The sequence below is a fragment of the Roseobacter sp. HKCCD7870 genome, assembly GCF_037830315.1.
GTDB lineage: Bacteria > Pseudomonadota > Alphaproteobacteria > Rhodobacterales > Rhodobacteraceae > M30B80.
The window spans coordinates 1,085,958-1,141,242 of sequence record NZ_JBBLYO010000001.1; the positions used below are offsets into that span (position 1 = coordinate 1,085,958).

Consider the following 55,285-nt stretch of genomic DNA (forward strand, 5'->3'; position numbering starts at 1 on the left):
TTCTGATGCAGAGTTACTGCGCATGGACAGCAAAACCTACGAGGTGGGGGGCAAGACCTTCCGTGTCTCCGTTCTGGAGACAACTGCGCCCGCAACAGTTTTGTCCCGCAAAGCAAGCCTGATGGACAGCATGATCACAGTCGCCAAAGAGGACGGCGCCGATCAGGTTTTGTTGTTTGTCATCGATATTCTGCGCGAAGAAGCCACGCTTTTGGTGCCAAACGATCTGGTGCGCCAAGTGGCTGAGAAAAGTTTTTCTACCGTTGTGGGCGATGCCGATCAGGTCGTGCTGCCAGGGATTGTGAGCCGCAAAAAGCAGATCATCCCGAACCTCGCGCTTTGATCAGATGAAAGTTTGATGAAAGGGCGGCCTGAGGGCCGCCCTTTTCCTTTCATCCCATCGCAGGGCGCGGTAAGAGAGGCGCGAAGAGCCTCAAAGAGAAAGCCCGCCCCATGAGCCATAGCGCAGACGCCCCCGCGATCATCTCTCACCTCTCCGAGATTTCCGACCGCTATGACGCGCTATTTTGCGACCTTTGGGGCTGCGTGCATAATGGCATCGCCCCTTTTCCTGACGCGATTGCGACGCTGCAGGCCTTTCGCACCAAAGGGGGTGTTGTAGTTTTGGTCACCAATGCCCCACGTGCCCATGTCGAGATTGCCAAGCAGTTGGATGCAATGGGGGTTCCCCGCGATGCGTGGGACATGATCGCAACCTCTGGCGACAGCGCACGGGCAGCGATGCTGACAGGGGCAGTTGGCGAGAAGGTCTATTTCATTGGCGAGCCGCGCGATGACACATTTTTCGCCCCGATGAAACTGATTGAAAACCCTGTAACCCTGACCAAGGTCGATGTGGCCGAGGCCGAAGGGATTGTTTGCACGGGCCCGTTTGATCCCCATGCCGAACCTGATGTGCTGCACCCGCAATTGCTTTTGGCGAAAACACGCGGGCTCAAGCTTCTCTGCGCAAACCCTGACATCGTGGTGGACCGTGGAGAAAGCCGCGAATATTGCGCTGGCGCGGTGGCGAAACTTTACACCGAGATAGGCGGCGAGAGCCTTTATTTCGGGAAGCCCCACCCCCCCATCTATGATCTGGCACGGCGGCGCTTGGTGCAAAATGGCCATGATATCAGTGACGAGCGAATCTTGGCCGTTGGAGATGGCATCTTTACCGATGTGCAGGGCGGGATTGGCGAAGGCATTGATACGCTGTTTATCACAGGCGGTTTGGCCCGCGAAGAAACAGCAACAACCGATCAGCCAAATCCAGAAAAACTTGCTCAATATCTGAAAGATAGCGGTCAAAACCCAACATTTAGCATTGGGTTCTTACGCTAATTAGGCAAATTATCACGCAACAAAATTACAACATTTGTGCGCCTGATTTAATTTAATTGTTGCTGCATTGCAGAAATTTGCTATGGTCAGTTCCAAGCGAAGGGAATTTCTCTTGGAGGCTGGAATGTTGGACACGAGTCATAACCTCCCCCGTGGGACGATCTGCATCGAAGATATCGAATTGGGGATGACGCGGCATTTGACCAAAACTGTCAGCGACCGCGATATTGAGCTTTTCGCCGAGGTCTCAACCGACAGAAACCCCGTTCATCTTGACGATGATTACGCCCGTGACACGATTTTTGAGGGGCGCATCGCCCATGGGATGCTAACCGCAGGGCTAATTTCAGCCGTTATCGGCGAACAACTGCCGGGGCATGGCACTGTTTACTTGGGTCAAACGCTGAAATTCATGGCACCCGTGCGCCCTGGTGATCAAGTGCGGGCCGAGGTGGAAGTGACGGCGATTGACCACGCGAAGCGCCGTGTGACCCTTGAGACGCGCTGCCTGATTGATGGAAAACCTGTCCTCAAAGGCGAAGCAGTCGTCCTCGCCCCGTCACGGAAATTCGATTAACCTCGCAGCGGCGCAGGATTTTTTCCGACCCGATGCTTGCCCTAGATCGCGGGCTTGGATATTCGGGCAGTATGCGTATCGTTCGTGACCATCAATTTGTCCGACCCGAAAACCGTGGCGCCTCTGTGGCCATTGGGAATTTCGATGGCGTGCATCTAGGTCACGCGCATTGCATCGACCTTGCCCGCGGTCATGAGGCCCCTTTAGGGGTTTTGACCTTCGAGCCGCATCCCCGCGAATTCTTTAACCCTGACGCCCCGCCATTTCGGCTGATGAATGCCGAAGCCCGCGCCAATCGCCTTGAGAAAATGGGGGTGGAGATCCTCTATGAGCTGCCTTTCAATCGCACCCTTTCCGCACTTGATGCAGAAGATTTCATCCGCGAAGTGGTGGTTGAGGGGCTGGGTCTGAAGCATCTGGTCGTGGGAGCGGATTTCTGTTTTGGCAAAGGTCGCAAAGGCACAACAGATATGCTGCGCGCCTTCGGGGCGCGTTATGGGTTTGATGTGACTGTGGTCGATCTGCTGAATTCGGCCGGTGTGGCCGTGTCATCCACCGCTATCCGAGACGCGCTCAGGTCGGGTGATCCGCGCCAAGCCCGCGACATGCTTGGCCACTGGCACCGCATCGAAGGCCCCGCGATCCATGGCGAGAAACGGGGGCGCACATTGGGCTACCCGACCGCCAATATGTCATTGGATGGCCTGCACGTTCCCAAACTTGGCGTTTACGCAGTTTTGGTTGAATTGCGCAGCGGGCCATATGCGGGCCAGTATCACGGCGTGGCCAGTCTTGGCGTGCGGCCCATGTTCAATGGGCAAGAGCCAAATCTCGAAACCTTCATCTTTGATTTTTCAGGCGATATTTACGGCATGGATATGTCTGTCGGTCTGATCGAGTTTCTGCGTGGTGAGGAGAAATTCGACAGCCTTGAGGCCTTGATCGCCCAAATGGATCGCGACAGCCAGATGGCACGCGAGATCCTTGCTGCGTTATGACCAAGAAAGCCCCCTTTTGGAAACGCAAACCCTTGGCCGATATGACGGCACAAGAATGGGAAAGCCTCTGTGATGGGTGCGGGAAATGTTGTCTCAACAAGCTAGAAGATGCCGATACGGGCGAGGTGGCCCTGACACGGGTTGCCTGCCGTCTGTTTGATGATGCAACCTGCCGATGCGGACAATATGAAATTAGAAGAACACTTGTGCCCGAGTGTATCCAATTGACCCCTGAGGGCATGAAGGATGTCGCCTATTTCATGCCTGAAACCTGCGCCTATAGATTGCTGAATGAAGGCAAGGACTTGTATTGGTGGCACCCTTTGGTGTCAGGGGATCCTGAAACTGTGCACCAAGCGGGGATTTCCGCGCGCGGGATCACGGTTGCCGAATTCGACATTCCAGAAGAAGACTGGGAAGATTACATTATCGAGGAGCCAGGATTATGAACTTTGCCTCCGACAATACAGGCCCCGCTCATCCAGATGTGATTGCGGCCGTTACAGCGGCCAATGAGGGCTATGCCATGCCCTATGGTGCAGATGACGCCATGGCACGCGTGCGCCAATCCATCCGCGACCTGTTCGAGGCCCCAGAGGCGGCGGTTTATCTCGTCAGCACGGGCACAGCCGCCAATGCCTTGGCCTTGTCGGTGATGGTGCAGCCGTGGCAGTCGATCTTCTGCCATCGCATCGCCCATATCGAAGAAGATGAATGCGGCGCACCTGAATTCTATGCCAATGGCGCGAAACTAGCCTTGGTCGAAGGCGAAGGGGGCAAGATGACCCCTGATGGCTTGGCGCAGACCATTGCACATACGGGCGACAAAGGTGTGCACGGCATGCAGCGCGGCCCTGTGAGCCTAACCAATATCACCGAAGTTGGCACCGCCTATAGCCTAAGCGAGATCAAGGCGCTCAGTGATGTTGCAAAATCCTATGACCTGCCCGTTCATCTTGATGGCGCGCGCTTTGCCAATGCCTGCGCGGCCCTTGGCTGCCGCCCTGCCGATATGACATGGAAGGCGGGTGTGGATGCAGTCAGTTTTGGCGGCACAAAGAACGGCTGCATGGGTGTTGAGGCCGTGATCCTGTTCGACCCGAAAAAGGCGTGGGAATTTGAATTGCGCCGCAAGCGTGGCGCACATCTATGGTCAAAGCACCGCTTTCTCTCTGCACAGATGGAGGCCTATACGCGCGATGATCTCTGGCTGCGATTGGCGCAATCCGCCAATGCGCGCATGGCAGAATTGCGCGCGGGTTTGGCGCAGATCGAGGGGGTGCATATCGCGCATGAGCCTGCGGGCAATATGCTGTTCGCGCATCTGCCCCGTGCAGCCCATAAACGCGCCTTTGCGGCGGGGGCGCAATATTACCTCTTTCCCTTCAACGCCACGCTTGAGGGGCCAGAGGATGAGTTGATCCTCTGCCGCCTCGTCACCGATTGGTCATGCTCACAGAGCAAGGTTCAGGCTCTATTGGACTGCTTTAAGGCGGGCTAGAGCTTGCCCTCTAAATGGAGCGCAAGATCGTCTAGGCGGTCTTGCCCCCAGAAATGCGTGGCCCCATCCACCACATAGAAGGGCGCGCCAAAAACACCTGCCTCAACCGCGGCTTCGAGATTGGCAGCATATTCTTCGGCCCCCAATAACAGCCCGCGATCTGCCAAGCTGGGGTCAAAGCCTGCAGCCGTCAGAGCAGCGCGGATCACATCATCCTCTGCAATGTTCTTTTCCTCGCGCCACACCGCGCGGGTGACCCCGTGAACCAGTTCGGCCAAATCCCCGCCACCTTCGTTTTGGGCCGCAATAATGGCATAAGATGATGGCGCAGAATTGGTTGGGAAAAATGCAGGCTTCAGCGTGAGGGCAAGCCCCGTCTTCTTAGACTGGCGCTGCAGCTCTTGCAGGCGATAGGCCTGCCGTGCGGGGTGGCGTTCGGCGGGTGGTGTGCCGCCCGTACGCGCAAAAAGGGCGATAATATCCAAAGGTCGATACCGAATGGTCGCCCCATGTGCGGCGGCAATCTCCTCAAGTCGCTTTCCCGCGAGATAGGTGTAGGGAGAGATGGTCGAGAAATAATAATCAATATGCGACATTTCGCGGATCCTTTTTGGCTTTGCGTCAAGTTGGCCTGAGTGCTAGGGGGTGTCAACGCGCCAAGTGGGGCGCGCCCTGCACAGATCAAGGACTTTGCGAAAAGATGAGCGCCTCAGACCCAAAACTGATTTCTGGTAACGCCAATCGCGAATTGGCCAAGACGATTGCAAAACGGATGTCGATGCATCGCGGCATGAAAGTGGGTCTTGTGGATGCCCGCGTGGAACGTTTCAACGACCAAGAAATTTTCGTGGAAGTTTACGAGAACGTGCGTGGCGAGGATATGTTCATCGTCCAGCCCACATCGAAGCCTGCTAATGACAACTTGATGGAGCTGTTGATTATCGCTGACGCGCTGCGCCGCTCATCTGCTGCACGTATCACGGCGGTGATCCCCTATTTTGGATATGCCCGCCAAGACCGCCGCACCAAGGCGCGCACGCCAATCTCTGCGAAACTTGTGGCGAACCTGATTGCCGAAGGCGGCGTTGAGCGCGTATTGACCATGGATTTACACGCCGCACAGATCCAAGGCTTTTTCGATATCCCCGTGGACAACCTCTATGCGAGCCCGATTTTCGCGCTGGATATCTTGCATCAATTTGAGGGCAAGGTGGATGATGTCATGGTGATCTCGCCTGATGTTGGTGGCGTGGCGCGTGCGCGCGAACTTGCCACGCGCATTGGCGCGCCTTTGGCAATCGTGGACAAGCGCCGCGAAAAGCCAGGTGAGGTTGCTGAAATGACCGTGATCGGGAATGTCGAAGGCAAGCGATGCTTGATCGTGGATGATATGTGCGACACCGCTGGCACATTGTGCAAAGCGGCCGAAGTGTTGCTTGAACATGGTGCGACCGAAGTGCATGCCTATATCACCCACGGCGTGATGTCTGGCCCTGCGGTAGAGCGCGTGAGCAAATCGGTCATGAAATCCCTAGTTTTGACCGACACCATAGAGCCAACCGAAGCCGTTAAAAACTGCCCCAATATTCGCATCGTTCCCACCGCGCCCATGTTTGCACAGGCAATTTTGAACATTTGGAATGGCACAAGCGTCTCATCCCTGTTTGAGACGGAAACCCTCGTGCCGATCTATGAAGGGCTGTATCCCAACGGAATGTGGGGCCGCTAGGCGGCCACTTTCTGGCACAACACACTCAACGGCGCGCCTATAAAAAAGGCGCGCCTTTTTATAGGCGCGCCTTTTCTAAATTGCGTCCTCAAGGGGACAGGGGATCACAGGTTGATGTGATCGCCCAATGCCACCATGTCAGACAGAAGCTTAGCCGCGTCATCCACGGGGCCAGGCTCGTTTTTGAATGTCTCTTTCGCAGTCTCATGTGCCTCGCGATACTCTTCCACCATTTCGGCATAGAGTTCTTTAGTCACTTCCGCGCGAGGCAATGCACGCTCTGCAAGAACAGTGACCTTATCGGCGCTGATCTCGGCAAAACCACCCAGAACGATGTAATCGTCCTGACCGCCCGCATGGATGACCTGCAGCAAACCCGGACGCAGCGTGGTGATCGTGGGCGCGTGGTTTGCCATCGCCGTCATATCACCCCCTGCACCAGGGATTTGCACCTCGGTCGCATCTAACGAGGCCAAGCGGCGCTCGGGAGAGACGAGGTCAAATTTGAACGCTTCGGCCATTCGGCCCTCCTATCAGGCTGCTTCTGCTGCCAGACGCTCGGCCTTGGCTTTCACGTCTTCAATACCGCCCACCATATAGAACGCGGCTTCTGGCAGGTGGTCATATTCGCCTGCAACAACCGCCTTAAAGGAGGCAATCGTGTCTTCCAATGGAACCTGAATACCATCAGAGCCAGTGAAGACCTTCGCCACGTCAAATGGCTGCGACAAGAAGCGCTGGATCTTACGTGCGCGAGATACTGCCAGCTTATCTTCTTCGCTCAATTCGTCCATGCCGAGGATGGCGATGATGTCCTGCAGCGATTTGTAACGCTGAAGGATACCCTGAACGTCACGAGCCACGTTGTAATGCTCCTCACCAATGACAGCAGGGTCAAGCAGACGCGAGGTCGAGTCGAGCGGGTCAACCGCAGGGTAGATGCCCAATTCCGAAATCGCACGGCTGAGAACCGTGGTTGCGTCAAGGTGCGCAAACGAAGTTGCAGGTGCAGGGTCGGTCAAGTCGTCCGCAGGAACGTAGATCGCCTGAACCGAAGTAATCGAACCAGCTTTGGTCGATGTAATCCGCTCCTGCAGCGCGCCCATGTCGGTCGCAAGTGTCGGCTGGTAGCCCACAGCAGAAGGAATACGGCCCAAAAGCGCCGACACCTCAGAACCCGCCTGCGTGAAGCGGAAGATGTTGTCCACGAAGAACAGAACGTCTGTGCCTGACTGGTCACGGAACTGTTCCGCCAAGGTCAGACCCGTCAAAGCCACACGCGCACGCGCCCCTGGAGGTTCGTTCATCTGGCCGTAGACCAAGGCCACTTGGCTTTCGCTCAACGCGTCTGGCTTAATAACGCCAGATTCGATCATCTCGTGGTAAAGGTCATTGCCTTCACGGGTGCGTTCACCCACGCCCGCAAACACCGAGAAGCCCGAGTGCACTTTGGCGATGTTGTTGATCAATTCCATGATGAGAACGGTTTTACCCACGCCCGCACCACCGAACAGACCAATTTTACCACCCTTCGCGTAAGGCGCGAGAAGGTCGATCACCTTGATACCTGTGACGAGGATTTCAGACTCGGTGGACTGTTCCGCGAATTCAGGCGCAGGCTGGTGGATGGCGCGGGTTTCATCCGCTTTCACGGGGCCTTTTTCGTCAATGGGATCGCCCACAACGTTCATGATGCGGCCCAATGTAGCGTTGCCCACTGGAATGGTGATTGGCGCGCCCATATCGGTCACTTTCGCGCCGCGCACCAAACCCTCGGTTGCGTCCATCGCGATGGTGCGCACGGTGTTTTCACCCAAGTGCTGCGCCACTTCGAGGATCAGTTTCTTGCCATTGTTCTCGGTCTCAAGCGCGTTCAGGATCTCCGGTAGGTGATCTTCGAACTGCACGTCAACGACAGCGCCGATGACCTGAGTAATTTTGCCGACTGCTTGTGCCATGTCGTGTCTCCGGTTTCCTTAGAGCGCTTCCGCGCCCGAGATAATTTCAATCAATTCATTGGTGATCACAGCCTGACGCGAGCGGTTAAACTCAATCGTCAGTTTGTCGATCATGTCGCCTGCGTTGCGGGTTGCGTTATCCATTGCGGACATACGCGCCCCTTGCTCCGAGGCCCCATTTTCGAGAAGCGCTGTAAAAATCTGCGTTGTCACGCCAATGGGCAGCAGATCAGACAGGATTGCCTCTTCGGAAGGTTCGTAGTCATAGGGCGTTTCTGCCCCAACATCTTCTGCAGCATCTTCAAAAACAGCAGGGATGATTTGCTGCGCAGTTGGGATCTGAGAAATCACCGACTGGAAGCGATTGTAGAAGATGGTGGCAACATCAAATTCGCCCGCATCAAAGCGTGCCATCACATCCTTTGCGATGGCTGCTGCGTTTTCGTAACCCACGCGCTTCACTTCCGAGAGGTCAACGTGACCAATCAAAAGGTTTGCATAATCGCGGCGCAGTTGTTCACGGCCTTTTTTGCCGACAGTCAAAACCTTCACAGTTTTGCCCTGTGCGGTCAGCTCAGCAATGTGCGCTTTTGCAAGACGCGCGATGGAGGAGTTAAAGCCCCCACACAAACCGCGCTCGGCTGTCATGACAACGAGCAGATGTGTCTGGTCTTGACCCGTCCCTGCCAAAAGGCGCGGGGCACTGTCCGACCCACCGACCGAAGCGGCCAGCCCGCCAATCACCGCTGCCATTTTCTCGGCATAAGGCCGCCCAGCTTCGGCTGCTTCCTGAGCACGGCGCAGTTTAGCAGCAGCCACCATCTGCATGGCCTTGGTGATCTTGCGGGTCGATTTGACCGACTCGATCCGTGTTTTCAGATCCTTGAGACTTGGCATAAACCCGTCCCCTTACGAGAAATCTGCGGCGAATTCTTCGATGACTGCCTTCAGTCGGTCGGCTACATCACCTTTGATCTTTGGATCTTCATTGGTGATCCAATCGAGAACATCCTTGTGCTTCCCACGCAGATGCTGAAGCAGACCCTGCTCAAAGCGGCCAACTTCGCGCACGGCGATCTTATCGAGGAAGCCAGAGATACCCGCGAAGATCACACAGACGATTTCTGCGTTGGTCAGCGGTGCATATTGTGCCTGCTTCATCAACTCGGTCAGACGCGCGCCGCGGTTCAGCAAACGCTGTGTCGCCGCATCAAGGTCAGACCCGAACTGCGCGAAGGCCGCCATTTCGCGATACTGCGCCAGTTCCAGTTTCACCGAACCTGCCACCGACTTCATCGCATTGGTTTGGGCCGAAGAGCCTACGCGAGACACGGATAGACCTGTATTCACAGCAGGGCGAATACCCTGATAGAACAAGTCGGTTTCAAGGAAGATCTGGCCGTCTGTGATCGAGATCACGTTGGTCGGAATAAACGCTGAAACGTCACCGCCTTGGGTTTCAATCACGGGCAGAGCGGTCAAAGACCCTGCACCAAGATCTTCGTTCAGCTTCGCCGAACGCTCCAACAAACGAGAGTGGAGGTAGAAAACGTCACCAGGATAGGCTTCACGCCCTGGGGGACGGCGAAGCAGCAAGGACATCTGGCGGTAAGCAACAGCTTGCTTGGACAGGTCATCATAGATGATCAGCGCATGCTTGCCGTTGTCACGGAAATACTCGGCCATCGCGGTCGCGGAATATGGCGCAAGGAACTGCATCGGGGCAGGGTCAGACGCGGTCGCAGCCACAACGATGGAATATTCAATCGCGCCTGTCTCTTCGAGCTTCTTCACCAACTGCGCCACAGTCGAACGCTTCTGGCCGACCGCAACATAGATGCAGTAAAGCTTCTTGCTTTCGTCTTTGCCAGCCGCTTCGTTATAGCTTTTCTGGTTCAGGATCGCGTCCAAAGCCACGGCAGTTTTGCCTGTCTGACGGTCGCCAATGATCAATTCGCGCTGACCACGGCCGATGGGGATCATCGCGTCAACAGCCTTGAGGCCTGTTGCCATAGGCTCATGAACAGATTTACGCGGGATAATGCCAGGCGCTTTGACGTCCGCAACGCGGCGCTCTTTCGACTTGATCGGGCCTTTGCCATCAAGTGGGTTGCCCAAGCCGTCTACAACGCGGCCAAGCAATTCTGGGCCAGCAGGAACGTCCACGATCGAATTCGTGCGCTTAACAGTGTCACCTTCTTTGATGTCACGGTCAGAGCCGAAGATCACGACACCTACGTTGTCGGATTCAAGGTTGAGGGCCATGCCCATAATTCCACCTGGGAATTCGACCATTTCACCCGCTTGAACATTATCAAGCCCGTGAACGCGGGCGATCCCATCGCCAACACTCAGCACGCGGCCAACTTCGGCCACTTCTGCATCCTGACCGAAACTCTTGATCTGTTCCTTCAGGATCGCGGAAATCTCTGCAGCTTGGATCGCCATTATCCGACCTCTTTCATGGTGTTCTGGAGGGAGTTGAGCTTGGAGCGGATCGAGCTATCGATCATCTTCGAGCCAACCTTTACGATAAGACCGCCAATGAGGCTTTCATCAACGGTCGCATTCAAATTAATTTTCTTGCCCACGGAGGCTGACAAGGCTTTTGCCAGTTTATCCGCTTGGGTTTTGGTCAGGGCCTTGGCAGATACGACCTCTGCGGTCATCTCGCCACGGCTTTCTGCGATTTGGGCGCGCACGGCGCGCAGCACCATCGGCAGAACGAAGAGACGGCGCTTTTGCGCCATGACTTGCAGGGTGTTAGTTGCGACCATACCCAATTTCATTGCCTTGGCGACAGCGCCAACGGCAGCCTGAGACTCGTCACGGCGGTAGATCGGGGAGGAGATCAAATCGCGCAGGTCTGCGCTTGCGGCCAATGCGGCTTCGAGCGCGTCAACATCTTTGGCCAGCGCATCAATCGCTGCCGCCTCGGTGGCTAGGTCGAACATCGCGGTCGCGTAGCGCGCGGCGATGCCAGTTGAGATCGAAACCGATTCGGACACGTCCACCCTTTCAACTATTTGGCTCGGGCAGCGTGAGGATCACGCCCGAGCAGTTCGTTCTTCGCGGCTTGAAGGTGCCGCCATTCCTCAGATTTGGCGGTCGTTTAGCAGAGGGTTTAATTTGCTGCAACCGCCGATGGCGCAAACATGATTTTGACAAAATCCTTGTTTTTCAGAGGTTAACCAAATCTTTCTGCAGATGCGACGCTTTGAAGCTAAAAAAAAACGCGCGCATGGAGACGATTTTGACCCTAATTTAGGCGCAAATGTCCAGAGTTGGCCTCTTTTGGCCAACCTTAGCGATTCTGCATCTGCGAAATAGAGGGGCCTTTTTGGCGGCGCACGCGGCCCGTTGCAGGGCTTGGAACACCATCAAGGATGCGCAAGGGATTGCGCATGCGTGTGGCGTGACCCCGTTTTGTAGGGGCAAAGACTTGCTTACTCGCTTCAACCATGATCACACCGCCTGCGTAGTGCGAACTCATCCAGCGCCCCGCGCGTTCCATCATATCGGCAGACCTGAGCCAGAACCGCGCATGGCTTGGCGGCGCAAAAAGTGCGGCACGGTGACGTTCTGGCACAAAGCCATGGTGGCGCAATTGTGCCTCAAGCTGGCTGAGGCTGTAGGGCCGCCCATAGCCGAAGGGCGTGGCATCGCTGCGCGCCCACAAGCCACCGCGATTTGGCACAATGAACAAGGCCCGCCCCCCTGCCCCAAGCGCGCGGGCGGCTTCATCCAAGAGCGCCGCAGGATCATCGCTTGTCTCAAGCCCATGCAGCATCACCAAGCGATCTGCCATCCCTTCAGACAAGGGCCACCGCGCATCTTCGCACAGGGCCGCAACATTCGACATCCCAGCAGGCCAAGGCATTACCCCCTGCCCTTGCGGCATCAAGCCAATCACGCGGCGCGATTGATCGAGATACGGGCGCAAAAGCGGAACGGCAAAGCCAAAGCCCACCACAGTCTGCCCACTTGCGTTAGGCCAAAGTGACAACATCGCATCACGCACAGCCTTTTGCGCAATTCGCCCCAATCGGGTGCGATAGTAAAATTGACGCAAATCAACGACATCAAGATGCATTGCAAAAGCCAGTCCGCTGCGATTGTCTTAGGCCATATGTGCCACGAAGCTGAGGAGATTGCCATGACCACCGCCGCGCCCGCCACTGAAATTGTGACAATCCCCTGCCTCAAGGACAATTACGCCTTTGCGTTGCATCTGCGCGAAACAGGTCAGACCTTGATCGTAGACGTGCCAGAAGCCGCGCCCATTGTTGCCGAATGTGCGCGGCGCGGATGGGTGATTACAGACGTTCTCTTAACCCACCACCATTGGGATCACGTGGACGGGTTGCCCGATCTGCATGCGGCGACCAACAGCCCAATTCGCGTTTGGGGGGCAGCCGCAGATGCCCATAGGCTGCCCGCGCTTGACCACGCGCTGCACGAAGGCGATTTCATGGAAATCGGGGCCTTGAGTGGCACGGTTTACGATGTGTCTGGCCATACTGTGGGGCACATCGCCGTTCATTTCCCACAGGCGGGCGTGATCTTTACCGCTGACAGCCTAATGGCGCTTGGCTGTGGTCGCCTGTTTGAGGGCACACCCGCGCAGATGTGGCAAAGCCTGTCAAAACTGACCACACTTCCGCGTGATACGCTTGTCTGTTCGGGTCACGAATACACGCAATCAAATGCGCGGTTTGCCTTGACCATCGATCCTGAAAACGAGGCGCTCCAAGCTCGCGCTTCCCGCATTGACGAGGCGCGCGCAAAAGGCTTGCCAACAGTGCCAAGCAGCCTTGGCATGGAATTGGACACAAACCCGTTCCTGCGCGCCAATGACCCCCAAATCAAAGCACATTTGGGGATGACAGATGCCAGTGACGCAGAATGCTTTGCCGAGATCAGGCAGCGCAAAGATCACTTCTGATGGATTTTCACGCAAATTTGCGCCGATCACAGGTTTTTTTTCAAGTTTAGCTTGAAACTGGCGAAATAAAACCGAAGCTTAATATCATGAGGCTATGGCTAGACTCAGTGGAGGCGGGCCGAACCCGCTTGCGCCTCTGGCCGCAACGAAAGGAGCACTTATCGTGCCGTCGTTTTCAAATACCCTAGAGCAGGCCATCCATGCGGCTTTGGCGCAGGCGAATGCGCGCAGGCATGAATTGGCAACATTGGAACATCTTCTTCTGGCGCTGTTGGACGAGCCTGACGCGGCCAAAGTCATGCGCGCCTGCAGCGTGGGTATTGATGCCCTGCGCGAGACGCTGATCACCTTCATTGACGAAGAATTGGCCACGCTTGAGACAGATATCGAGGGCTCTGAGGCTGTGCCGACCGCGGCCTTCCAGCGGGTGATCCAACGCGCCGCGATCCATGTGCAATCCTCGGGTCGCACCGAGGTGACAGGGGCAAACGTCCTTGTCGCGATTTTCGCAGAGCGCGAGTCAAACGCAGCCTATTTCCTGCAAGAGCAGGATATGACCCGATATGACGCGGTGAATTTCATCGCCCATGGGGTGGCGAAAGATCCGTCTTTTGGGGAAAGCCGCCCTGTTTCAGGCGCGACTGATCCGATGGACGAGGGCGCTGAAACAAGTGGCAACCCGCCTGAGGGTAGTGATGCCAAGGAATCCGCCCTTGCCAAATATTGCGTTGATCTGAACAAAAAGGCGCATGATGGCGATGTTGACCCGCTGATAGGTCGCCATGATGAGGTGGAACGCTGCATTCAAGTGCTGTGTCGCCGCCGCAAGAACAACCCACTCTTGGTTGGTGATCCTGGTGTTGGCAAAACCGCCATTGCCGAAGGTCTGGCGAAAAAGATTGTCGAGGGCGAAACGCCTGAGGTTTTGGCGAAATCCACCATTTATTCGCTCGACATGGGCGCGCTTTTGGCAGGCACACGCTATCGCGGTGATTTTGAAGAACGGCTGAAGGCCGTGGTCAACGAATTGGAAGACCATCCTGACGCGGTTCTTTTCATTGATGAAATTCATACTGTCATCGGGGCGGGTGCGACATCGGGTGGGGCCATGGATGCCTCAAACCTGCTTAAGCCCGCGTTGCAGGGCGGAAAATTGCGCTGCATGGGATCGACAACCTATAAAGAGTTCCGTCAGCATTTTGAAAAAGACCGCGCGCTCTCCCGCCGCTTCCAGAAGATTGACGTCAATGAACCATCCGTTGAGGATTCGGTGAAAATTTTGCGGGGGCTGAAGCCTTATTTCGAAAGCCACCATGATGTGAAATACACCGCCGATGCGATCCGCACGGCGGTGGAACTGGCGGCGCGCTATATCAACGACCGCAAATTACCCGATAAAGCAATTGACGTGATTGACGAGGCCGGCGCGGCACAGCATCTGCTGCCCGACAGCAAGCGGCGTAAGACCATTGGCCCAAAGGAAATCGAAGCCGTTGTCGCCAAAATCGCGCGCATCCCACCAAAGAACGTCTCAAAAGACGATGCAGAAGTGCTGCGCGATTTGGAAAAAACACTCAAGCGCGTGGTGTTCGGCCAAGACAAAGCGATCGAGGCCTTGGCCTCTGCGATCAAATTGGCTCGCGCGGGTCTCCGGGAACCAGAAAAGCCTATTGGGAACTATCTCTTCGCGGGGCCAACAGGTGTTGGTAAAACCGAAGTGGCCAAACAACTGGCAGATACGCTTGGGGTCGAGTTGCTGCGTTTTGACATGTCCGAATATATGGAGAAACACGCAGTATCCCGCCTGATTGGTGCCCCTCCGGGATATGTTGGGTTCGATCAGGGCGGACTTCTGACTGATGGCGTGGATCAGCATCCTCACTGCGTTCTGTTGTTGGACGAAATCGAAAAAGCCCATCCTGATGTGTTCAACATCCTGTTGCAGGTCATGGATCACGGCACGTTGACAGATCACAACGGACGTTCGGTCGATTTCCGCAATGTCGTCTTGATCATGACCTCAAACGCAGGCGCAGCCGAACAGGCGAAGGCGGCTATTGGATTTGGTCGCGACCGCCGCGAAGGTGAAGATACCGCCGCGATTGAGCGCACCTTCACCCCTGAATTCCGCAACCGCTTGGACGCGGTGATCAGTTTCGGCGCACTGCCAAAAGATGTAATCCTGCAGGTGGTTGAGAAATTCGTGCTGCAACTTGAAGCGCAGCTGCTTGATCGCAATGTGACGATCGAGCTGACCAAACCCGCAGCTGAACTTTTGGCCGATTTGGGCTATGATGATCGTATGGGCGCGCGCCCCTTGGGCCGTGTCATCCAAGAACAAATCAAAAAGCCACTGGCCGAAGAACTGCTGTTTGGCAAACTGGCCAAGGGCGGCAATGTGAAGGTCGGTGTTAAAGACGGCAAAATCGACCTGCGCATTGAAAACGGTGCGCCACCGCGGATCAGTTCGAAAAAGCCACCGCTGCTCACGGCAGAATGACCTGCGGCGCAGCGTTAACATCAAAAGCGACCCCCTTTTTGAGTGGGGTCGTTTTTTTGTGCCTCATTTGTAGGTAATGCCACCCCGCCGAGCCTCAGCTTTCCTGTCGACTGCCGATTGGGTGAGACCTGTTTCATTCAACAATATGTCGACCATGATCCAAGCATAGCGGCGCGCGATTACACCTGCGGCCCCCAAAGCTATGACGGGCATCAAGGCACTGATTTCCGCCTTTCTGATCTGGCAGCCCTAACGCGCAATGTCACCGTTCTGGCTGCGGCGGATGGTATTGTGCAGGCCACGCGAGATGGGGTTCTCGATCGAGGCATCGCCGCCATGCCCGAGGGGCAGGATTGCAGAAACGGTGTTGTGATTGACCACGGCGATGGATGGCAAAGCCAATATTGCCACCTTGCCCAAGGTAGCATCGCCGTGACCCAAGGGCAAAATGTTCAAGCCGGCGCGCGGCTTGGGTTGCTCGGGCTGTCAGGGCGCACCGAATTTCCGCATCTGCATTTCACCTTACGCCACAATGGCACTGTGATTGATCCTTTCAATCAAAGTTCTGAGGGGCATTGCGGCCTCGACACGGCCCAACTCTGGCACCCTGCATTGCCGGCGCCGACCGCAGATGTCATGGCAGCAGGTTTTTCCAATGCCCTGCCCGATTATGATGCAATTCGCGCAGGGCGCGCGCATCTGCCCATGGCCACCCGCAGCGCAAGCGCCTTGGTGGTCTGGGGCTTTGCCCATAGTGGGCAGATCGGCGATCGTACGGAGTTTGAAATCACAGGGCCGAACGGGGCGCTTCTGCATGAAAACAATGTCACATTAGAGCGCGCCCAAGCGCAGTTTTTTCGCGCCTCTGGCCGCCGCGCGCCAAACGGGGGATGGGGCGCGGGACGATATATCGGGGAAATCCGACTGATCCGCGAAAGTGAACTTATCTCAATCCGTCAAACAGAAATCGAGCTGCGCTAACGCTCGGTCAATTTAAGTTCTATCCTGCGGTTTTGCGCCCGCACTGCGGCGCTATCCCCTTCGGCTGCGGGGTGGAATTCACCAAATCCTGTGGCGGCCAATCGCTCGGACGGAATGCCCAATTCCTCGCTCATATAAAGAACCACGGACAAGGCGCGCGCCTGCGACAATTCCCAGTTGCTCGAAAATTCCGCATTGGCCGATAGGGGGACATTATCGGTATGGCCATCAACACGAATGATCCAGTCGATGGTATCGGGGATTTCATCGGAAACCTGCAACAGCAATTCTGCCACATTGGCAATTTGTGCGCGCCCCTCAGGGCTGAGATCGGCGCGGGCGCTGTCAAACAAGACCTCAGACGAAAACACGAAACGGTCGCCCACGATCCGCACGCCATCACGCCCCTCAAGCACCTCTCTCAGGCGACCAAAGAAATCGGATCTGTAGCGTTCCAAACGCTGCGCTTCTGCGGCTTCGAGATCAGCACGCGCGCGCTGCTCGGCCGCCACTTGCGCCAGAGCTGTGTTCAATCGCGTTCCTAGCGCGTCAATTTGGACTTGTGCCGCCTCATCGCGCGCCTCAGATTCGTCCAATGTAGTTTCAAGCGCGGCGAGCTGCGCGCGCAGGGCTGCAAGCTGCTCATTTAGCACAACCACACGCCGCTGCGCTTCGGTCGATTGCGCCTGCGCCGTGGCAAGCTCGGCATTGGCGACCGCTAAAAGGGCCTCTCGCTCAGACAGTTGTGATTGCAAATCTTCAACGGCGGGTAGGTTTTCTTGCGCCGCCCGCGCGGCAGCCAATAGGGTCAGCGTTTCCTCGGCCCTTGCGCGCTCCTCCTCTAATGCGAGGGTGAGCGCGGTCAATTCTGCGTCAGAATTGGCCAATCTCTCGCGTAGGGCTTCGGCTGCCGCAGCATCGACCATGCGTGCGGCTTCTTCTTCAGACAGTTGGGTTTGCAGATCGCTGTTCTCACTGCGCAAATCTGCCAACAATGCCTCAAGCGCCTCGCGCCGCGCTGCTGCTAAACGCGCGGCCTCAGCGGCGCTGTCAATCTCGCTGCGCGCTTGCGCAAGCGCAAGGTTCAACGCCTCCTCGCGGGAGAGTGTTTCTGCAAGTTCAGCGCGCGTGCTGTCCACTTGAGCGCGCAAATCAGCCTGGCGCGCCAAGAGACTTGCCACCTGCTCTTCAAAGGAGGCGATGCTTGCCTGTGCCTCGGATAACTGGCCGCCCAATGTGGCAAGGCGGGTTTCCAGATCGCTGGAGCGGGCCTGTTCCAACCCAAGCGCATCGCTGAGCGCATTCAATTCTGCATTGAGCGCATCGAGCTCATTATCCTTCGTGGCAATCTGATCGCTTAGAACGAATTGCACCACCATGAAAATGGTCAGCACAAAAATCATCACCATCAGCAATGCGGTGATGGCATCCACAAAACCCGGCCAAATCGCGGCAGAAAACCGATTGACTGTTCTGCGGTGAAACGCCATCAGGGTTGCCCTTCCCCGTTTTCATCCGTCTCGGTCACACGCCGAATAGCAGCGGTCAGTGCCGCCATCTCACGGCGCAACGCGCGTACTTCGCCATCGCCTTTAGACGATTGGTTCACCCGCGCGGCCATTTGTTCAAAAATTTGCACAAGCTGCAGGTCAATCGACCGCATCCGCGCGCGGGCTTCATCGTCAAATCCGCCGAGACTGCCCAGAATTTCCAATCGCTCGACCAGTTGTTCTTGAGCTTGGGCCTGACGCGCCGCAATATCTTGCGATTGTGGGGTCATCCGTTCAGCCAAGGCCACAACCGCGCCTGTCATTTCTACCATCCGCGCTTCAACTTCGGCCTGTCGGGCGTTGGATTGCGTGAACATCGCCTGCAAGCTGTCGATCTGGTCAACCATGTGATCCAAGACTGTGGCCACGGCCGCACGATCCACACCACCGCCGTCCCCATCAGCATCTGACGAGGAAAAACTCATCCGCGTGATGGAGGACAGCCATTCTTCCATTTCACGGTAAAATCGGTTTTGGCCATGTCCCGCGAAAAGTTCCAAAAGTCCCACAACCAAAGAGCCCGCGAGCCCCAAAAGCGAGGAGGCGAAGGCCGTGCCCATCCCCCCCAACTGGCTTTCAAGCCCCGTCATCAACCGCGCGAACACCGCAAGCCCGTCTTCATCGGCACTGGGCTGTAGACCGCGAATTGTATCTACAACTGCAGGCACTGTTGTGGCCAATCCAAAAAACGTGCCCAAGAGCCCGAGGAAAATCAGCAAATTCGCCAAATAACGGGTGATGTCGCGGCTTTCTTCCATCCGCGCGCCCACGGAATCCAATACCGAACGGGTCGTCATGGTCGACAGTTGCATCCGTGCACCGCGCCCTTGCAAAGCGGCGGCTAAAGGCGCCAATAGTTCGGGACGCCGTTGATCTGTCAAACCTTGCTGCGCCGCGCCTTCGATCCAGCGTACCGAAGAAAATAACTGCAGCACCTGCCAGAAACAGGCCATCACGCCGACCAAGAACACCACGCCTATGGTGCCATTGAGATAGGGGTTGGAGAGGAAAACAGGCAGCACCATAGGATAAACTACTGCGCCCCCTGCCGCGACCAAGCCGCATATGATCATCATCAGGAAAATCTGGCGGGTGGGGCGTGTGAAACTAGACTGCGCCCCGCTTCTGTTGCTGCCGCTCATCAAAAACTCTCCTGCCCCGTGGCCTCGCTTGGGCCCAACCTACCGCCCTTCCATGGCTCTGCCAACAGGGGGGCGCAAGATCACGATGGTTTTATCTCTGCTTTTATCTCGGCAACGCGTGATTGCAGCCACGATAATTCGACATCAGGAACGCCGATTTGGTGCAAATGCTCGGCTGTGTTGATCAGATATTCATCGTTTGGCCCCCGCCCACCCACAGCGCGCGCGATAATCTGGGCTTGGGTCTCAAGGTCAAGATCGCCGCGATATTGGCAATGGTCAGGGTCAATGACAAAAGTCAGCACATTCTCAAGCGTCCCACCCGCTGACAGATGCACCGTTTGGCGCGTCTCAAGATAGGCAGAGCTGACCAACTCACGCTCGCGCAAATATTCCAAGGTTGCGCTTTCATGACCATCTGTCACGCGAAACGCTACCCCGTCACAATGGGCATTTTCGGCCTGATCCAAGGCCAAAACCAACCCTGGTGCCTCGGGCGTGCCGCGGTGGTGAATAGAGGACATGCAAAACGACCGCCGCCATCCGATAAGCCGCGCATGCGCGGTCTGCGCCACAGGAAAGCCCGGGTTCCAGATTAGGCTGCCATAGCCAAAGACCCAGAGAGGTTCAAACTGTGCCTCAGACATGAGATGCCGCCTCGCTTTGGCGCTTGGCAGTCCTGACGCGCAGCGTTAAGGAACGGCGCATGAAAAAGGTTCTTATCATCATCGCGGCCCTTTGCCTGTTGGCCAGTGGGGTTTGGTTTGGGCTTGCCGCAGCAAGCAAATCGACCCTCGCAGCATGGTTCGAAGCACGCCAAGCCGATGGGTGGCTTGTCTCACATGATCCGATTGAGGTGAAGGGCTTTCCCCTCAGCCTGAATGCCACAATCCCGAATTTGGAACTGGCTGACCCTGAAACAGGGTGGCTTTGGTCAGGCCCAGCAATCTTGATTAATCAGGCCTTGCTGTCTGCAGGGGACATATCCGTTACATGGCCAAGCGCCCATGTTATTGCCACGCCCGAAGCACGTTTCGATATCGCTTCGGCGCAGTTTCAGTCCAATTTGCAGCTTGAACCAACCCGCAATCTGGCAGTGTCAGGGGCGGCGACCCAGTTGCGCGATCTCACCCTTCAGCGCGCGAATGACGCTGCTTGGCAAGCCAGTTTATACGCGGCCACGATCACATTCACCCGATTGCAGAATGAGGATCAAACCTATGATCTGAATGGCGCAATCGAGGGGTTATCTCTCCCCCAAGGCCTGCGCGCGCGGCTTGATCCTGCGGGGGTCATGCCTACGATTTTCGAGCAATCCAGCCTTGATGCCACTTTGACCTTTGATCGCCCGTGGGATTTGGACGCGCTTGAACAGGCCCGCCCGCAATTTACGGCCATCCAAATTGACGAAGCCTCTGCCATCTGGGGGGATATGGTTTTGCGCGCTTCGGGTGCGGTCACAGTGGATGCACAAGGCATAGCTGAGGGTGATCTGGCGCTTAGGGCGGAAAACTGGCGCGCGATGTTAGATATGGCCTTGCGCGCTCGGGTCATTTCGCAAGACCTGTATCAAATGCTAGATGGCGGGCTTGGGTTTTTTGCGCAGCTCTCGGGCCAGCCCGAAAACCTTGATATCATCTTACGCTTTAGCGGGGGTGCGGTCTTTGCAGGGCCGATCCCCATTGGCCCCGCACCACGTTTGATCCTGCGTTAATCTTTCTTGCGCGCGATCCGGCCAAAATCAGGCGCATCTGTATCCTGCCCCGCCTCAATAATGCCGCGCCGAATGGCGCGGGTGCGGGTGAAATAGGCGTGCAGATGATCCCCATCGCCCCGCCGAATAGCGCGCTGCAAGGCGAATAATTCTTCGGTAAAGCGCCCCAAAATCTCTAGGGTGGCATCTTTGTTGGACAAGAAAACATCCCGCCACATGGTCGGATCAGAGGCTGCAATGCGGGTGAAATCACGGAAACCCGCCGCAGAATATTTGATCACTTCGCTATCCGTCACGCGGCGCAAATCATCAGCGACACCGACCATCGTGTAGGCGATCAAATGCGGTGTGTGGCTGGTGACGGCAAGAACCAGATCGTGATGATCTGCGTCCATTTCCTCAACCTTGGCACCGCACCCTTCCCACAGGGCGCGCAATCGCGCCACCGCATCAGGGTTGCTGTCTGCCTCTGGGGTGAGGAGGACGTAGCGATTATCAAACAACTCGGCAAAGCCCGAGCGGGGGCCAGAATGTTCAGTGCCTGCAAGCGGGTGCGCTGGGATGAAATCCACCCCTTGTGGCAAATGCGGGGCGACCGCATCGATCACCGCGCGCTTCACCGATCCCACATCGGAGATTGTGGCACCTGTGGCCAAATGCGGGGCCATTTCAAGCGCTACGGCCTCCATCGCGCCAACAGGCACGCAAAGAACCACCAAATCCGCACCCGCAACCGCGCTGGCCAGATCATCCGCGATATGATCACATAGCCCGATTTCGCGCGCGACATCCCGCGTCTGGGGCGAGCGGGCATAGCCCACCACCTCGCCAGCAAGACCCGCGCGGCGCATCGCAAGCGACATTGAGCCTGCAATCAGCCCCAGACCGATGAGGGCAACACGGGTGTAAAGCTGGCTCATTCCGCCCCCCTAAAGGCGCGCATTGCCGCCAGAACATGAACATTATCCTCGGGCCGCCCGATGGTGATCCGCAGCCCATGCGGGATTTTATAAGACTTTGGCGCCCGCACGATAATGCCGCGCGATTTGAAAAACGCATCAGCCGCGTCAGCGGTCGCCTCATCCTCGAAACGGGCCAAGATGAAGTTCGCTTCACTGTCCGACACTTTGATCCCCAAATCACGCAAGCCTCGCGTCAGGGTATCGCGCTCGGCATTGTTGATGCGCACCGAATTTTGGGCAAATTCTTGATCTGCAATCGCCGCCTCTGCCCCTGCAAGCGCAAGGGTTGAGAGGTTAAAGGGCTGACGCAAACGCGTTAAAATTTCAATCAACCCTTTCGCGCCATAGCCCCACCCCACCCGCAGGCCCCCAAGCCCATAAAGCTTGGAAAAGGTGCGGGTCATCACAACATTGTCGCGCTCTGTTGCGAGGCTTGCACCGCCATCATACCCATCAACAAACTCTGCATAGGCCGCATCAATCACCAACAAACAATTTGGCGGGATAGCATCGGCCAAACGCGTCAATTCCTCATGGCTGAGAAAAGTGCCTGTTGGGTTTGCAGGGTTAGCAATAAACACCAATCGGGTGCGCGGCGTTATCCCCGCGATCACTGCATCAATATCGACACGAAAATCCGCCTCGGGAACCTCAACGGGTGTAGCGCCAACCATCAGCGCACAGATGCGATACATGGCAAATCCATGCTCGGTGAACAGAACCTCATCCCCCTGCCCCGCAAAAGCGTGGCACAGAAATTGGATCACCTCATCCGAACCAACGCCACAGATAATGCGATCAGGGTCAAGCCCGTGCAGCGCACCTATGGCTTCGCGCAAGGCCGTGTGACCCGTGTCAGGGTAGCGGTGCATATCCGCCGCTGCCGCCTCAATCGCCGCGCGGGCCTTGGGGCTTGGCCCGAACGGATTTTCGTTTGACGAAAGTTTAATCGGGTTTTGATGCCCCTGAAGCGCACTTAATCCGCCCTGATAAAGGGCAATCTGCATGATCCCTGCCTTGGGGTCAGGATATGTGCCGCGCGCGCTCATGGATGCGATCCTTCTTGTCAAATTACCCCCGCCTTCTAACGGGGCTTGCGCGCCAAGGGAAGTTCCCGCGCAAAAATTGCCAGATCAATAGAAACTTTGCGGATCAATATCGACCGAGAGACGCAGCTTGTTGGAATATTTCAATCCGTTCAGCCAGTGCGCAAGCGCCGCTTGAATGGGCGCACCTTTTGGGGCCTTGACCAAAAGGCGCACACGATGCCGCCCCCGCACCCGTGCGACAGGCGCAGGGGCAGGGCCAAAAACCTGCGCCTCAATCTGGCGCAGCGCGCCATCATGGCGGGCCAGATGATTGCCCAGATCAAAACATTCGGCCAAATCGGGGCTTGAGATCACGATCCCCGCAAGCCTGCCATAGGGTGGCATCGCGGCCGCTTCGCGCATCGCGGCCTCGGCACGCCAGAACCCCTCATCATCATTGGCCAGAATGGCGGTGATCACGGGGTGCTCGGGCTGATAGGTCTGCATCATGGCGACCCCTGCTTTTTCAGCGCGCCCTGCGCGGCCTGCAACTTGGCGCATCAGCTGAAAACTGCGCTCAGCCGCGCGCAGGTCAGACCCGTGCAACCCAAGATCAGCATCCACCACCCCCACCAAGGTGAGGTTCGGGAAATTATGCCCCTTGGCCACCAATTGCGTGCCGATGATAATATCGCATCCGCCTTCTGCAATCTCAGCAATCTGCGCTTTCAGCGCGCGGGCGGAGCCAAACAAATCAGATGATAAAATCGCCACGCGCGCCTGTGGAAACAGGGCTTGCGCCTCTTCGGCAATGCGTTCGACCCCAGGCCCTAATGCCGTCAACTTCCCCTCAACGCCACAGGCGGGGCAGGTTTCGGGAATATCTTTCGTCTCGCCGCATTGATGGCACATCAGCCGCTTTTGAAAGCGGTGTTCAACCATGCGGGCATCACAATGATCACAGGCAATTTGTACACCACAAGCACGGCATAGGGTAATCGGCGCAAAGCCACGGCGATTGAGGAACAGCAGGCTTTGCTCACCTGCTGAAATACGCGCCGCCACCTCATGCGCCAAGCTCGGTGAAATCCATTGCCCCGAGGGCACATCCTCAAGGCGCATATCAATCGCGCTCATCTGTGGCAATTCAGACGCGCCAAACCGCGCGGGCAGATCAAAGCGTTCATATTTGCCCGCCTCCGCATTCGCCCATGTCTCAAGCGAAGGGGTCGCCGATGCCAAGATCACCTGCGCGCCTGCAACGGAGCCGCGCAGAACAGCCATATCGCGGGCATTGTAGAACACGCCGTCTTCCTGCTTGTAAGAGGCATCATGTTCTTCATCGACCACGATCAAACCCAAATCTCGGAACGGCAAGAATAGGCTAGAGCGCGCGCCCACCACCAATTGCGCGCCCCCTTCGCCCACCATTTTCCAGACGCGCCGCCGTTCGGCCATGGTAATCCCTGAATGCCATTCGGCAGGGCGCGCACCAAACCGAGCTTCAACCCGGGTCAGGAATTCCGCAGAAAGGGCAATCTCAGGCAAAAGGACAAGCGCCTGTTGGCCTTTCGGCAAAGTCTCGGCAACCGCCTCAAGATAGACTTCGGTTTTGCCTGACCCCGTGACCCCCTTGAGTAAACTGGCCCCAAAGCCGCCTGCCGCAATTTTGTGGCGCAAGCGGCGCGAGATATCGGCCTGATCGGGGCTGAGGTTCTTGCCCTCAAGGTGATGATCCAAAGCGGGGAAAGGCGCATCGCGGGGGGCCTCGACTTGCGCCAATGCGCCTTGTTCGACCAATCCTTTGATGACCGCGCTGCTGACCCCTGCCGCCTGCGCCAATTCGGTTTGCGACAGCGCGGCCCCCCCATATTCGTCAATCACATCCATGACACGGGCCCGCGCATCTGTCATCCGCGCAGGCGTGCTTGCCCCCCGCGTGTATAGTCTGCGCGCTTGAGGCGAAGCCCCCAATGCAGGCGCACGCGTGGCCAAACGCAGCATCGCCGACAAGGGCGTAAAGGTGTATTGCGCCGCACGCTCTAGAAATTGGCGCATTTCAGGGCGCATTGGCGCCACATCCACCACATTCGCGATTTTACGAATTTTTGCAGGGTCATAGCCCCCCTGCCCCCGGCCCCAAACCACGCCAATCACGCGGCGCGGCCCAAGCGGCACTTCGACAAAGGCACCAATCCCACAGCCCCCCTCTGGCGCGCGATAATCCAGCACGCGATCCAGCGGTTCAGCCGTCAGCACACCAACAAGCGCCCCTTCAGTGAAATAATCAGCTTCCATCGCGTTGGCGTTCATTCTCTTTTGCATTCAAGGTCAAGCGGGATATATGCAAAGAACCACGCAAGCGCCGCGATGAAAAGCACCAAAACCAAGACCCTACCGCCCCATAATTTGCAGAAGCGAAAAAACAGGGCAGAAATCGGAAAAGCTTTGGTGTAAGGTGACGGCGTAGCGAGTAAACAACACGGCACCAGACCGTGGCACAAATGAGATGCCCCCCAAAAGGCGGGGCGCGCAGAATGAGGCAAGGACAGTGACACAGAAAGCAGAAATGCTCGGCGATTGGCGTGAGCGCGTTCTCAAAGACCCCGAACTAATCCTAGAGGATCGCGACCTAATGCGCGTTCTGATCGCGGCTAATGATCGGCTGATGGGCGGTAATGTGGTCGATATGCGCGGCATTGCAATGGAGCGATTGGAAAGCCGCCTTGAACGCCTAGAGGACACGCATCGCTCTGTGATCGCGGCGGCCTATGAAAATCTGACGGGCACTAATCAAATTCACCGCGCCGTTTTGCGTGTGTTAGAGGCCGAGAATTTCGAAGATTTTTTGAAAATTACAGCCGCAGACCTACCTGAAATCCTGCGCGTTGATCGCGCGAAACTGGTTCTCGAAAGTCATGAGGCCGAAGAACGTGACCCCGATGACCTGAGCGGTCTTGATGAGGTTCTCTCCATCGTGCCGGCAGGTTTTGTTGATGCCTATCTCACAGGCGGGCGCGATGTGCCCTCGCGTCAAGTTACATTGCGCGGCGCAAGCCCCCATGCCGAACAGGTTTTTGGCACGGCCGCAGAATGGATCAAATCCGAAGGTCTTGTGCGTCTGGATATGGGGCCAGATCGGCTGCCTGGGATGTTGGCTTTTGCTGCAGAAGACCCGCATCAATTCCGCCCCAGCCAAGGGACTGACCTCTTGGCGTTTTTTGCAGGCGTCTATGAGCGCGTGATGCATACCTATTTGGGCTGAACCCATGATGATTGCCCCCGCCACCCGCGATCTTTTCGAGCGATGGATCACCCATTTGCGCGGGGTGGAGGGGCGTGCGGAGGCCACTATCGAGGCCTATGGGCGGGATCTGCGTGATTTTCTTGAATTTCACGCCCGGCATGACCCAGATAACCGCGGCCCAAACGCCCTGCAATCTGTCAGCTTGCGCGATATGCGGGCCTATATGGCCGCGATGCGCGCGCGCGGTGTATCAGCCCGATCTTTGGCGCGCGCCTTGTCATCGGTGCGCAGTTTTTACAATTGGTGGTCAGACCACAATGGCTTTGATGCAAGCGTGGTGCTCTCTATGCGCGCGCCCCGCTATCAACGCAGCCTGCCGCGCCCTTTGAGCGAAGGGGACGCACGCCACCTGCTTGACCAAGTGGCCAGCGAAGATCACCGCCCATGGGTGCAGGCCCGAGATTTGGCGATTGTCACGCTGCTTTATGGGTGCGGTTTGCGCCGTGGTGAGGCTTTGGCCCTCACCGGGGCGTCCCTCCCCTTAGGCGATGTCTTACGGGTGCGCGGCAAGGGCAATAAGGAACGCGAACTGCCCGTTTTGCCCGCTGCACGCAACGCATTGGCGCGCTATGCCGACCTGTGCCCTTATGAATTGACCGCCGATGCGCCGCTTTTTCGCGGCATTCGCGGCGGCGCGCTAAACCCGCGCATCATTGCACTGATTGTCGAGAAAGCACGGATGCAGCTTGGCCTGCCCCCAAGCGCGACACCGCACGCGCTGCGACACAGCTTTGCGACCCATCTGCTAAATGCAGGGGGCGATTTGCGCGCCATTCAAGAATTGCTTGGCCATGCAAGCCTATCGACAACCCAAGCCTATACTGCGATTGACACGAAAAGATTGGTTGAGATTTACGAAACCGCCCATCCCAAAGCGCGCGCGGTTTAACTGTCCTCGCGGCTGCGGATGATTTTCGCAAAAGCCTCAAAAATCGGCTCAGCAGCGGCAATCAGGTGGCCATCCACCATCATATCCTGCTCTTCGCGGATCGGCTCAACAAAGCCGCCCGCTTCGCGCACGATCAACAGACCTGCGGCAAAATCCCATGGCTTCAGGTGGTAATCCCAAAAGCCCTCATACCGCCCCGCCGCCACATAGGCGAGATCAAGCGAGCCTGCACCCAAGCGGCGAACCCCCGCGCAAACAGGCAAAAGCTGACCCATATCGCGCAAGACAGCGGGCAGATATTTCTGCGTGCCGAAAGGAACGCCCATTGCAAAGATTGATTCAATCAAATGATTGCGGGCAGAGACGCGCAAGCGTTGGCTGTCATTAAGCCAAGCACCCGCACCTTTTTCGGCAAAAAACAATTCATCGCGGCTTGGATCATATACCACCGCAGAGACGACCTCGCCCTTATGCTCAAGCGCGATGGACACGGCCCAATGGGGCAGGCCATGCAAATAGTTTGTCGTGCCATCAAGCGGGTCAACAATCCAACGGCGTGTTGGGTCAGTGCCTGCAATCTCGCCACCTTCTTCGCCCAAGAAACCATAATTGGGGCGTGCGCCCATCAATTCCTCGCGCAGAATTTCCTCCGCGGCCCGATCCGCACGGCTTACGAAATCGCCCGGCCCCTTTGAAGAAACTTGAAGGTTCTCAACCTCACGGAAATCTTTCAACAAGCTGCGCCCCGCTTTACGGGCAGCTTTGATCATGACGTTGAGATTTGCAGAACCTTGCATCGCGGTATTCCTTTCGGGGGGCGTTTCGCCCAAGCAACAGGCGCGCCATATAGCCCGCGCGGGGCCAAGTGCCAAGGGTGCAGGGGCGCGATTTCTTCAAAATCTGCGCGCGCCCTAACCACGGCGCTGTAATTTTGGTGGCTCAGTGCGCGCAAGGCGCAGCACATTGGCCATAAAGGGCTTGGCCGTGTCTTCGGCACGCGTAGCGCCATAGAGACGTTTGGTCACCCCGCTTTGTGTCAGGCGTTTCGAAACAATAGAGGCGTTTTGCAACGCCTGCCCCCGAACAACCCAATCGGGCAAAACTGCCACCCCGCGCAGAGAGGCCACCAAAAGCACGATCACGGCAGATAGCTCGACCCGCCGAATTGCTTTTGGCTCGATCCCTGCGGGCATCAAAACTTCGGTAAATACATCCAACCGCGCGCGATCTACGGGGTATGTGATCAAGGTTTCTTGCGCGAAATCCTCGGCGCTGATGAAATCCTTTTGCGCAAGCGGATGATCCTTAGAGCAGATAAAAACGGGCTCGTAATCGAAGAGCGGGGTAAAATCGACCCCATCCAAATCTTCTGGATCAGAGGAGACAACCAAATCCACCTCCTCGCGCAGAAGGGCAGGCAGGGCCTCGAATTGCAAACCGGGGCGAATATCGACATCAACCTCAGGCCATGCGGTGCGGAAGGCCTCAAGCACGGGCAAAAGCCAGTCAAAACAGGCGTGACATTCGATCGCGATGTGCAACCGCCCCGCTTTGCCAGACCGAAGGCCTGAAAACTCATCTTCCAAGGCCTCGATGCGTGGCAAAACCTCTTCAGCCAAACGCAACAGCCTCATCCCCGCCGCAGAAAGCCGCATGGGTTTGGAGCGGCGCACAAATAGTTCCAACCCCGCTTGATCCTCCAGCCCCTTGATCTGATGGCTCAAGGCACTTTGCGTGATGTGCAACTGATCCGCCGCTTTGGCGAGGCCACCGCATTCATGGATCGCTTTGATCGTGCGCAGGTGACGGAACTCGATATGCATATCAACCTCATGTTGATGATGAATTTTATGAATTTGCTTCACTGAACATCTCTATGCGACAAGATCTCAAGCAATTCAAGGATTTCAGAATCATCATGTCCACACCGCGCATTTCATTCGAATTCTTCCCACCTCAGTCGATTGAGGCCTCCTTCCGCCTGTGGGACACATTGGGCAAGTTGGCTCCGCTCTCGCCCGAGTTTGTCTCCGTGACCTATGGCGCAGGCGGCACAACGCGGGACTTGACCCATGATGCCGTGAAAACAATTCACGCTAATTATGGCGTTGCGGTTGCGGCGCATCTGACTTGCGTGAACGCGACCCGCGAAGAAACTTTGGCTATTGCGGACAGCTATGCTGAGGCGGGCGTGACCGAGATCGTGGCATTGCGCGGCGACCCACCGAAAGGTGCGGGCAAATTCACCCCCCATCCTGAGGGATTTGCAAGTTCGGTCGAATTGGTTGAGGCCTTGGCCAAAACGGGCAAATTCCACCTACGTGTGGGCGCTTATCCTGACCCGCATCCAGAGGCAGAAAACCTCGATGCCTGTGTCGAGTTCCTGAAGCGCAAGGTTGATGCAGGTGCGAATTCCGCAATCACACAGTTTTTCTTTGAAGCTGATACGTTTTTCCGCTTCCGCGATGCTTGTGCGGATGCGGGGATCACTGCACCGATTATTCCTGGAATTTTGCCCGTCAACAATTGGACGCGCGTGCGCCGATTTGCATCGGCCTGCGGCGCGCATATCCCCGCTTGGGTGGATGAGGCCTATGAAAAGGCCATCCGGGATGACCGCGAAACGCTGCTGTCGACCGCCCTGTGCACCGAACTTTGCACCGATTTGATCGAAGGCGGCGTTGAGGATTTGCATTTTTACACCCTCAACACGCCTGAATTGACGCGCGATATTTGCGCTGCCCTTGGCGTGACACCGAAACAAGCCTTGGCACAAGTTGCATAAAGCATAAAAACGGCGCCCTCAGATGGGCGCCGCTTTTTCTCTGGCCTGTTGGCAGAAAACACTTTATGCCACAGCCCATGACAACAAAACCGCATCCTATCGCGCAAAAGCGCCGCCGACGCTAAGGCCTTGGCCCTCCCCACCGCTTCTGGTGTGGGATTTGGTGCATTTTTTGTCCCGCTGCCCTTGCGCAGCAGCTTTTTCCTCTGTTCAATCCCGACTTTCACAAAACCGCTGATGACGCGGTCAACCACAAGGATTTCCGAGCGATGACTTCCTCGATTCTTCCAACCTATAACCGCACCCCGCTTTCCTTCGTGAAAGGTGAAGGCGCTTGGCTGGTCGAGGCAGATGGTCGCCGATTTTTGGACATGACAGCGGGCATTGCGGTCAACGCGCTCGGTCATGCCCATCCCAAACTTGTGCAGGCGCTCAATGATCAAGCACAAAAACTGTGGCACGTCTCCAATCTCTACACGATCCCTGAACAGGAGCGCCTTGGTGTTCTATTGACCGAACATACATTCGCAGATCGGGTCTTTTTCACCAATTCAGGCACCGAGAGCGCCGAGTTGGCGATCAAGATGGCGCGCAAATATCATGCTGAAAAAGGCGCGGCGCATCGTGTCGAGATTGTCGCCTTTGAGGGCGCGTTTCACGGCCGTTCAACAGGTGCAATTGCGGCGGCAGGGTCTGAGAAGATGATCAAGGGCTTTGGCCCGTTAATGCCAAATTTCACGCATTTGAAATGGGGCGATCACGCCGCGCTTGAAGGGGCCATCACAGATCAAACCTGCGCCGTCATCATTGAGCCAATCCAAGGCGAAGGCGGAATTCGTCCGGTGCCTGAGCAATGCCTAAAAGGTCTGCGTGATCTGTGCGACAAGACAGGCACGGTGCTGATCTTTGATGAGGTGCAATGTGGCATGGGCCGCACGGGGCGGCTGTTCGCCCATGAATGGGCAGGCGTAACCCCTGACATCATGATGGTCGCCAAGGGCATTGGCGGCGGCTTTCCACTGGGTGCAGTTCTGGCCACCGAAGACGCGGGCAGCGGCATGGTTGCAGGCAGCCACGGGTCAACCTATGGCGGCAATCCTTTGGCCTGTGCGGTTGGCACCGCCGTTATGGAGGCCATGCTAGAAGATGGATTTTTTGATCATGTCTCGCGGGTCAGCGGTGTGTTGCGTCAGGGCTTGGAGGGTTTGATCGCACAATTCCCCAACCATCTAGAGGAGGTGCGCGGCAAGGGTCTGATGCTCGGTCTGAAGTGCAAAATCAGCAACCTTGACCTTGTGCGCGCCGCGCAAACGCAATTGATGCTCAGCGTGCCTGCCGCGGATAATGTGGTGCGCCTGCTGCCCCCCCTCACCTTGACCGAAAACGAAGCGCAAGAGGCTGTGTCTCGCCTGTCACATGCGCTGGAAACCCTTGACGCAGGCGCGTGATCGCTGCCGCGAATGAAAGAAAAAACAATGAACCATTTTCTCGATATCCATAAAACAACGCCAAGCGATTTACGGGCCATGATTGATCAGGCGGCTGCGATGAAACAAGCACGGGCAGGCCGGCCCAAAGGGGCAGCCGATGACGCGCAGCCGCTTGCGGGGCATATGGTGGCGCTGATCTTTGAAAAACCCTCGACCCGCACCCGCGTCTCTTTCGATGTGGGCGTGCGCCAGATGGGCGGTCAATCTATGGTGCTTTCTGGCAGCGAAATGCAGCTTGGCCATGGCGAAACCATTGCAGATACGGCGCGGGTGTTGTCTCGCTATGTTGATCTGATCATGATCCGCACCTTCGAGGAAGATGTGCTGTTGGAATTGGCAGAGAATGCCACCGTGCCTGTCATCAACGGGCTGACCAATCGCACCCACCCCTGCCAGATCATGGCCGATATCCTGACCTATGAGGAACATCGCGGGCCGATTGCAGGTAAAAAAGTGGTCTGGTCGGGAGACGGGAACAATGTCTGCGCCTCAATGATCCATGCCGCAGGGCAGTTTGGGTTTGACCTGACCTTCACTGGCCCCGAAACCCTTGATCCTGAGCGCGTCTTCATCGAAGAAGCCCGCGCCAAAGGCTCGAAAATCGAAATTGCGCGCGATCCTGCGCGTGCTGTGGAAGGTGCGGATTTGGTGGTGACAGATACTTGGGTGTCGATGCATGACAGCCAAACCACCAAGGAACGCCGCCACAATCAATTGCGCCCCTATCAGATCAATGCCGCGATGATGGCACAGGCCAAGGAAGATGCGTTATTCATGCATTGCCTGCCCGCGCATCGAGGCGAAGAGGTCACCAATGAGGTGATGGATGGCCCACAATCCGTGATCTTTGACGAGGCCGAAAACCGCCTGCACGCCCAAAAAGCCGTGATGCGGTGGTGTCTTGGTCTTTAACTTTTGAGGCGATAGCCTGAACGAAACATCGCCCAAGCCACAAAGGCAATGGCAACCGTGGCGCCACCTGCAACAGCGAGCCCCAAAACGGGGCTGCTGTCCGACACACCCAAGACTGAATAGCGCAAACCATCAATCAGGTAGAAAACTGGGTTAACGTGGCTCACCACATAAAGCCAATTGGGCAGGCCCTCGATCGAATAGAATGTGCCTGAAAGAAAGCTCAGCGGGGTCACAATGAAATTTGTGATCGCGGCAATCTGGTCGAATTTCTGCGCGATGATCCCCGCGACAACGCCCACAAGCCCCAAAAACCCCGCGCCAAGGATCACAAAGACAAGCGCCCAAAGGGGATGCGCAACCCCAAGCCCGATGAAGGGAAAAATCACCGCCATCGTGCAAAGTGCCACTAAAATCCCGCGCGCGATGCCGCCCGCCATATACCCCACAACCAATTCAAGCGGGCTCAAGGGCGGCATCAATGTGTCAACGATATTGCCCTGCACCTTTGAAATGACGAGGGAGGAAGACGTGTTGGCAAAGGCGTTCTGGATGACTGTCATCATCAATATCCCTGGCGCAATGAAATGCACAAACGGCACCCCCATCACATCCCCGCGCTTTGCACCAATGGCGAGTGAGAAAATCGCAATGAATAACGCGGCCGTGACCAATGGCGCGAGAATTGTTTGGCTCCATACCGTGGCAAAGCGCATCACCTCGCGCCAGATCAAGGTATAAAGACCCAACCAATTCATCCGTCCAAATCGGCGCGCGCCCATTTCTGCTGACATTGCTTGCTCTCCGCCCTGTATCAACGCCCCAACAGGTAGAGCAGCCCCTGCCGCATCTCAACCCCCCATGCTTTGACAAGGTCAGCTCCCGCCTTGACCTTTCGCCACCGCTTCGCCTCTTGTGTTGGCGAGTGGGACAGTTAGAATAGGGCTTCACTTTCGGGTGTAAAACGCCCATATCCCTATCTTTATGACTGGCGCGATTGCGCTGTGTAAGGATGGGCCGCAAGGGCCACAAAGCCATATCTGATGCAGGAGGGACGTGATGTCCTGGACCGATGAGCGCGTAGAGCTACTCAAGAAAATGTGGGCCGAAGGGCAATCCGCAAGCCAAATCGCTAAAGAGTTGGGCGGGGTGACGCGCAATGCCGTCATCGGCAAAGTGCATCGCTTGGGTTTGTCGAACCGCTCGACCACCACCCCTGCAAGCACGGCCAAAGCCCCCAAAGAGACGAAGGCCCCTGCCGAGCCAAACGCCGCAACGGCGCGCGCCAATGCAAAGCGCGACACAGCCGCAGAGACGAAACCAAGCCCCAAGCCGCGCCCCGCAGCAGAAGCCAAGCCCGCGACAGAAGCCCCTGGCGCAGCCCCTGTGCCACGCGCGAATAATGTCACGCCTTTGCGCAAGCCGATTGTCCCCGCAGGTCAACCATTGCCGCCGCAGCCTTCGGCTAATGAAATCAGCCCCGAGGCCTTGGCGAAGGTGAAAGAAGTGGAAAACCACGCCAAGCGGATCAGCCTGATGGAATTGACCGAGCGCACCTGCAAATGGCCCATTGGCGACCCCGCCACAGAGAATTTTTATTTCTGCGGCCTGCCTGTGCAACAGGGGAAACCCTATTGCGAAGCCCATGTTGGTGTTGCCTTCCAACCCATGAGCACCAGACGCGACCGCCGCCGTTAAAGCGCGGCTGCGATCTCATCCACGATTTTGGCTATCTCTGCGGGGCCAAGGCTGTCTTTTGTGATGCGCATCATCTGCGACCCTTCTGCCTCTGTGCTGCGCAAGCGCGCATAGGCAGGGTCATAATGATGCTTGATCAACTCAAGCGCCAAATCGGGCCACTCCCCTTGGCGGAGCATATCTTGCCATTGATCAAGCCGTTCGTTGCTTTGCAGCCCGCGCAAATGCTCAAGTCGCGCGGCAAATTCCGCCTGATCTGCGGTTAAATCTGCATAGGCTTTGGCCAGATAGGTGGCGCGGGCAGCAGGGCGGATATCTAGCATGATACGCGGGCTGTCGCGCATCGCGACCCACAGCATGGGCGGTATGCGCAACATGCCAATACGCGCGGATTCTGCCTCAACCAAAACAGGGCGGGACGGGTCAAAGCGACCCAGTTTTGCGGCAATCGCAGATTCATAGGCTTTTTGGCTCGGCTGCGCCCCTGCCATTTGACCCAAGCTCGAACCGCGATGGCGCGCCATGCCTTCAAGATCCAGAACCTGCACCCCGCGCGCATCAAGGCGGTTCAAGATTTCCGTCTTGGCGCTGCCCGTATTGCCATCAAGGCGAATGATCCGCAGCCCCAAAGGCTGTTCGTAAAGCCGTGCCACGACCAATCTGCGATAGGCGCGATAGCCCCCCTCAACCACTTCTGCCCGCCATCCGATTTGGCGTAATATGGTTGCGAAAGAATTGGATCTCTGCCCCCCGCGCCAACAGTAAACCAAGGGCCGCCATGCGCCGTCATGATGGGACAGTTGGGTTTCAATGTGATGCGCCGCGTTCCGCGCAACTAAGGCCGCCCCGATCTTGCGCGCGGCAAAGGGGCTGTTTTGTTTGTAAACCGTGCCAACCCGCGCGCGCTCCTCATCGGAAAGCACGGGGCAACTGATGGCATTGGGCATATGATCTTCTGCAAATTCAGACGGGCTGCGCACATCCAAAATCGCGTCAAATTCGGAAAGGGCCGTAAAATTCAGACCATCAAGGGCAATCATAGCGCGGCATCCGCAGGGATCAGGATGGCCCGAAAATCATTCACGTTGGTATGGGTTGGGCCAGTGGTGACAACACCATCTGCCATCTCAAAAAACTGGAATGCATCATGGGCAGCAAGAAAGGCGCGTTTGTCGAGATCTGCGCCTTGGCGGGCCACGCGCGGCGACCAGATCGCGCCCGCATTGGTGCTTGCCCCATCTATCCCATCCGTATCACAGGCCAAAGCATAAACCCCTTCGGGGGCATAGGTGGCAAAAGACAAAAGAAACTCGGAATTGCGGCCACCTCGCCCGGGCTTGGTCTGCCCAATGGTGACAGTGGTTTCCCCGCCCGACAAGAGCAACACAGGCGCCGAAAATGGTGCGCCGTGACGCAAGATGGATTGCGTGATCCCTGCCATGGCTTGGCCCAAATCGCGCGCTTCCCCCTCCAAAGCGTCACCCAAGATCACCACGCTCAGATCAGGCCAAAGCGCCTTCGCACGGGCCTGCGCGGCGCGTAACGCCGCCATGGGCGTTGCGATCATATGGGTCTGTGCGGCCCCGAATACAGGGTGATCCGCGGACGGCGTGCCCTGCCCTGACGCAAGGTGCGCCGATACGCTTGGCGGCAGATCAAGGGCGTAGCGCCCCACGATGGCGCGCGCCTCATCTATGGTTGATGGGTCAGGGACAGTCGGCCCTGATGCAATAATCGCGGGGTCATCGCCTGGCACATCCGAGATCAAGAGGGTCACCACCTGCGCGGGATGGGCCGCCACAGCCAGATGGCCGCCTTTGATCACAGAGAGGTGCTTTCGCAAAATATTCATTTGCGAAATGGACGCGCCCGAGCGCAAAAGCGCGCGATGCACCGCTTGCTTATCAGCGAGACTAACCTCTTGGGCAGGGGCGGCCAAAAGCGCCGATCCCCCACCAGAGATGAGAAACAGCGCAAGATCATCCGCGCCTAGGCCTTGCGCCAGTTCAAGCAGACGCACCGCCGTGGCTTCACTGGCCGCGTCAGGCACGGGGTGGGCGGTTTCCACCACCTCGATCCCCTTCAAAGGCAGGCTTGCGCCATGGGGCACGGCAATAAGCCCCTCGCATGGCCCCCATGCGGCCTCAACCGCCTGCGCCATACGCGCTGTGGCCTTACCCGCCCCCATAACCACCACGCGACCCTTTGGGCGTTGAGGCAAATAGGGGGCAAGGATTGCGCGCGGATCAACGGCGGCAATCGCCGCGTCAAAGATATCCCGCAAAAACCCCTCAAGATCTGTGGGGGCCGCCGACTGTTTCATGCTTTAGATATCCATATCATGCAATTTGCGGAAGCGTTGGATCAGGCTAGACGTATCCCAACGTCCGCCCCCCAAAGCCTGTACATCGCCGTAATATTGATCCACCATGGCAGTCACAGGCAGTGAAATGCCCAATTCCTTGGCCTGCCCCAAGGCAATGGCGAGGTCCTTGCGCATCCAATCCACTGCAAACCCATGATTGAACTTATTGTCCACCATTGTCTCGGCGCGGTTGGCCAATTGCCATGACCCGCCCGCCCCTTGCGACACAAGGGCTGCCACTTTTTTCGCATCAAGACCTGCCTGCATCGCGAAGAACAGCCCTTCAGAAACAGCTTGAATAGCGCCTGCGATGCAGACTTGATTGATCATTTTGGTGATTTGGCCATTGCCCAATTCCCCGAAATGGACTGTCGCCTTGGAATAGGCGGCAACGATGCTCTCTGCACGGGCGAAATCGGCATCCGCGCCACCGCACATGATGGCAAGCTGTCCATTTTCTGCGCCTGCCTGCCCCCCTGAGACGGGGGCATCAACCCAACCCACGCCAGATGCGGCGGCGGTTGCGCCAAGCTCACGCGTGACAATCGCGGAAACTGTCGTGTGATCCACGTAAAGCGCGCCCTTGGCCATACCCGCCAAAGCGCCATCATCCCCTAGCACAACGGCGCGCAAATCATCGTCATTGCCCACGCAAGACAAAACCACATCTGCGCCCTCGGCGGCAGTGCGCGGGGTGGTGGCGAAGCCGCCCCCATACTCTGCCGCCCATTTCTCTGCCTTGGCGGTGGTGCGGTTATAGACTGTCACCTCGTGACCCGCTTTTTGCAGATGGCCCGCCATCGGATAGCCCATCACGCCCAAGCCCAAAAATGCAAGTTTTGCCATTGCTGTCTCTCTCCCTGCCGAAGTTTTTCAGATTTCTGCTATCCTAGCCCGCAGCGCGGCACGAGCAAGGCTTAGATCAGCCAGATCAAAGTGATCGCAGGAAAGGCCACCAATAAGGCCACGCGCAACAGATCACTGGTGACAAAATAAAGAACCGCCCGATAGGTGGCCGAGACAGGCGTGTCGCGATCCATTGCGGAAATCACAAAGAGGTTCATCCCAACAGGTGGCGTAATCAAACCTGTTTCCACCACAATCAGCACGAGGACGCCGAACCAAATAGCCACCAATTCGGCCTCCATCCGCGCGACACGCGCCTCGGTCAAAGTGATCCCCAATGCCCGCGCCGTATCTTGCGCAAGGGGGAGGCCTGCCTCAAAGGCGGCCCGCGCCTCGGCCAATTGATCCGCTGCAAAGCCAGAGAGATCACCGCGCAGAACCTCGGCCACAGCCTCGAGCTGTAGCGAGGTGAAATCCAACAACCCAAAATCAAGGGATAAGATGACGGGGAAAAAAATCGGTATCGTGAGAAGGATCATCGACAAGCTGTCCATGACACAGCCGAACAGCAGGTAAAGGCACAGGATCAGCAAAAGGATCACATAGGGGTTCCATCCCAGCCCCCCAACCCATTCGGCCAAGCCTTGCGGCACTTGGGTGAGGGCAAGAAATCCATTAAAATAGGCAGCGCCTAGAATGATAAAAAATATCATCGCGGTCGAACTGGCCGTTTGCAGCAGGCTTTGCGCGAGGGTTTCGCGGGTCAACCCGCCCTGCGCCCAAGCCACACCACCTGCCCCAAGCGCACCGATTGCAGCGCCCTCCGTGGGGGTGAAGATGCCCCCATAAATACCGCCCACCACCACCAAAAACACCGCCAACACAGGCCAAGTTGCGCGCAAAGCCCGCGCGCGCATCGCCCAAGGGGCACGCGGGCTCAGCCTGCCTTCCTGAGGGTGGCGGCGCATATAAATCGCAATGGCCGCCATATACCCAAGGACCGCCAAAACCCCAGGGATGAGCGCGGCGGCAAAAAGCTTAGCAATATTTTGTTCCGTAAGGATCGCATAGATCACCAAAACGATGGAGGGGGGGATCAAAATGCCCAAGGTGCCCCCTGCCGCCAATGTGGCGGTGGCAATCCCCCCCGAATAGCCCTTGGCGAGCAGTTCGGGCAAGGCGACCCGCCCCATCGTGGCCGCTGTGGCCAGAGAGGAGCCACAAATGGCCCCGAAGCCCGCACAGGCCCCAATCGCAGCCATCGCCACCCCGCCCCGCCGATGCCCTAAGAAAGAGGCCGCCGCATCAAAAAGCGCACGGCTCATTCCACCCAAAGTGGCGAAATGGCCCATCAATAGAAACATCGGGATGATGGAGAGCGCATAATTTGAGAATGTCGTGTAGCTTTCACTGCGCAGCCGCCCTAAGGCCAAACTGGCGTCCCCCTGGACGGCGCAAAGGCCCAAAAAGCCAACCCCAAACATCGCCAACCCAATCGGAATGCGCAGAAAAATCAGCGCAAGCAAGGTCGGAAAAGACAGGATGCCGATCCAAAGATCACTCATCTTGCGACCCTTGCCCAAATTGGCGCATCGCCACATAGAGTGCGACTATGGCCGCCACCCAAGCCGCCCCGACAGCCGCCGCTTGCGGCATCCATACGGGAATGGCGAGGATGAACGAGGTCTGACCTGATTGATATTTTGACCATGTTCCCACCGACAACATAGCCGCCATGAGCGCAAATGCCGTGGCAAATCCGCATGCGCTCAAATGATCACTTCCCGTCTTTACGCTGCGGGGCAGATAGGGGGTCAAGAGGTCAACCCGTGCATGCGCGCGCTGCAAAGACGCAAGGGGCATGAAGGCGAAAATCACAAACCCTAGGGCCGCTTCGACCAATTCAAAATCACCACGAATAGCCCCAATGCCCAGATCAATCAGCGCTTGTGCGAAAGGCAGGCTATCGCGCAGGCCATGAGTAAGGTCGCTGGAGGCGCGCCCTAAAACGGACAGGCCCACCATCACAATCACAGCGCATAAAACAATGCCCCCCGCGAGGGCCATTCCAATCGCCACGCGATGAAAGAACCTGTCCAACATGGGGCGCATATCCCCTTCCACTTGGGCTTAGGGGTTTGCGGCCTCATATTCGGCCATCAAGGCGCGCGCCTCGTCAATAAGGGCCGCGCCATCACGCCCCTGCGCCGCCATATCGGCCACCCATGCCTCGTATACGGGCGCGGCAAGATCGCGCCATTGAGCTGCATCCGCCTCTGGGATCGTGATGATCTCATTTCCCAAATCCACGGCGATATCGCGTGCAGGCGCATCGGCGGCTTGCTGTGTGCGTCCTGCAAAAACCGAGAACTCTAGCCCTGAATTTGCGTCAATGATCGCCTTCAGATCATCGGGCAGCCCCGCATAAACATCCTTATTCATCGCCATAACGAAGGTCAGGTTGTAGACAGCAGGCCCTTCGAATTCGGTATGATAAGAGATCAACTCAGCCACGCGCACAGAGGATGTAACCTCCCACGGGAAGGTCGCACCATCAATCACGCCGCGCGAAAGAGCCTCGGGAACAGCGGGGGCAGGCATACCAACAGGTTCGGCCCCCAATTGCTCTAGCAATTGGTTCACAAGTCGCGAGCCACCACGGATTTTCATCCCCTCAAGGTCACTGGGCACCGAAATGGACGCATTGGCATGGAACACGCCCGGGCCGTGAACCCAAGTCCCCAAAATATGGTAATCTGCAAATTCACCTTGCGCCATGTGCCGCTCGAACATCGTCCAATAGGCGTATGAGGCAGCTGCCGCATCTTCGACCATGAAGGGCAGCTCAAAAACCTCAGTGGTGGGGAAGCGGCCAGGCGTATAGCCCACCACAGTCCAAACAATATCCGCCACACCATCGCGGAGTTGGTCAATCAATTCAGGCGGCGTGCCACCAAGCTGCATCGATGGATAGCGTTCAATCTCAATTCGACCGCCAGAGGCCGCTTCGACCGTATCGGCCCAGACATCCAAAATCTGCGCAGGCACAACGGATTGGGCGGGCAAAAACTGGTGAAGACGTAACGTCACCTCTTGCGCATGAGACATAAAGGGGAGCGCGGCAAAGCCAACGGCCGCCGCTATCAAGCTGCGCCGTGCCAGCCCAGTGAGTTTATTCGAAAGTCCTGAAAAAGAGGTCATCACCAACCATCCCCCAAAATGATAGCCCAAAGTTCATATCCGCAAGATAGGCGCGGCCAATTGCGTTTGCTATCACGCTGATAAAGCCTGCCATGGGGCATGTGAAACACCTATTTCACCAATCTGCGCCCTCAATGCTGCGACACTGCGCCTGCCAAAGGCGACTTGCGGCGCTGTTCAGGGCGCGTTTTGGCTTAGGCTTGCTCTTTCATCAAGCGAGTGCGAAGCGCAAAGTAGTTCTCGACCTCTGCCTTCAGGCTGTTGGACAAGGTCAGGGTTTTGCGACTTTTCTTGGCGCCAAATTGCACCTCCAAGGCGCCATTCGAAATTTGCGCGCGCAGGAAATTGGACAGCGTCAATCGGGTCACACTGCCCGTTTTGCACATGTCAATATAGTCGTTGATGCCATAGGTTTCATCGCCATCTAGGACATAGATATTGCACAGCAATTCCCAATGCGCTGGCGAACGCATGAAACCTTTCAAAACTGGAAATCGGCTTGTTTCGGCCAATAGATTAAGATCGACCAGCGCCATCTGCTTTGACATCAAACTTCCCTCACCAACTAACATACGAAACCAAAACGCCACTCCAAACTACTAAATGGGCAGCGCTACTAAAGACGAGCCTATAAAATTACTACCTATCATAAAAGATCAAAATGATAATTTTTTTAATTTGCCTAATTTCCGCTTTTAACCATCAAAACGAAAACGGCGTATGGGGCGACTTTCTCAACCCCCAAACCGTTTGAGTGCCGCGCGGATCACTTGGCGTCTTTCTCGGCCTGACGCTTTTGCCAAGCAGCTTTCTTTTCGAGATATTCTTCTTCGGTCAGATTATGCCAACCCACACATTTACCCGTTGGCGAACGTCCGCATCCACAATCACTCATTATTTTTTCCTCGGCTTTGATCTGTGTAAGGGGGGAGATAGAGAGAGAATGCCTGCTGGAAACCCCCAATCTCAAAAGAAATGCACAGCACCCAAAACAGTGGTCGCCAAAACGATATATCGACCAAATTTGGCGATGCTGACAACCAATACAAACCGCCAAAGAGGCTCGCGCATCACCCCTGCGGCAAGCGTAATCGGATCACCGATAATTGGCACCCATGAGGCCAAAAGGCTAATCCAACCCCAACGCTGATAGCGGTCTTGCGCGCGGGCCAAATTCGCGCGGGATATCGGAAACCAGCGTTTATCGGCTTGTGTCTCAGCCACGCGCCCTAAGCCCCAATTAACACAAGAGCCCAAAACATTGCCAATCCCAGCGACCAAGACCAACATCCAGACGGGATAGGTCTGGCCAAGGATTAGCCCAACCAAGACCGCCTCAGATTGCGCGGGGATTAGGCTTGCCGCAAGGAAAGCCGCCCCAAAAAGAAGCCAAAGACCCCCCATCATACAGCTTGGTGCACCTCGATCACATTGCCCTCGGGATCATAGAAAAAGACCTGATGCCATTCTTTCGCAAAGGCAGTGCCGTAATCGGAATAAGGAATGTTATGTTGGTCAAGCAGCGCCATAAAGGCTGCAATGTCATCTGTGCGAAAGGCAATATGCCCGCGTTCGACAGGGTTGATCACCTCGCCATTGCGAAAGGCGACAGACAAATCCTTTGTGGCAAGATGCATTTGCATCTGCCCATCCGTGGCAAAACGAATTTTACCATCATACCCGCTTTGCGAAGTTGCCTCAGGGCGCGGGAAAGATTGGATTGGAATGTCGTCCAGCCCCAAAACACCCGTGTAGAACGCGTGCAACCGATCCACATCTTCGGAGACGAAATTGATATGGTGAAATTCTAGCTTCATGCTGCGGGCCTTTGTTGTCGAAGGTATGTGCCCCGACTATAGGCGCAAAGACCCTGCTAATGCCAAGGGCTTAATCCGCCGCCACATAGGCGTGCAAAGCAGCGCGCAACCCTTGTGACCAAATCAAAGTCAACCAATCGCAAAATGCTGTCGCAAAGCGCGGATCATCGGCCAGATCACCATAGATCCGCGACATAGAAAGCCATACCATTGGATCAGATTTTGCGACAAGCGCCGTCTGATGCAAATCAGACCAATTAGGGTCATTCGCTTCAATCACTGTTCCATCTTCGCGGGTGGCGGCACACATGCGCGCCCATGCGGCCTCGACCAAAGCGAGCCCTGAAATTGAGCTGCCATTTTCCAAACCATCGCGCAACGAAGGCAGCACAAAACCTGGATGACGGGACGAGCCATCAAACGCCACGCGGCGCGTTGTGTCGACAATCATCTCATTGCCAAAGCGCCGTTCAATCAGCGTCACATAATCGGCTGGGGTCATATCTGGCACGGGCTGCACATGGGGCGCGATTTCCTCGCGCACTACTTTTGCAAAAAAGGGCGCAACATCCGCATCCCCCATCGCAGCAGAGATTGTGGCAAGTGACAGAACCTCACCTGCATTGGCCAACACCTGATGTCCGCCGTTTAGAATGCGAATTTTCATCGCCTCGAACGCGTGAACGTGATCCGAGAAGGTCGCGCCGGCCAAATCCCAATCGGGGCGGCCCGCACAAAAATCATCTTCGATCACCCATTGGCGAAAGGCCTCGTGGGTTACGGGCACTTGATCATGCAGTCCAAACTCCTCGACCAAGGCCAATTCATTCGGCCCTGTCGCAGGGACGATGCAATCCACCATCGAATTGGGAAAGCTGCAGGCGGTGTTGATCCAATCGGCCAAATCAGCATCCATCAGACGCGCAAGCGACACAATCGTCTGACGCAGAACCGCACCATTGCCCTGTAGGTTATCGCAAGATTGCAGCGTAATTGGCCCTTGCCCCTTGGCACGGCGCAGCCGCAAGGCTGCAACAATCGCGCCAAAGGCCGTGCGCGGCTGGTCAGGATGGGCCACATCATGCATAATATCAGGATGGGCCGCATCAAACCCGAGCGTAACAGGGTCGATATAATAGCCACCTTCGGTCACAGTCAGGGCGACAATCCGAATATCCGCCTCAGCCATGCGCGCGATCAGCGGGCCATTACCCTCAACCACAGGGATGTAATCGATCATCGACCCGACCACTTCGGCAGAGACACCTTCGGGATCAAGTTTGATCAATGTCGTCAGACAATCCTGTGCCAGCATTTTTTGACGCTGCACGTCATCGTAAGGGCGCACGCCTGCACCGATAATCGCCCAATCATGCGCCAGACCCTGCTCCATCAGGCGATGCAAATACCACGATTGGTGCGCGCGATGGAAATTCCCAAGACCAATATGAACAATTCCCGCCGAAAGCGCGCTTCGATCATAACTGGGCCGCGCAATCTTTGAAGGCAGGCTTGAAAGGTTATCTTGGCTAAGGGCAATCATCGGCACGTCTCGCATCAGCTCATCCAATTCCCACCATCGACATTATATGTCTGGGCCACGATGTAATCGGCATCCGCGCTTGCCAGGAACACGGCCATGCCAGTTAAATCTTCAGCTTTCCCCATGCGCCCGAAAGGCACGGCTTCGCCGACTTCGCGCTTTTTCTGGCCAAGAGGCTTGCCCTCATATTTTGCAAAAAACGCATCCACCCCGTCCCAATGCTCGCCATCCACCACACCGGGCGCGATCGCATTCACATTGATCCCATGGGAAATGAGGTTCAGCCCTGCGGATTGGGTCAGACTGATCACAGCCGCCTTAGAGGCACAGTAGACCCCCACCAAGGCCTCACCGCGCCGCCCTGCTTGGCTGGCCATATTGATAATCTTGCCCCCCTGCCCGCGGGCAATCATTTTCTTGGCGACAGCCTGCATGGTAAACAGAACGCCCGCCACGTTGATCGCAAAGACCTTGTCAAAATCGGCGCGCGTGATTTCGACAATGGGGGCAGCGGTGAAAAGCGCCGCATTGTTGATCAAGATATCAATCCCACCAAGGCTGGCTTCAACTTGATCCACGGCTGCTTCGATACTGGCTTGGTCTGTCACATCCATTTCAACCGCGCACGCCTTGGGGCCAAGCACCGCTGCCGCCTCTCGGGCGCGGGTGATGTTAATGTCGCCAATCGCAACCTCTGCGCCTTCTGCAATGTAGCGCTGCGCAAACGCGTATCCGATGCCGCGCGCAGCCCCCGTGACCAGCGCCTTTTTCCCAAGAAGCCGTGTCATGACTGGCGGAGCCCCTTTGCATCAAAGCGGTGGATGTGATCGGGGTTTGGCGTCAAATGCACAGTCGCGCCGTAATCCACGTCAATCTCACCCGAGACCCGCACGGTGATCGGTTCGGCATGGCCCTCGATTTGAACGTGCAAAAACGTGTCAGACCCCAAATGTTCAGACACACCAACCTGTCCTGACCATGTGCCTTTGCTTGTGGAAATTTCCAAATGCTCGGGGCGGATGCCAATCGTATGGGCGCCATAAGGTGTAGCCAGATCACCGCCTAACAGGTTCATCTTGGGTGATCCGATAAAGCCTGCGACAAAGGTGTTGCAAGGGCGCTGATACAGCTCCAACGGGCTGCCCACCTGTTCGATAACGCCTGCACGCAAGACCACGATCTTATCGGCCATGGTCATCGCTTCGACCTGATCATGGGTCACATAGATCATCGTGGTCTTCAGGCGCTTGTGCAATTCACTGATCTCAAGGCGCATCCCAACCCGCAACGCCGCATCTAGGTTTGACAAAGGCTCGTCAAATAAGAATGCGGCAGGCTCGCGCACGATGGCACGGCCAATGGCCACGCGCTGGCGCTGACCACCCGATAATTGCCCTGGCTTACGGTCGAGATAGTCCGTTAGATTCAAAACCTCTGCCGCTTGCGCAACACGGGCGTCTTGTTCCGATTTGCTCAGCCCCGCCATACGCAGCGGAAACGCGATATTCTTGCGCACCGACATATGCGGATAAAGCGCGTAAGACTGGAACACCATCGCCAGGCCGCGCTTGGCTGGGGCAATGTCAGTTGCATTCACCCCGTCAATCATCACCGCGCCATCGCTGACATCCTCAAGCCCTGCGATCAAACGCAGAAGCGTGGATTTCCCGCAGCCTGATGGGCCGACAAAGACAACAAACTCGCCATCATTAATGTCCAAATCCAGCGGCGGAATAACTTCGACATCCCCGAATTTCTTGGACACTTTGTTTAATGTGATCTGTCCCATTTCCGCTCCGCTTATTTAACCGCGCCAAAGGTCAGGCCGCGCACAAGTTGTTTCTGGCTGAACCACCCCATCACAAGAATGGGCGCAATCGCCATGGTCGAAGCTGCCGATAGCTTCGCGTAAAACAGCCCTTCTGGACTAGAATAACTGGCGATGAAGGCCGTCAGCGGGGCCGCATTGGCCGCTGTGAGGTTCAATGTCCAAAACGCCTCGTTCCACGCTAAAATGACATTGAGCAAAATGGTTGAGGCAATTCCTGGAATGGCCATTGGTGTCAGCACATACAGGATTTCCTCGCGCAAGCTCGCGCCATCCATCCGCGCGGCCTCTAGGATCTCGCTCGGGATTTCCTTGAAATAGGTATAGAGCATCCAGACAATGATCGGCAGGTTGATGAGCATCATAACCACAACCAAACCAAAGCGGCTGTCGAGAAGTCCAAGCTCAATGAAGAGCAGGTAAATGGGATAAAGCACCCCAACCGCAGGCAACATTTTGGTGGACAACATCCAAAGCAAGATATCCTTGGTGCGTTTGGAAGGCACAAAGGCCATAGCCCAAGCGGCAGGGATCGCCACCAACAGGCCAAGCGTGGTTGAACCAAACGCGATGATGATCGAATTCCACAGATAGCGGGTGTAGTCCGACCGCTCCTGCACAACGCCATAATTCTCTAGCGTCCAGTCAAAGAAAAAGAATAAAGGCGGGTCATTAATCGCTTGCGCCTCGGTTTTGAAGCTTGTCAGGATCGTCCATAAGATCGGGAAGAAGATCAAAAAGCCAATCGTCCATGCAACCAAAGTATTGATGAGCTTACGGTTTGGAGTGACTGCGCGGGCCATAGCGTTTCCTCCTCACGCGTCCAAATTCTTGCCAACGATGCGCATCAAGAAGACGGCAACAATATTGGCAAGGATGATGGCGTAGACCCCGCCCGCAGACCCCAGACCCACATTCTGGCTTTCCAACACGCGTTGGAAGATCAGGTAGGTCAACGTCCGCGTGCCAAAGGCCCCGCCCGTGGTCACAAAAATTTCGGCGAAAATCGACAGTAAGAAAATCGTCTGGATCAAGATCACAATCGTGATCGCCCGCGCCAAATGCGGCAGCACCAGATTGCAAAACCGTGCAACAGGGCCTGCGCCATCCATTTCGGCGGCCTCTAGTTGCTCAGCATCCAAAGATTGGATCGCGGTTAGCAAAATCAGCGTGGCAAACGGCAGCCATTGCCACGAGACAATCATGATCAGCGATGTAATGGGCACATCCGACAACCACACAACAGGTTCCGCCCCAAAGGCGCGCCACAAATGCGCGAACAGGCCGTTGACGGGATCCATAAAGATATTCTTCCACACCAAAGCCGATACAGTGGGCATAACAAAAAAGGGCGCGATGACCATGATACGCACGACACCCTGCCCCCAAATGGGCTGATCCAACAGCATGGCGAGGAAGATCCCAAGGATGACAGTGATGGCCAAAACCCCCAGCACGATCACAAGGGTGGTTTGAACCGCAGGCCAAAACGAACTTGAGCTGATAAAGCGGATGTAATTCTCAAAGCCGATAAAACCTTGGTCGCCACCGCGCAGCGGCAGATATTGCCGAAACGAAAACCACAAGGTCATGGTCAACGGAACAAGCATCCAACCAAGCAGCAAGATCACGGCAGGGGCCATCATCACACGCGCAGCGGATCGTGAATGTTGGGTGGCCATCGGCAAATCCTTCACGGGACAGACATCGGGTCTGGTCAATATATATTAACAAATACGGAGGCGATGTCGGAAAATGTGGGAGGCGACCTTGAGACGCCTCCCACGTTCTTGGGGAGGTGGGTTACCGCTTAGCGATAGCCCGCAGCTTCCATTGCTTCATTGGTGATGGCTTGTGCTTTTTCCAAAGCCTCATCGATGGACTGCTGGCCTGCATAAACTGCCGAGAATTCTTGGCTCACTTCAGATGCGATGCCCGCAAATTCTGGGATCGCTGCGAACTGAATGCCGACATAGGGGCTTGGCTCAACGGTCGAGTCGTTCGGGTCTGCGGACAAGATCGAACGAAGTGTCATGTCTGCAAATGGAACGTCTGCGTAGTTGGGGTTCTCATAGAGCGAGGTGCGCGCGCCTGGAGGCACGTTTGCCCAACCTTCATTGGCTGCAACCAATTCGATATATTCTTTGGAAGTCGCCCATTCGATGAACTGCTTGGCTGCATCTGCTTGCTGTGTGCCCGCAGGGATAGCCAAGGCCCAAGCCCAGAGCCAGTTGGAACGCTTGCCAAGGCCATTATCAGGTGCCAGGGCAAAACCTACGTGATCTGCAACAGTCGAGTCATTGGGGTTGGTGACGAAGGATGCCGCAACAGTCGCGTCAATCCACATACCGCACTTGCCCTGCTGGAACAGCGACAGGTTCTCGTTGAAGCCGTTGGTGGCATAGCCCGCAGGGCCCGAGTCAGTCATCATGCCAACAAAGAATTCCAACGTGTCACGCCATGGCTGTGTGTCGAACTGTGCGTTCCAGTCCATGTCAAACCAACGTGCGCCAAACGAGTTGGACATTGCAGTGATGAAAGCGCCGCCTTCACCCCAGCCTGCCTTACCACGCAGACAGATGCCGTTGATGTCATTTGCGCGATCTGTCATCGCTGCCGCCGCTTCGCGGATGAAGGCCCAAGTTGGCGCTTCTGGCATTTCCAGACCCGCTGCTTCCATCAGGTCTGTGCGATACATCACCATCGAGCTTTCGCCGTAGAAAGGTGCCGCGTACAGCGTGCCATCATGGCTCAAACCGCCTGCCATTGCAGGCAGAAGGTCAGCCACATCGTATTCGGCGCTGAGGTCGTCCAAAGGCACAAGCCAGTCATTAGAACCCCAGATCGGCGCCTCATACATGCCGATGGTCATGATGTCGAACTGGCCACCATTTGTGGTGATGTCGGTGGTCACGCGCTGACGCAGCACGTTTTCCTCAAGGGTCACCCACTCAACATTGATACCAGTTTGTTCTGTGAATGTATCCGTATAGCCCTGCATACGGATCATATCGCCATTGTTTACGGTTGCGATTGTGATGGTCTGCGCCATCGCAGCACCAGCAGTCAGCACAGACAAAGCTGTCGCTGCAAGCAACGAGCGTTTCATAATCATCCTACTCCTCCCAAGGATTCTATTCAGTAGCCAGACGTTACTGACAAGACTTGTTTCCCGTCAATAAAAAAATTTACGCGTGTAAATTTTTATCTTAGCCCTTGATAACCTTGGATTATGCCGAAGCGCGCATAATCAACTCGCCATCAAACAGCGTCACTTGTCGGGTATCGCCGCGCTCGCCCGACTCGATCAAAGCCATCATTGTCTCAACGCTTTTCGTGGCAATGCGCGCATAATCATGCGAGATCGTGGTCAAGGTCGGGCAGGTAAACCGCGCCACGGGGTGGTTGTCATGCCCCGCCACCCGCAACGCGCAATCCGCCTCGCGCCCCACGCGCAAACCCAATTCATAAGCCGCCGCCAAAAAGCCAATGGCCAAGCGGTCATTGCTACAGAAAATCGTATTGCTTGAAAAGGCGCGTTCCATGATCACCCGCCGCCCTTCGTTATAACCGATCTCCTCGAGCGCCCACCCTTCCCCATGGGCCTGCACGACCTGTGGTGCGAACCCCAATCGCTCCATCGCGCCGATATAGGCCAAGCGGCGTTTATTGGCATTTGGGTTGGGCGGCTTGCGCATCTCGAAAAATACGGGCGGCTCGCCTGTGCGGGTCAGATACTCAACCATCTTATCGGTTGCTTGTTCGTTGTTGTGACCCACGAAGGCCTCGCCAATCCCCTCAATATTGGCATCAAAATTTACTGTGGGCACATCAGCGCAAAAGCCTTCCAACGCCGCCCGATCAGAGGCGCGCCCAAGCGGGGCCAATAAAACAGCCGCAGGCTTAATCGCGCGTAGTGCGTCCAAATTGCCAACCTCAAGCTGCGGATCGCCATGCGAGCTAAGCAAAATTGGGCGAAACCCCTGCGCAATTACCAATGTCTCGATCCGCCTTGCGATTTCGGCAAAAAACGGATCTGCCAGATAGGGCAAAACAATGCCGATATTCTTCGTCAGCTTGCGGTTTTGGTTCACCGCAAAGATATTGGGACGATAATTGCTTTCCTCCAACGCCTGCTCAATTTTGGCGCGGGTGGCGGGGCGGACGCTTTCGGGGTCGTGAAAATATTTTGACACAGTCGGACGCGACACCCCGCAAAAGGCGGCAAACTCCTCCATGTTGCGCACGGGCCGATCTTCCATTTGTCTCACTTTCAATTTTTTACCAAGCTTTACGTTTTCTTATCGCGCGGAAAAAATCAAGACTTGAGAAACTCTCCGATACGGCCCGCAGTTTAACCTGACGCCTTGCCTTTCCTGCCACGGCACTAAGTCAGCGGGACTGACTTGATTTAGGAGGCGAGGATGAATGACCAATCAATGACCCGCGACATGGTGCAACAAGGTCAAATTGATCTCAAAGCGCGCTATGCCCACTCACAGGCATCACTCAAACAAGAACAGCTGAAACGCGAAGCGGCGGGCTATGCAGTCGGTGCGTTTTTGGGGTGGTTTGGTGAAATGACCACCGGCAAAGGCCCGCTAGCCTGCGCCGTGTGCCTGTCGAAAGCGGCCTGTGCAACTTTTGCAATCGCGGCCCCAATCTATTTTCTGTCGCAGATGCTGTAATCATAGGCGAGATCAAAACACGATGCGACAGGGGGCCAGAGATGGCTCCCTGTCCATTTAGAGCAACCTTTTTTGGTTTACGCGAAAGCTGTTATGCGCGAGACAGGTGTTCGATAGCTCTGTGGCCCCTGCCACGCCTGCGTGACGAATGCGGAACTGTGCAAACAGAAAATCGCGAAAACAACCCACCCTGCGCCAGATCAAAACCTTTACCGCAGAATATGTGCCCATCGAAGATCGCGTTCGCCTCAATTGCGTGGATGCGCAAGGCATGACCTTTGCGTTTTGGCTGACCCGCCGATTGAGCGATAATTTTGTGACTGTCGCCGCAGATAAAATCGCAGAGGTCGCCACCAAAAAGGGCCTCGGCGGTGCGTCTGCGCATAGCGCAACCCTGAACCAACTTGAACAACAGGTGGTCCGACAAGAACGCGCCGCCGCCCCAAGCGTGGCGCCCGTGAAACTTGCCGATGATCAGCACGCGTGGCTTTGCCATACAATCGACTTTGTCCCGACGAATGATGGCTTTAACCTGCTGTTCAAATCGCACCAAGACATTGCGGAAATCTATGCGATGTCCCTCTCGATCCAAGATTTTCGTAACGTGCTTGATGTGCTGTTTCGCTCTTATGCAAAAGCCACATGGGCCACCGCCGCCTTCCCCAACTGGCTGCGCGAAAATGACAAGATCGACCCATCCATCTCGCTGCTGAACTAACGCAGCGGCAACATCCAAACGACCCCACCAAAACAGCAGGCCCGACCTTATACCGCCAAATAAAGGAAGATGGCGGAGACGATGGGATTATCCCTCAAGTCTCATAAAATCTTTTTAAATAAGGGTTTTTTGCTGCTTTTGAATTGACGCTTGGGTTCCGATTTGGGTTCCCAGTCATCTAACATCGAACCTTTTTTGTCTTGGATACAGGGGCAGAAACCGAGGCGAGACGATTCTAAAGTCGGATTTCCAAGGGTTCCCAGAATCTGCATGCGCTGTAGACGCATATGTTTCTAAACATTGACTGGATCTCTTCACAGGAAGCCATGACGATGTCACACTCACTAGTGACGAGCTTGTCGCTCCAGCTATGGCGGGTAAACTGAATGGCACGGTTTTGGTGGGTAAATCATAAACAAACTGCCAAAGATGAAATTGGTGGGTCATTTCTGTGGTCGCCAAAAACTAAATCAAATGGCTCAAGGAATTACTTCTACGACACAATGATTGAAGCCATGGCAGGTGACCTTGTGCTTAGCTATGCGGGCGGCAAAATTGCTCATTTCGGCGTTGTCTTGGAGGTCGCGTATGATGAACAACAACCCGACTTCATGGGAAGAGGTGGCGACAACTGGTCAAAGGACGGTTGGTTTTTACCTGTAAGTTGGCAGCAGCTTTCGCCTCCCGTGGCTCCCAAGCTAATCTGGGATGAGATTAGCCATTTATTCCCTGACAAATACAGTCCTCTTGATCGCCAAGGTAACGGCAATCAGGGATGTTATTTAACCGAGATTTCAGAACCGCTTTTTCAAACAATCGTTGCCTGTAGCTTGGAGCGAAACCCAGCCCTGTTTGCAAAAGCAATGACTACAGTTGCGGGTAACCAACTTGCTAACTTTGGATCTCATAGAAAGACAACTGAGGTAGCACGAGTTGTGCAGCAAAGAATTGGTCAATTAGAGTTCAGACGTGCAGTTCTAAGCAAAGAACAAAATTGTCCGATTACTGGTGTTGGTGATCCCGCATTTCTTAGGGCTAGTCACATTAAGCCTTGGCGTGACTGCGAAAGTGCTGACGAAAGGCTCGACCCTTCAAATGGCCTAGCACTAGCTCCCCACATCGACCTGCTATTTGATCAAGGTTATGTCTCGTTTGATTTTGATGGCTGTCTAATGTTGTCTGCATCCTGTCCACCGATGCTGCCAATCCAGTGGAATTTTGAAGTGATGTTAGGAAAGCCACTGATCAGCGTTGATCCTAGGCGCAAACGATATCTGCGTCATCACCACAAGTATGTTTACAAGAAATAACTCACCTGCCCTCCAAGGAGATCATTGATGCCCAAAGGTTACATCATCGGTTTGGTAACTGTGACTAATCCTGAGCCATATAAGCCTTACATGGAGCAGACTGGGGCTTTGGTCGCTGAGTATGGTGGTCGTTATCTCGTCCGTGGCGGTGATAAGAATGTGGTAGAGGGCAAACTAGGCCACGACAGAATGGTAGTCATTGAGTTCCCAAGCATTGAGGTGGCTCAGGAGTTCTACGATGATCCCCGTTATGTGGAAGTCCGCAAGGCACGACAAGAGAACTCAGATGGCGTTATCATTCAGGTTGTGGGCTACGATCCTACCTGAGGCCCCCTCACAGTGGAAATAAGGCCTCCCTACGATGTAAATGAGCAGAGAGGCAGGATGCTGACTACTCTCTTCTGATACGCATCTGAGAGCTACAGATAAGCGAAAGCAAAGATACTTGGATTTATCCCTTATCGCCTAACAGTTATGAAGAAATATGCGGAAGATTAAGCTGTTAAGATTGATTACTCAGGTAAGAGAAATATTGAATTAGTATGGGGCTAAAGTATATCTCTGTAGCCTTATTACACCCCTAATAATCACTACTTCAGCTTACTCTACTTATGAGGGGAACGAAGGTGTATAGCACGCCTTTTCTTATGGGTTACGGTAACCGCTGAACTCACGCTTTTCTTCACCTAAACGCTCTACGGAAAATGCTGGCGCAATGGGTGTCCAACCCTGCTCTTTACAGTAGTCAACAAATACTCGCTGGATCTGCTTCCCAACATCTAGCTCTTCGTCCCTTTGGCATATCAAGCAATCATGCAGGATAAAGATTGGTTGCTTCATGCTCTCCACCGTCCTCAGCATGATCTCACTTTCGTGGTATGCCAAAGTAAGGCTATCAAGCTCATCCTTCTTGAGGATCTGAAGGCATTTGAATTTCGGGGTGATGAAGTTCTTGCGGATATGCGTGAACTGCTCTTGGCTCATACCAATATCTTTGCACATTCCTCCCCTCGTGTAGTGCTTGGGTGTTCCAGCGCCGATGGTTTCATTGATGATCGCCTTCACTTCAGATCTGTTGTCCCAACCACAGTCGTAAGGATCTTTGAAGCGGGTCGTGAACGGGATCTCACCTGACATGGCGGCTAGTATGGTCACGAACATCCCACTGACATCAACTTCACCAACAGATCTTCCGTCTATTGTGCTTCGTAGCCGCTCTTCTGGCCTCATGTTTGTCTAAGCGCCATAGAAACGCCCACCTCTGGTCAGAGCAGCATTATTGAAGCGCCTTGGGGCCACGAACATCGCTTGATCACCGTAAACCAGTGGGCTGACCTTCCATCTTGCCCAGAGCGCACGCACCCGTTCATCAATATGATCAGCTTGTAATTTACTGCGTGAGGATGAAGTGCTGGCGGCATAAACCAGTTCTGTTGACTGTAGCGACAGCCCTTTAGCTAGATCAGGCACGCACTCCGACACTCTGTAGCCGTTACAAACGCCCCACTCTTCGTAGATATTGCGTTTGGCTTCTGCTGTATAAGAAATCCAACCATGCTCGACCAAGGCCTCCTTCAAGCTCTCAGCGATCTTGTAGCCAACGCTGGAGCGCCTTCTCCAGTAGCCCTCGTCATGAGGCCAGCCAATAATCAAAGAGCCTCCACGGCGCTCTACACGTCCCTGAAGACGCATGGATTGCATCAGGAAGCTACAGAGTAATACAGACAGCTTTCTCAAGCTGGACGGTCTGGTGTTTACAAATCCTAAATCGGATAGATGTCTGCTTATTACTTCTTCCGTTGCGTCATCAGCAGGTTCGACCACAGGTGACAACACCTCCCGATATTCATGGATCGGAAAGAACCGCATGTCGTCTGGGCCAAGGAGCTTTGTCATTTTTACCTAACACCCATGACAATTAATTCATTGAGATAATGACTATCATTTTGGAATTAACTCTTGCAATCACAGTGACAGTCGACAACCCTACAATCAAACAACAATTACTGGAGAAGTCGAATGCCATTGTCGTTAACAAAAGCAATAGCCATTGCTGCTGTAGGTCTTACAGTTTCTGGATGTGCAACTATTGTTAATGATCCTACAGTGCCGCTTACACTCTCCTTTAGCAACGGCGATAGCGGCTCATGTAGCTTAACCAATACTAGAGCAAGTTATCAGGTAGACGTGCCTTCAACTACCAACGTAAGGCGTTCAAGAAGTAATATTAATTACAGTTGTCAAACAGACTCTGGCAGACAAGTTACTGGCTCAATTCCAAGCTCAATGGAAAGTGGGAAAGTAGTCGCAAGCGTAATCTTTTTTGATCTTGGCATAACAGACTCGATCACTGAAAAAGGTCGGACATACCCCGCTAGCTTCGTAATTCCCGTCCAATAAGTGTTGGTGGTTGAACCTATGAAATTGAAGCTAGTCTTTTCTTATTTGGCTGTAGTGTCGACTTTGGTTGGTTGCGGATCACTTGCGCCCAATACTGATGCTTCATCTGGGATCAATGTTGCGGGTGCAACAGAGGTAGTAGGTGAAATGGCTATTCTAGTCGACAATGTTCCCAACGGCGTTACCCAAGCAAGAATTACAGGCCTTTCGTGCAAGAACAAGTTATGGGATCCAGCCCCAAGCGATGAAGCAGCGATCTCAGTGCTTCGCCAGCAAGCCGCACAAGCAGGATATCAGTCAGTATCCCTTGTCAGCACTGCCCCAATGGACGATCCAATATCCATCAACTGCTGGTCAGCCATTGAAGCTATAGGCGTTGCTTTCTGAGTTTGAAGAACAGAACAAGTCTTTGCTTTGGGGCCTGAGGGGAACTTCAGGTTCGAATGTTGGCATCAATGCAGGTCAGTCAGCAGGTCAAACGATCTTTCACGTCCACGTGCATCTGATCCCACGCAGAAATGGAGATGTAGAGAACCCTCGTGGTGGTGTGCGTGGGGTT

58 protein-coding genes (2 of these 58 only partly in view) are annotated in these 55,285 nt (G+C 55.6%); 23 read left to right on the forward strand and 35 right to left on the reverse strand.

Going from position 1 to position 55,285, the window contains the following annotated elements:
* From AAC637_RS05470 to AAC637_RS05495, 6 genes are all read left to right on the forward strand, one after another.
* Positions 1–343 carry the end of a manganese-dependent inorganic pyrophosphatase gene (locus AAC637_RS05470; RefSeq protein WP_340303150.1) on the forward strand. 581 nt of this gene lie to the left of the window's left edge, so only the last 343 of its 924 coding nucleotides appear in the window; its start codon lies off the left edge, out of view; its stop codon occupies positions 341–343.
* A gap of 110 nt (positions 344–453) precedes the next feature.
* Positions 454–1,344, forward strand: a complete 891-nt coding sequence (locus tag AAC637_RS05475; RefSeq protein ID WP_340302651.1) for a TIGR01459 family HAD-type hydrolase — start codon at positions 454–456, stop codon at positions 1,342–1,344.
* A 124-nt stretch (positions 1,345–1,468) separates the two neighbouring features.
* Complete coding sequence (locus AAC637_RS05480; RefSeq protein WP_317656279.1) at positions 1,469–1,921, forward strand: MaoC family dehydratase; 453 nt, start codon at positions 1,469–1,471, stop codon at positions 1,919–1,921.
* A 71-nt stretch (positions 1,922–1,992) separates the two neighbouring features.
* Positions 1,993–2,919 (forward strand): bifunctional riboflavin kinase/FAD synthetase, encoded by a 927-nt coding sequence (locus tag AAC637_RS05485; protein WP_340302652.1) that lies wholly within the window; start codon positions 1,993–1,995, stop codon positions 2,917–2,919.
* Entirely contained in the window at positions 2,916–3,368 is a 453-nt protein-coding gene (locus AAC637_RS05490) for a YcgN family cysteine cluster protein (protein ID WP_340302653.1), read from the forward strand. The genes AAC637_RS05485 and AAC637_RS05490 overlap by 4 nt, the downstream gene beginning before the upstream one ends.
* Positions 3,365–4,420, forward strand: a complete 1,056-nt coding sequence (locus AAC637_RS05495; RefSeq protein WP_340302654.1) for a threonine aldolase family protein — start codon at positions 3,365–3,367, stop codon at positions 4,418–4,420. Before AAC637_RS05490 ends, AAC637_RS05495 begins: the two co-directional genes overlap by 4 nt.
* On the opposite strand, the gene AAC637_RS05500 is transcribed toward AAC637_RS05495, so the two are convergent.
* On the reverse strand, positions 4,417–5,016 hold the full coding sequence (locus tag AAC637_RS05500) for a 2-hydroxychromene-2-carboxylate isomerase (RefSeq protein WP_340302655.1): 600 nt from the start codon (positions 5,014–5,016) through the stop codon (positions 4,417–4,419). The genes AAC637_RS05495 and AAC637_RS05500 overlap by 4 nt on opposite strands.
* Before the next feature lie 104 nt (positions 5,017–5,120).
* On the opposite strand from AAC637_RS05500, the gene AAC637_RS05505 reads away from it, so the two are divergent.
* On the forward strand, positions 5,121–6,149 hold the full coding sequence (locus AAC637_RS05505; protein WP_340243405.1) for a ribose-phosphate pyrophosphokinase: 1,029 nt from the start codon (positions 5,121–5,123) through the stop codon (positions 6,147–6,149).
* Between the two features lie 104 nt (positions 6,150–6,253).
* Here the strand turns inward: AAC637_RS05505 and AAC637_RS05510 are convergent, their stop codons facing one another.
* The 6 genes from AAC637_RS05510 to AAC637_RS05535 form a co-directional block, all read right to left on the reverse strand.
* Entirely contained in the window at positions 6,254–6,670 is a 417-nt protein-coding gene (locus AAC637_RS05510) for a F0F1 ATP synthase subunit epsilon (RefSeq protein WP_340302656.1), read from the reverse strand.
* A gap of 12 nt (positions 6,671–6,682) precedes the next feature.
* Positions 6,683–8,107 (reverse strand): F0F1 ATP synthase subunit beta, encoded by a 1,425-nt coding sequence (gene atpD / locus AAC637_RS05515; protein ID WP_340302657.1) that lies wholly within the window; start codon positions 8,105–8,107, stop codon positions 6,683–6,685.
* Between the two features lie 18 nt (positions 8,108–8,125).
* Positions 8,126–9,004 carry a F0F1 ATP synthase subunit gamma gene (locus tag AAC637_RS05520; RefSeq protein WP_340302658.1) on the reverse strand — a complete coding sequence of 293 codons (879 nt, stop codon included), beginning with the start codon at positions 9,002–9,004 and terminating at the stop codon, positions 8,126–8,128.
* 12 nt (positions 9,005–9,016) lie between these two features.
* A complete protein-coding gene (gene atpA, locus AAC637_RS05525) occupies positions 9,017–10,555 on the reverse strand; it encodes a F0F1 ATP synthase subunit alpha (protein WP_340302659.1) in 1,539 nt (512 codons plus the stop codon).
* Positions 10,555–11,115 (reverse strand): F0F1 ATP synthase subunit delta, encoded by a 561-nt coding sequence (locus tag AAC637_RS05530; RefSeq protein WP_340302660.1) that lies wholly within the window; start codon positions 11,113–11,115, stop codon positions 10,555–10,557. The genes atpA and AAC637_RS05530 overlap by 1 nt, the downstream gene beginning before the upstream one ends.
* 296 nt (positions 11,116–11,411) lie before the next feature.
* The gene (locus tag AAC637_RS05535) at positions 11,412–12,200 is read right to left on the reverse strand and encodes a methyltransferase domain-containing protein (RefSeq protein ID WP_340302661.1); all 789 of its coding nucleotides are present in this window, start codon (positions 12,198–12,200) and stop codon (positions 11,412–11,414) included.
* Between the two features lie 63 nt (positions 12,201–12,263).
* On the opposite strand from AAC637_RS05535, the gene gloB reads away from it, so the two are divergent.
* The 3 genes from gloB (at position 12,264) to AAC637_RS05550 (ending at position 16,533) form a co-directional block, all read left to right on the forward strand.
* Positions 12,264–13,052: a hydroxyacylglutathione hydrolase gene (gloB, locus tag AAC637_RS05540; RefSeq protein ID WP_340303151.1), complete on the forward strand. Its 789-nt coding sequence runs from the start codon at positions 12,264–12,266 to the stop codon at positions 13,050–13,052.
* A 163-nt stretch (positions 13,053–13,215) separates the two neighbouring features.
* Positions 13,216–15,552 carry an ATP-dependent Clp protease ATP-binding subunit ClpA gene (gene clpA / locus AAC637_RS05545; protein ID WP_340302662.1) on the forward strand — a complete coding sequence of 779 codons (2,337 nt, stop codon included), beginning with the start codon at positions 13,216–13,218 and terminating at the stop codon, positions 15,550–15,552.
* Positions 15,553–15,669: 117 nt separating this feature from the next.
* Positions 15,670–16,533, forward strand: coding sequence for a M23 family metallopeptidase (locus tag AAC637_RS05550; protein WP_340302663.1), 864 nt, complete (start codon positions 15,670–15,672; stop codon positions 16,531–16,533).
* Here AAC637_RS05550 and AAC637_RS05555 read toward each other — a convergent pair.
* From AAC637_RS05555 to AAC637_RS05565, 3 genes are all read right to left on the reverse strand, one after another.
* Positions 16,530–18,023: a peptidoglycan -binding protein gene (locus AAC637_RS05555; RefSeq protein ID WP_340302664.1), complete on the reverse strand. Its 1,494-nt coding sequence runs from the start codon at positions 18,021–18,023 to the stop codon at positions 16,530–16,532. The genes AAC637_RS05550 and AAC637_RS05555 overlap by 4 nt on opposite strands.
* Positions 18,023–19,225: a biopolymer transporter ExbB gene (locus tag AAC637_RS05560; RefSeq protein WP_340302665.1), complete on the reverse strand. Its 1,203-nt coding sequence runs from the start codon at positions 19,223–19,225 to the stop codon at positions 18,023–18,025. Before AAC637_RS05560 ends, AAC637_RS05555 begins: the two co-directional genes overlap by 1 nt.
* Before the next feature lie 80 nt (positions 19,226–19,305).
* Positions 19,306–19,872 carry a gamma-glutamylcyclotransferase gene (locus AAC637_RS05565; protein WP_340302666.1) on the reverse strand — a complete coding sequence of 189 codons (567 nt, stop codon included), beginning with the start codon at positions 19,870–19,872 and terminating at the stop codon, positions 19,306–19,308.
* 59 nt (positions 19,873–19,931) lie between these two features.
* Between AAC637_RS05565 and AAC637_RS05570 the strand changes: the two genes are divergently transcribed.
* Positions 19,932–20,939 carry a DUF2125 domain-containing protein gene (locus AAC637_RS05570; protein WP_340302667.1) on the forward strand — a complete coding sequence of 336 codons (1,008 nt, stop codon included), beginning with the start codon at positions 19,932–19,934 and terminating at the stop codon, positions 20,937–20,939.
* Here AAC637_RS05570 and AAC637_RS05575 read toward each other — a convergent pair.
* The 3 genes from AAC637_RS05575 to AAC637_RS05585 all read right to left on the reverse strand — a co-directional run bounded on the left by AAC637_RS05575 (position 20,936) and on the right by AAC637_RS05585 (position 25,242).
* Positions 20,936–21,859: a prephenate/arogenate dehydrogenase family protein gene (locus tag AAC637_RS05575; RefSeq protein ID WP_340302668.1), complete on the reverse strand. Its 924-nt coding sequence runs from the start codon at positions 21,857–21,859 to the stop codon at positions 20,936–20,938. The genes AAC637_RS05570 and AAC637_RS05575 overlap by 4 nt on opposite strands.
* A complete protein-coding gene (hisC, locus tag AAC637_RS05580; protein ID WP_340302669.1) occupies positions 21,856–22,950 on the reverse strand; it encodes a histidinol-phosphate transaminase in 1,095 nt (364 codons plus the stop codon). Before hisC ends, AAC637_RS05575 begins: the two co-directional genes overlap by 4 nt.
* An 84-nt stretch (positions 22,951–23,034) precedes the next feature.
* On the reverse strand, positions 23,035–25,242 hold the full coding sequence (locus tag AAC637_RS05585) for a primosomal protein N' (protein ID WP_445322710.1): 2,208 nt from the start codon (positions 25,240–25,242) through the stop codon (positions 23,035–23,037).
* A gap of 238 nt (positions 25,243–25,480) precedes the next feature.
* Here AAC637_RS05585 and AAC637_RS05590 point away from each other — a divergent pair, with 238 nt between their 5' ends.
* The gene (locus AAC637_RS05590; protein WP_445322711.1) at positions 25,481–26,194 is read left to right on the forward strand and encodes a DUF484 family protein; all 714 of its coding nucleotides are present in this window, start codon (positions 25,481–25,483) and stop codon (positions 26,192–26,194) included.
* A 7-nt stretch (positions 26,195–26,201) separates the two neighbouring features.
* Entirely contained in the window at positions 26,202–27,125 is a 924-nt protein-coding gene (locus tag AAC637_RS05595) for a tyrosine recombinase XerC (RefSeq protein ID WP_340303154.1), read from the forward strand.
* On the opposite strand, the gene AAC637_RS05600 is transcribed toward AAC637_RS05595, so the two are convergent.
* On the reverse strand, positions 27,122–27,922 hold the full coding sequence (locus AAC637_RS05600) for an inositol monophosphatase family protein (RefSeq protein WP_340302670.1): 801 nt from the start codon (positions 27,920–27,922) through the stop codon (positions 27,122–27,124). The two genes, AAC637_RS05595 and AAC637_RS05600, sit on opposite strands and share 4 nt — an antisense overlap.
* A gap of 114 nt (positions 27,923–28,036) precedes the next feature.
* Complete coding sequence (locus AAC637_RS05605) at positions 28,037–28,948, reverse strand: LysR family transcriptional regulator (RefSeq protein WP_340302671.1); 912 nt, start codon at positions 28,946–28,948, stop codon at positions 28,037–28,039.
* Positions 28,949–29,043: 95 nt separating this feature from the next.
* Between AAC637_RS05605 and metF the strand changes: the two genes are divergently transcribed.
* The 3 genes from metF (at position 29,044) to argF (ending at position 32,312) form a co-directional block, all read left to right on the forward strand.
* Positions 29,044–29,910, forward strand: a complete 867-nt coding sequence (gene metF, locus AAC637_RS05610) for a methylenetetrahydrofolate reductase [NAD(P)H] (protein ID WP_340243426.1) — start codon at positions 29,044–29,046, stop codon at positions 29,908–29,910.
* A gap of 269 nt (positions 29,911–30,179) precedes the next feature.
* The gene (locus AAC637_RS05615) at positions 30,180–31,358 is read left to right on the forward strand and encodes an aspartate aminotransferase family protein (protein WP_340302672.1); all 1,179 of its coding nucleotides are present in this window, start codon (positions 30,180–30,182) and stop codon (positions 31,356–31,358) included.
* Between the two features lie 27 nt (positions 31,359–31,385).
* Positions 31,386–32,312, forward strand: a complete 927-nt coding sequence (gene argF, locus AAC637_RS05620) for an ornithine carbamoyltransferase (RefSeq protein ID WP_340303155.1) — start codon at positions 31,386–31,388, stop codon at positions 32,310–32,312.
* On the opposite strand, the gene AAC637_RS05625 is transcribed toward argF, so the two are convergent.
* Complete coding sequence (locus AAC637_RS05625) at positions 32,309–33,106, reverse strand: ABC transporter permease (protein ID WP_317656315.1); 798 nt, start codon at positions 33,104–33,106, stop codon at positions 32,309–32,311. The genes argF and AAC637_RS05625 overlap by 4 nt on opposite strands.
* Before the next feature lie 265 nt (positions 33,107–33,371).
* Between AAC637_RS05625 and AAC637_RS05630 the strand changes: the two genes are divergently transcribed.
* The gene (locus AAC637_RS05630; protein ID WP_340302673.1) at positions 33,372–34,010 is read left to right on the forward strand and encodes a GcrA family cell cycle regulator; all 639 of its coding nucleotides are present in this window, start codon (positions 33,372–33,374) and stop codon (positions 34,008–34,010) included.
* Here the strand turns inward: AAC637_RS05630 and mnmH are convergent.
* The 17 genes from mnmH to AAC637_RS05715 form a co-directional block, all read right to left on the reverse strand.
* Entirely contained in the window at positions 34,007–35,050 is a 1,044-nt protein-coding gene (gene mnmH, locus AAC637_RS05635; protein WP_340302674.1) for a tRNA 2-selenouridine(34) synthase MnmH, read from the reverse strand. The genes AAC637_RS05630 and mnmH overlap by 4 nt on opposite strands.
* Positions 35,047–36,333, reverse strand: coding sequence for a glycerate kinase type-2 family protein (locus AAC637_RS05640; RefSeq protein ID WP_340302675.1), 1,287 nt, complete (start codon positions 36,331–36,333; stop codon positions 35,047–35,049). The genes mnmH and AAC637_RS05640 overlap by 4 nt, the downstream gene beginning before the upstream one ends.
* Before the next feature lie 3 nt (positions 36,334–36,336).
* On the reverse strand, positions 36,337–37,221 hold the full coding sequence (locus tag AAC637_RS05645; RefSeq protein ID WP_340302676.1) for an NAD(P)-dependent oxidoreductase: 885 nt from the start codon (positions 37,219–37,221) through the stop codon (positions 36,337–36,339).
* A gap of 71 nt (positions 37,222–37,292) precedes the next feature.
* Positions 37,293–38,786, reverse strand: a complete 1,494-nt coding sequence (locus AAC637_RS05650; RefSeq protein ID WP_340302677.1) for a TRAP transporter large permease — start codon at positions 38,784–38,786, stop codon at positions 37,293–37,295.
* Complete coding sequence (locus tag AAC637_RS05655; RefSeq protein WP_340302678.1) at positions 38,779–39,324, reverse strand: TRAP transporter small permease; 546 nt, start codon at positions 39,322–39,324, stop codon at positions 38,779–38,781. Before AAC637_RS05655 ends, AAC637_RS05650 begins: the two co-directional genes overlap by 8 nt.
* Positions 39,325–39,351: 27 nt before the next feature.
* Positions 39,352–40,422 (reverse strand): TRAP transporter substrate-binding protein, encoded by a 1,071-nt coding sequence (locus tag AAC637_RS05660; RefSeq protein WP_445322712.1) that lies wholly within the window; start codon positions 40,420–40,422, stop codon positions 39,352–39,354.
* A gap of 194 nt (positions 40,423–40,616) precedes the next feature.
* Positions 40,617–40,970 carry a hypothetical protein gene (locus AAC637_RS05665; RefSeq protein WP_340243444.1) on the reverse strand — a complete coding sequence of 118 codons (354 nt, stop codon included), beginning with the start codon at positions 40,968–40,970 and terminating at the stop codon, positions 40,617–40,619.
* A 218-nt stretch (positions 40,971–41,188) separates the two neighbouring features.
* Positions 41,189–41,317, reverse strand: a complete 129-nt coding sequence (locus tag AAC637_RS05670) for a hypothetical protein (RefSeq protein ID WP_340302679.1) — start codon at positions 41,315–41,317, stop codon at positions 41,189–41,191.
* 71 nt (positions 41,318–41,388) lie between these two features.
* On the reverse strand, positions 41,389–41,829 hold the full coding sequence (locus AAC637_RS05675; protein ID WP_340302680.1) for a YqaA family protein: 441 nt from the start codon (positions 41,827–41,829) through the stop codon (positions 41,389–41,391).
* The gene (locus tag AAC637_RS05680) at positions 41,826–42,239 is read right to left on the reverse strand and encodes a VOC family protein (protein ID WP_340302681.1); all 414 of its coding nucleotides are present in this window, start codon (positions 42,237–42,239) and stop codon (positions 41,826–41,828) included. The genes AAC637_RS05675 and AAC637_RS05680 overlap by 4 nt, the downstream gene beginning before the upstream one ends.
* Before the next feature lie 70 nt (positions 42,240–42,309).
* Complete coding sequence (locus tag AAC637_RS05685; protein WP_340302682.1) at positions 42,310–43,797, reverse strand: mannitol dehydrogenase family protein; 1,488 nt, start codon at positions 43,795–43,797, stop codon at positions 42,310–42,312.
* On the reverse strand, positions 43,797–44,570 hold the full coding sequence (locus AAC637_RS05690; RefSeq protein ID WP_340302683.1) for an L-iditol 2-dehydrogenase: 774 nt from the start codon (positions 44,568–44,570) through the stop codon (positions 43,797–43,799). The genes AAC637_RS05685 and AAC637_RS05690 overlap by 1 nt, the downstream gene beginning before the upstream one ends.
* Positions 44,567–45,571 (reverse strand): ABC transporter ATP-binding protein, encoded by a 1,005-nt coding sequence (locus AAC637_RS05695; protein ID WP_340302684.1) that lies wholly within the window; start codon positions 45,569–45,571, stop codon positions 44,567–44,569. Before AAC637_RS05695 ends, AAC637_RS05690 begins: the two co-directional genes overlap by 4 nt.
* Positions 45,572–45,582: 11 nt before the next feature.
* Positions 45,583–46,413, reverse strand: coding sequence for a carbohydrate ABC transporter permease (locus AAC637_RS05700; protein WP_340302685.1), 831 nt, complete (start codon positions 46,411–46,413; stop codon positions 45,583–45,585).
* Positions 46,414–46,425: 12 nt separating this feature from the next.
* Entirely contained in the window at positions 46,426–47,292 is an 867-nt protein-coding gene (locus AAC637_RS05705; RefSeq protein WP_340302686.1) for a carbohydrate ABC transporter permease, read from the reverse strand.
* Positions 47,293–47,420: 128 nt separating this feature from the next.
* Complete coding sequence (locus AAC637_RS05710) at positions 47,421–48,725, reverse strand: ABC transporter substrate-binding protein (protein ID WP_340302687.1); 1,305 nt, start codon at positions 48,723–48,725, stop codon at positions 47,421–47,423.
* 115 nt (positions 48,726–48,840) lie between these two features.
* Positions 48,841–49,872 (reverse strand): LacI family DNA-binding transcriptional regulator, encoded by a 1,032-nt coding sequence (locus AAC637_RS05715; RefSeq protein ID WP_340302688.1) that lies wholly within the window; start codon positions 49,870–49,872, stop codon positions 48,841–48,843.
* Between the two features lie 162 nt (positions 49,873–50,034).
* Between AAC637_RS05715 and AAC637_RS05720 the strand changes: the two genes are divergently transcribed.
* The 4 genes from AAC637_RS05720 to AAC637_RS05735 all read left to right on the forward strand — a co-directional run bounded on the left by AAC637_RS05720 (position 50,035) and on the right by AAC637_RS05735 (position 52,653).
* On the forward strand, positions 50,035–50,298 hold the full coding sequence (locus AAC637_RS05720; RefSeq protein WP_340302689.1) for a hypothetical protein: 264 nt from the start codon (positions 50,035–50,037) through the stop codon (positions 50,296–50,298).
* Between the two features lie 148 nt (positions 50,299–50,446).
* Entirely contained in the window at positions 50,447–51,016 is a 570-nt protein-coding gene (locus AAC637_RS05725; RefSeq protein ID WP_340302690.1) for a hypothetical protein, read from the forward strand.
* A 386-nt stretch (positions 51,017–51,402) separates the two neighbouring features.
* Entirely contained in the window at positions 51,403–52,326 is a 924-nt protein-coding gene (locus tag AAC637_RS05730; RefSeq protein WP_340302691.1) for an HNH endonuclease, read from the forward strand.
* 27 nt (positions 52,327–52,353) lie between these two features.
* Entirely contained in the window at positions 52,354–52,653 is a 300-nt protein-coding gene (locus AAC637_RS05735) for a DUF1330 domain-containing protein (protein WP_340302692.1), read from the forward strand.
* 318 nt (positions 52,654–52,971) lie between these two features.
* Here AAC637_RS05735 and AAC637_RS05740 read toward each other — a convergent pair whose 3' ends face one another.
* Both AAC637_RS05740 and AAC637_RS05745 read right to left on the reverse strand, forming a co-directional pair.
* A complete protein-coding gene (locus AAC637_RS05740; RefSeq protein ID WP_340302693.1) occupies positions 52,972–53,556 on the reverse strand; it encodes a hypothetical protein in 585 nt (194 codons plus the stop codon).
* A gap of 6 nt (positions 53,557–53,562) precedes the next feature.
* The gene (locus AAC637_RS05745; RefSeq protein WP_340302694.1) at positions 53,563–54,222 is read right to left on the reverse strand and encodes a hypothetical protein; all 660 of its coding nucleotides are present in this window, start codon (positions 54,220–54,222) and stop codon (positions 53,563–53,565) included.
* 510 nt (positions 54,223–54,732) lie between these two features.
* On the opposite strand from AAC637_RS05745, the gene AAC637_RS05750 reads away from it, so the two are divergent.
* Both AAC637_RS05750 and AAC637_RS05755 read left to right on the forward strand, forming a co-directional pair.
* A complete protein-coding gene (locus AAC637_RS05750) occupies positions 54,733–55,113 on the forward strand; it encodes a hypothetical protein (protein ID WP_340302695.1) in 381 nt (126 codons plus the stop codon).
* Between the two features lie 22 nt (positions 55,114–55,135).
* On the forward strand, positions 55,136–55,285 hold the 5' portion of the coding sequence (locus AAC637_RS05755; protein WP_340303157.1) for an HIT family protein. Its footprint extends 24 nt past the window's final position; 150 of the gene's 174 nt are visible here — the first part of the coding sequence; it begins with the start codon at positions 55,136–55,138; its stop codon lies beyond the right edge, outside the window.

What these genes read in the sequence shown, in the direction of transcription:
- AAC637_RS05570 (WP_340302667.1), top strand. Translation starts at nt 19,932, where the DNA reads ATGAAAAAGGTTCTTATCATCATCGCGGCCCTTTGCCTGTTGGCCAGT.
- AAC637_RS05500 (WP_340302655.1), bottom strand. Translation starts at nt 5,016, where the DNA reads ATGTCGCATATTGATTATTATTTCTCGACCATCTCTCCCTACACCTAT.
- AAC637_RS05695 (WP_340302684.1), bottom strand. Translation starts at nt 45,571, where the DNA reads ATGGGACAGATCACATTAAACAAAGTGTCCAAGAAATTCGGGGATGTC.
- AAC637_RS05670 (WP_340302679.1), bottom strand. Translation starts at nt 41,317, where the DNA reads ATGAGTGATTGTGGATGCGGACGTTCGCCAACGGGTAAATGTGTGGGT.
- AAC637_RS05710 (WP_340302687.1), bottom strand. Translation starts at nt 48,725, where the DNA reads ATGATTATGAAACGCTCGTTGCTTGCAGCGACAGCTTTGTCTGTGCTG.
- AAC637_RS05660 (WP_445322712.1), bottom strand. Translation starts at nt 40,422, where the DNA reads ATGACCTCTTTTTCAGGACTTTCGAATAAACTCACTGGGCTGGCACGG.
- AAC637_RS05625 (WP_317656315.1), bottom strand. Translation starts at nt 33,106, where the DNA reads ATGTCAGCAGAAATGGGCGCGCGCCGATTTGGACGGATGAATTGGTTG.
- AAC637_RS05600 (WP_340302670.1), bottom strand. Translation starts at nt 27,922, where the DNA reads ATGCAAGGTTCTGCAAATCTCAACGTCATGATCAAAGCTGCCCGTAAA.
- AAC637_RS05595 (WP_340303154.1), top strand. Translation starts at nt 26,202, where the DNA reads ATGATTGCCCCCGCCACCCGCGATCTTTTCGAGCGATGGATCACCCAT.
- AAC637_RS05495 (WP_340302654.1), top strand. Translation starts at nt 3,365, where the DNA reads ATGAACTTTGCCTCCGACAATACAGGCCCCGCTCATCCAGATGTGATT.
- AAC637_RS05690 (WP_340302683.1), bottom strand. Translation starts at nt 44,570, where the DNA reads ATGACACGGCTTCTTGGGAAAAAGGCGCTGGTCACGGGGGCTGCGCGC.
- AAC637_RS05650 (WP_340302677.1), bottom strand. Translation starts at nt 38,786, where the DNA reads ATGAGTGATCTTTGGATCGGCATCCTGTCTTTTCCGACCTTGCTTGCG.
- AAC637_RS05490 (WP_340302653.1), top strand. Translation starts at nt 2,916, where the DNA reads ATGACCAAGAAAGCCCCCTTTTGGAAACGCAAACCCTTGGCCGATATG.
- atpD (WP_340302657.1), bottom strand. Translation starts at nt 8,107, where the DNA reads ATGGCACAAGCAGTCGGCAAAATTACTCAGGTCATCGGCGCTGTCGTT.
- AAC637_RS05565 (WP_340302666.1), bottom strand. Translation starts at nt 19,872, where the DNA reads ATGTCTGAGGCACAGTTTGAACCTCTCTGGGTCTTTGGCTATGGCAGC.
- AAC637_RS05655 (WP_340302678.1), bottom strand. Translation starts at nt 39,324, where the DNA reads ATGTTGGACAGGTTCTTTCATCGCGTGGCGATTGGAATGGCCCTCGCG.
- AAC637_RS05725 (WP_340302690.1), top strand. Translation starts at nt 50,447, where the DNA reads ATGCGGAACTGTGCAAACAGAAAATCGCGAAAACAACCCACCCTGCGC.
- AAC637_RS05485 (WP_340302652.1), top strand. Translation starts at nt 1,993, where the DNA reads ATGCGTATCGTTCGTGACCATCAATTTGTCCGACCCGAAAACCGTGGC.
- AAC637_RS05605 (WP_340302671.1), bottom strand. Translation starts at nt 28,948, where the DNA reads ATGCATATCGAGTTCCGTCACCTGCGCACGATCAAAGCGATCCATGAA.
- AAC637_RS05680 (WP_340302681.1), bottom strand. Translation starts at nt 42,239, where the DNA reads ATGAAGCTAGAATTTCACCATATCAATTTCGTCTCCGAAGATGTGGAT.
- AAC637_RS05510 (WP_340302656.1), bottom strand. Translation starts at nt 6,670, where the DNA reads ATGGCCGAAGCGTTCAAATTTGACCTCGTCTCTCCCGAGCGCCGCTTG.
- AAC637_RS05640 (WP_340302675.1), bottom strand. Translation starts at nt 36,333, where the DNA reads ATGAAACAGTCGGCGGCCCCCACAGATCTTGAGGGGTTTTTGCGGGAT.
- AAC637_RS05480 (WP_317656279.1), top strand. Translation starts at nt 1,469, where the DNA reads ATGTTGGACACGAGTCATAACCTCCCCCGTGGGACGATCTGCATCGAA.
- AAC637_RS05730 (WP_340302691.1), top strand. Translation starts at nt 51,403, where the DNA reads ATGGCACGGTTTTGGTGGGTAAATCATAAACAAACTGCCAAAGATGAA.
- AAC637_RS05645 (WP_340302676.1), bottom strand. Translation starts at nt 37,221, where the DNA reads ATGGCAAAACTTGCATTTTTGGGCTTGGGCGTGATGGGCTATCCGATG.
- AAC637_RS05705 (WP_340302686.1), bottom strand. Translation starts at nt 47,292, where the DNA reads ATGGCCACCCAACATTCACGATCCGCTGCGCGTGTGATGATGGCCCCT.
- AAC637_RS05475 (WP_340302651.1), top strand. Translation starts at nt 454, where the DNA reads ATGAGCCATAGCGCAGACGCCCCCGCGATCATCTCTCACCTCTCCGAG.
- metF (WP_340243426.1), top strand. Translation starts at nt 29,044, where the DNA reads ATGTCCACACCGCGCATTTCATTCGAATTCTTCCCACCTCAGTCGATT.
- AAC637_RS05740 (WP_340302693.1), bottom strand. Translation starts at nt 53,556, where the DNA reads ATGAGGCCAGAAGAGCGGCTACGAAGCACAATAGACGGAAGATCTGTT.
- gloB (WP_340303151.1), top strand. Translation starts at nt 12,264, where the DNA reads ATGACCACCGCCGCGCCCGCCACTGAAATTGTGACAATCCCCTGCCTC.
- AAC637_RS05555 (WP_340302664.1), bottom strand. Translation starts at nt 18,023, where the DNA reads ATGGCGTTTCACCGCAGAACAGTCAATCGGTTTTCTGCCGCGATTTGG.
- AAC637_RS05505 (WP_340243405.1), top strand. Translation starts at nt 5,121, where the DNA reads ATGAGCGCCTCAGACCCAAAACTGATTTCTGGTAACGCCAATCGCGAA.
- mnmH (WP_340302674.1), bottom strand. Translation starts at nt 35,050, where the DNA reads ATGATTGCCCTTGATGGTCTGAATTTTACGGCCCTTTCCGAATTTGAC.
- AAC637_RS05575 (WP_340302668.1), bottom strand. Translation starts at nt 21,859, where the DNA reads ATGAGCCAGCTTTACACCCGTGTTGCCCTCATCGGTCTGGGGCTGATT.
- atpA (WP_340302659.1), bottom strand. Translation starts at nt 10,555, where the DNA reads ATGGCGATCCAAGCTGCAGAGATTTCCGCGATCCTGAAGGAACAGATC.
- AAC637_RS05735 (WP_340302692.1), top strand. Translation starts at nt 52,354, where the DNA reads ATGCCCAAAGGTTACATCATCGGTTTGGTAACTGTGACTAATCCTGAG.
- AAC637_RS05665 (WP_340243444.1), bottom strand. Translation starts at nt 40,970, where the DNA reads ATGTCAAAGCAGATGGCGCTGGTCGATCTTAATCTATTGGCCGAAACA.
- AAC637_RS05585 (WP_445322710.1), bottom strand. Translation starts at nt 25,242, where the DNA reads ATGAACGCCAACGCGATGGAAGCTGATTATTTCACTGAAGGGGCGCTT.
- argF (WP_340303155.1), top strand. Translation starts at nt 31,386, where the DNA reads ATGAACCATTTTCTCGATATCCATAAAACAACGCCAAGCGATTTACGG.
- AAC637_RS05615 (WP_340302672.1), top strand. Translation starts at nt 30,180, where the DNA reads ATGACTTCCTCGATTCTTCCAACCTATAACCGCACCCCGCTTTCCTTC.
- AAC637_RS05535 (WP_340302661.1), bottom strand. Translation starts at nt 12,200, where the DNA reads ATGCATCTTGATGTCGTTGATTTGCGTCAATTTTACTATCGCACCCGA.
- AAC637_RS05560 (WP_340302665.1), bottom strand. Translation starts at nt 19,225, where the DNA reads ATGAGCGGCAGCAACAGAAGCGGGGCGCAGTCTAGTTTCACACGCCCC.
- AAC637_RS05685 (WP_340302682.1), bottom strand. Translation starts at nt 43,797, where the DNA reads ATGCGAGACGTGCCGATGATTGCCCTTAGCCAAGATAACCTTTCAAGC.
- AAC637_RS05520 (WP_340302658.1), bottom strand. Translation starts at nt 9,004, where the DNA reads ATGCCAAGTCTCAAGGATCTGAAAACACGGATCGAGTCGGTCAAATCG.
- AAC637_RS05720 (WP_340302689.1), top strand. Translation starts at nt 50,035, where the DNA reads ATGAATGACCAATCAATGACCCGCGACATGGTGCAACAAGGTCAAATT.
- AAC637_RS05715 (WP_340302688.1), bottom strand. Translation starts at nt 49,872, where the DNA reads ATGGAAGATCGGCCCGTGCGCAACATGGAGGAGTTTGCCGCCTTTTGC.
- hisC (WP_340302669.1), bottom strand. Translation starts at nt 22,950, where the DNA reads ATGAGCGCGCGCGGCACATATCCTGACCCCAAGGCAGGGATCATGCAG.
- AAC637_RS05630 (WP_340302673.1), top strand. Translation starts at nt 33,372, where the DNA reads ATGTCCTGGACCGATGAGCGCGTAGAGCTACTCAAGAAAATGTGGGCC.
- AAC637_RS05700 (WP_340302685.1), bottom strand. Translation starts at nt 46,413, where the DNA reads ATGGCCCGCGCAGTCACTCCAAACCGTAAGCTCATCAATACTTTGGTT.
- AAC637_RS05745 (WP_340302694.1), bottom strand. Translation starts at nt 54,222, where the DNA reads ATGACAAAGCTCCTTGGCCCAGACGACATGCGGTTCTTTCCGATCCAT.
- AAC637_RS05675 (WP_340302680.1), bottom strand. Translation starts at nt 41,829, where the DNA reads ATGATGGGGGGTCTTTGGCTTCTTTTTGGGGCGGCTTTCCTTGCGGCA.